Source organism: Streptomyces beigongshangae (assembly GCF_019710745.1).
Taxonomy (GTDB): domain Bacteria; phylum Actinomycetota; class Actinomycetes; order Streptomycetales; family Streptomycetaceae; genus Streptomyces; species Streptomyces beigongshangae.
This window is the reverse complement of sequence record NZ_JAHKJW010000018.1, coordinates 115,344-168,142: the sequence shown is the minus strand read 5'-3', so window position 1 is coordinate 168,142 and position 52,799 is coordinate 115,344. Positions and strand designations below refer to the sequence as shown.

Annotated in this window: 43 protein-coding genes, 1 tRNA gene and 2 pseudogenes (1 of these 46 only partly in view); 22 read left to right on the top strand and 24 right to left on the bottom strand. The window is 73.2% G+C overall.

Going from position 1 to position 52,799, the window contains the following annotated elements; genetic code table 11:
* The 3 genes from KM933_RS16625 to KM933_RS16615 form a co-directional block, all read left to right on the top strand.
* A partial coding sequence (locus tag KM933_RS16625) for a PP2C family protein-serine/threonine phosphatase (protein ID WP_260333642.1) occupies positions 1 to 1,285 on the top strand: 1,285 nt, incomplete at its 5' end.
* A gap of 121 nt (positions 1,286 to 1,406) precedes the next feature.
* Entirely contained in the window at positions 1,407 to 2,753 is a 1,347-nt protein-coding gene (locus tag KM933_RS16620) for a vWA domain-containing protein (protein ID WP_221352868.1), read from the top strand.
* A gap of 193 nt (positions 2,754 to 2,946) precedes the next feature.
* Entirely contained in the window at positions 2,947 to 4,314 is a 1,368-nt protein-coding gene (locus KM933_RS16615; RefSeq protein ID WP_221352866.1) for an FHA domain-containing protein, read from the top strand.
* A gap of 118 nt (positions 4,315 to 4,432) precedes the next feature.
* Here the strand turns inward: KM933_RS16615 and KM933_RS16610 are convergent, their stop codons facing one another.
* Entirely contained in the window at positions 4,433 to 5,419 is a 987-nt protein-coding gene (locus KM933_RS16610; RefSeq protein ID WP_221352864.1) for a methyltransferase domain-containing protein, read from the bottom strand.
* 110 nt (positions 5,420 to 5,529) lie between these two features.
* On the opposite strand from KM933_RS16610, the gene KM933_RS16605 reads away from it, so the two are divergent.
* Entirely contained in the window at positions 5,530 to 5,943 is a 414-nt protein-coding gene (locus KM933_RS16605; RefSeq protein ID WP_221352862.1) for a globin, read from the top strand.
* A 191-nt stretch (positions 5,944 to 6,134) separates the two neighbouring features.
* Here the strand turns inward: KM933_RS16605 and KM933_RS16600 are convergent, their stop codons facing one another.
* The 3 genes from KM933_RS16600 to ettA are packed head-to-tail and all read right to left on the bottom strand — an operon-like array spanning position 6,135 to position 8,995.
* The gene (locus KM933_RS16600; RefSeq protein ID WP_221352860.1) at positions 6,135 to 6,872 is read right to left on the bottom strand and encodes a DUF8010 domain-containing protein; all 738 of its coding nucleotides are present in this window, start codon (positions 6,870 to 6,872) and stop codon (positions 6,135 to 6,137) included.
* Positions 6,869 to 7,324, bottom strand: coding sequence for an acyl-CoA thioesterase (locus KM933_RS16595; protein WP_221352859.1), 456 nt, complete (start codon positions 7,322 to 7,324; stop codon positions 6,869 to 6,871). Before KM933_RS16595 ends, KM933_RS16600 begins: the two co-directional genes overlap by 4 nt.
* A gap of 6 nt (positions 7,325 to 7,330) precedes the next feature.
* The gene (gene ettA, locus KM933_RS16590; RefSeq protein WP_221352857.1) at positions 7,331 to 8,995 is read right to left on the bottom strand and encodes an energy-dependent translational throttle protein EttA; all 1,665 of its coding nucleotides are present in this window, start codon (positions 8,993 to 8,995) and stop codon (positions 7,331 to 7,333) included.
* Between the two features lie 175 nt (positions 8,996 to 9,170).
* On the opposite strand from ettA, the pseudogene KM933_RS39380 reads away from it, so the two are divergent.
* The 3 genes and pseudogenes from KM933_RS39380 to KM933_RS16580 form a co-directional block, all read left to right on the top strand.
* A pseudogene (locus KM933_RS39380) lies at positions 9,171 to 9,403 on the top strand (IS5/IS1182 family transposase); the annotation flags it as partial.
* A gap of 82 nt (positions 9,404 to 9,485) precedes the next feature.
* The gene (locus tag KM933_RS16585; protein WP_221352855.1) at positions 9,486 to 9,824 is read left to right on the top strand and encodes an inner-membrane translocator; all 339 of its coding nucleotides are present in this window, start codon (positions 9,486 to 9,488) and stop codon (positions 9,822 to 9,824) included.
* A 231-nt stretch (positions 9,825 to 10,055) separates the two neighbouring features.
* Positions 10,056 to 10,412, top strand: a complete 357-nt coding sequence (locus KM933_RS16580; protein WP_221352854.1) for an SCO4225 family membrane protein — start codon at positions 10,056 to 10,058, stop codon at positions 10,410 to 10,412.
* 35 nt (positions 10,413 to 10,447) lie between these two features.
* On the opposite strand, the gene KM933_RS16575 is transcribed toward KM933_RS16580, so the two are convergent.
* The 4 genes from KM933_RS16575 to KM933_RS40280 form a co-directional block, all read right to left on the bottom strand.
* Entirely contained in the window at positions 10,448 to 11,860 is a 1,413-nt protein-coding gene (locus tag KM933_RS16575; RefSeq protein WP_308013424.1) for a TQXA domain-containing protein, read from the bottom strand.
* Positions 11,861 to 12,127: 267 nt separating this feature from the next.
* Complete coding sequence (locus tag KM933_RS16570) at positions 12,128 to 12,694, bottom strand: single-stranded DNA-binding protein (protein WP_221352850.1); 567 nt, start codon at positions 12,692 to 12,694, stop codon at positions 12,128 to 12,130.
* Positions 12,695 to 12,897: 203 nt separating this feature from the next.
* Entirely contained in the window at positions 12,898 to 14,871 is a 1,974-nt protein-coding gene (locus KM933_RS16565; protein WP_221352848.1) for a YfjP family GTPase, read from the bottom strand.
* A gap of 5 nt (positions 14,872 to 14,876) precedes the next feature.
* Positions 14,877 to 16,484, bottom strand: coding sequence for a dynamin family protein (locus tag KM933_RS40280; protein WP_221352846.1), 1,608 nt, complete (start codon positions 16,482 to 16,484; stop codon positions 14,877 to 14,879).
* Between the two features lie 312 nt (positions 16,485 to 16,796).
* On the opposite strand from KM933_RS40280, the gene KM933_RS16555 reads away from it, so the two are divergent.
* From KM933_RS16555 to KM933_RS16545, 3 genes are all read left to right on the top strand, one after another.
* A tRNA-Arg gene (locus KM933_RS16555) sits at positions 16,797 to 16,869 on the top strand.
* Positions 16,870 to 16,985: 116 nt separating this feature from the next.
* On the top strand, positions 16,986 to 18,659 hold the full coding sequence (locus KM933_RS16550; protein ID WP_221352844.1) for a serine/threonine-protein kinase: 1,674 nt from the start codon (positions 16,986 to 16,988) through the stop codon (positions 18,657 to 18,659).
* Positions 18,660 to 18,846: 187 nt separating this feature from the next.
* Positions 18,847 to 19,113, top strand: coding sequence for a chaplin (locus KM933_RS16545; RefSeq protein ID WP_221352842.1), 267 nt, complete (start codon positions 18,847 to 18,849; stop codon positions 19,111 to 19,113).
* A 105-nt stretch (positions 19,114 to 19,218) separates the two neighbouring features.
* Here the strand turns inward: KM933_RS16545 and KM933_RS16540 are convergent, their stop codons facing one another.
* The 6 genes from KM933_RS16540 to KM933_RS16515 form a co-directional block, all read right to left on the bottom strand.
* Positions 19,219 to 20,085 (bottom strand): tyrosinase family protein, encoded by an 867-nt coding sequence (locus KM933_RS16540; RefSeq protein ID WP_221352841.1) that lies wholly within the window; start codon positions 20,083 to 20,085, stop codon positions 19,219 to 19,221.
* Positions 20,069 to 20,722, bottom strand: coding sequence for a tyrosinase family oxidase copper chaperone (locus KM933_RS16535; RefSeq protein WP_430727324.1), 654 nt, complete (start codon positions 20,720 to 20,722; stop codon positions 20,069 to 20,071). The genes KM933_RS16540 and KM933_RS16535 overlap by 17 nt, the downstream gene beginning before the upstream one ends.
* A gap of 54 nt (positions 20,723 to 20,776) precedes the next feature.
* Positions 20,777 to 21,283 carry a hypothetical protein gene (locus KM933_RS16530; protein WP_221352839.1) on the bottom strand — a complete coding sequence of 169 codons (507 nt, stop codon included), beginning with the start codon at positions 21,281 to 21,283 and terminating at the stop codon, positions 20,777 to 20,779.
* A 149-nt stretch (positions 21,284 to 21,432) separates the two neighbouring features.
* Positions 21,433 to 21,963, bottom strand: coding sequence for a DUF5949 family protein (locus KM933_RS16525; protein WP_308013423.1), 531 nt, complete (start codon positions 21,961 to 21,963; stop codon positions 21,433 to 21,435).
* A 12-nt stretch (positions 21,964 to 21,975) separates the two neighbouring features.
* Positions 21,976 to 22,269, bottom strand: coding sequence for a hypothetical protein (locus tag KM933_RS16520; RefSeq protein ID WP_221352834.1), 294 nt, complete (start codon positions 22,267 to 22,269; stop codon positions 21,976 to 21,978).
* A gap of 412 nt (positions 22,270 to 22,681) precedes the next feature.
* Positions 22,682 to 22,921: a chaplin gene (locus tag KM933_RS16515; RefSeq protein ID WP_221352832.1), complete on the bottom strand. Its 240-nt coding sequence runs from the start codon at positions 22,919 to 22,921 to the stop codon at positions 22,682 to 22,684.
* Between the two features lie 604 nt (positions 22,922 to 23,525).
* Between KM933_RS16515 and KM933_RS16510 the strand changes: the two genes are divergently transcribed.
* The 8 genes from KM933_RS16510 to KM933_RS16475 all read left to right on the top strand — a co-directional run bounded on the left by KM933_RS16510 (position 23,526) and on the right by KM933_RS16475 (position 33,563).
* On the top strand, positions 23,526 to 24,719 hold the full coding sequence (locus KM933_RS16510; RefSeq protein ID WP_221352830.1) for a glycosyltransferase: 1,194 nt from the start codon (positions 23,526 to 23,528) through the stop codon (positions 24,717 to 24,719).
* On the top strand, positions 24,716 to 26,251 hold the full coding sequence (locus KM933_RS16505) for an exopolysaccharide biosynthesis polyprenyl glycosylphosphotransferase (RefSeq protein WP_221352828.1): 1,536 nt from the start codon (positions 24,716 to 24,718) through the stop codon (positions 26,249 to 26,251). Before KM933_RS16510 ends, KM933_RS16505 begins: the two co-directional genes overlap by 4 nt.
* Positions 26,252 to 26,255: 4 nt before the next feature.
* The gene (locus KM933_RS16500) at positions 26,256 to 27,590 is read left to right on the top strand and encodes an O-antigen ligase family protein (protein WP_430727323.1); all 1,335 of its coding nucleotides are present in this window, start codon (positions 26,256 to 26,258) and stop codon (positions 27,588 to 27,590) included.
* Complete coding sequence (murJ, locus tag KM933_RS16495; RefSeq protein ID WP_221352826.1) at positions 27,587 to 29,533, top strand: murein biosynthesis integral membrane protein MurJ; 1,947 nt, start codon at positions 27,587 to 27,589, stop codon at positions 29,531 to 29,533. Before KM933_RS16500 ends, murJ begins: the two co-directional genes overlap by 4 nt.
* Positions 29,534 to 29,666: 133 nt before the next feature.
* Entirely contained in the window at positions 29,667 to 30,434 is a 768-nt protein-coding gene (locus KM933_RS16490) for a polysaccharide deacetylase family protein (protein WP_221352892.1), read from the top strand.
* Positions 30,431 to 31,609 carry a glycosyltransferase gene (locus tag KM933_RS16485; protein ID WP_221352824.1) on the top strand — a complete coding sequence of 393 codons (1,179 nt, stop codon included), beginning with the start codon at positions 30,431 to 30,433 and terminating at the stop codon, positions 31,607 to 31,609. The genes KM933_RS16490 and KM933_RS16485 overlap by 4 nt, the downstream gene beginning before the upstream one ends.
* Complete coding sequence (locus tag KM933_RS16480; RefSeq protein WP_221352822.1) at positions 31,606 to 32,313, top strand: YveK family protein; 708 nt, start codon at positions 31,606 to 31,608, stop codon at positions 32,311 to 32,313. Before KM933_RS16485 ends, KM933_RS16480 begins: the two co-directional genes overlap by 4 nt.
* Positions 32,314 to 32,378: 65 nt before the next feature.
* A complete protein-coding gene (locus KM933_RS16475; protein ID WP_221352820.1) occupies positions 32,379 to 33,563 on the top strand; it encodes a GNAT family N-acetyltransferase in 1,185 nt (394 codons plus the stop codon).
* A gap of 22 nt (positions 33,564 to 33,585) precedes the next feature.
* Here the strand turns inward: KM933_RS16475 and KM933_RS16470 are convergent, their stop codons facing one another.
* From KM933_RS16470 to KM933_RS40595, 4 genes and pseudogenes are all read right to left on the bottom strand, one after another.
* Entirely contained in the window at positions 33,586 to 34,986 is a 1,401-nt protein-coding gene (locus tag KM933_RS16470; protein WP_221352819.1) for a glycoside hydrolase family 26 protein, read from the bottom strand.
* 297 nt (positions 34,987 to 35,283) lie between these two features.
* Positions 35,284 to 36,591, bottom strand: coding sequence for a chaplin family protein (locus KM933_RS40275; protein ID WP_308013422.1), 1,308 nt, complete (start codon positions 36,589 to 36,591; stop codon positions 35,284 to 35,286).
* Positions 36,592 to 36,696: 105 nt separating this feature from the next.
* Positions 36,697 to 36,954 (bottom strand): chaplin, encoded by a 258-nt coding sequence (locus tag KM933_RS16460; RefSeq protein ID WP_221352817.1) that lies wholly within the window; start codon positions 36,952 to 36,954, stop codon positions 36,697 to 36,699.
* A gap of 308 nt (positions 36,955 to 37,262) precedes the next feature.
* Positions 37,263 to 37,722: pseudogene (locus KM933_RS40595) on the bottom strand (rodlin).
* 261 nt (positions 37,723 to 37,983) lie between these two features.
* Here KM933_RS40595 and KM933_RS16445 point away from each other — a divergent pair.
* Entirely contained in the window at positions 37,984 to 38,376 is a 393-nt protein-coding gene (locus KM933_RS16445; RefSeq protein WP_221352813.1) for a rodlin, read from the top strand.
* Between the two features lie 83 nt (positions 38,377 to 38,459).
* Here KM933_RS16445 and KM933_RS16440 read toward each other — a convergent pair whose 3' ends face one another.
* Positions 38,460 to 40,445: an AMP-dependent synthetase/ligase gene (locus KM933_RS16440; protein WP_221352811.1), complete on the bottom strand. Its 1,986-nt coding sequence runs from the start codon at positions 40,443 to 40,445 to the stop codon at positions 38,460 to 38,462.
* 181 nt (positions 40,446 to 40,626) lie between these two features.
* Here KM933_RS16440 and KM933_RS16435 point away from each other — a divergent pair, with 181 nt between their 5' ends.
* Entirely contained in the window at positions 40,627 to 42,366 is a 1,740-nt protein-coding gene (locus KM933_RS16435; protein WP_221352809.1) for an arabinofuranosyltransferase AftB family protein, read from the top strand.
* Between the two features lie 46 nt (positions 42,367 to 42,412).
* On the opposite strand, the gene KM933_RS16430 is transcribed toward KM933_RS16435, so the two are convergent.
* The 4 genes from KM933_RS16430 to iolD all read right to left on the bottom strand — a co-directional run bounded on the left by KM933_RS16430 (position 42,413) and on the right by iolD (position 50,036).
* Positions 42,413 to 44,071 (bottom strand): vWA domain-containing protein, encoded by a 1,659-nt coding sequence (locus KM933_RS16430; RefSeq protein WP_221352807.1) that lies wholly within the window; start codon positions 44,069 to 44,071, stop codon positions 42,413 to 42,415.
* A gap of 191 nt (positions 44,072 to 44,262) precedes the next feature.
* Positions 44,263 to 45,144: an ABC transporter permease gene (locus KM933_RS16425; protein ID WP_221352805.1), complete on the bottom strand. Its 882-nt coding sequence runs from the start codon at positions 45,142 to 45,144 to the stop codon at positions 44,263 to 44,265.
* Positions 45,141 to 48,005: an alpha/beta fold hydrolase gene (locus tag KM933_RS16420; RefSeq protein ID WP_221352802.1), complete on the bottom strand. Its 2,865-nt coding sequence runs from the start codon at positions 48,003 to 48,005 to the stop codon at positions 45,141 to 45,143. Before KM933_RS16420 ends, KM933_RS16425 begins: the two co-directional genes overlap by 4 nt.
* A gap of 135 nt (positions 48,006 to 48,140) precedes the next feature.
* A complete protein-coding gene (gene iolD, locus KM933_RS16415; RefSeq protein WP_221352800.1) occupies positions 48,141 to 50,036 on the bottom strand; it encodes a 3D-(3,5/4)-trihydroxycyclohexane-1,2-dione acylhydrolase (decyclizing) in 1,896 nt (631 codons plus the stop codon).
* A 549-nt stretch (positions 50,037 to 50,585) separates the two neighbouring features.
* On the opposite strand from iolD, the gene KM933_RS16410 reads away from it, so the two are divergent.
* The gene (locus tag KM933_RS16410) at positions 50,586 to 51,527 is read left to right on the top strand and encodes a sugar phosphate isomerase/epimerase family protein (protein WP_221352798.1); all 942 of its coding nucleotides are present in this window, start codon (positions 50,586 to 50,588) and stop codon (positions 51,525 to 51,527) included.
* Between the two features lie 305 nt (positions 51,528 to 51,832).
* Positions 51,833 to 52,030 (top strand): helix-turn-helix transcriptional regulator, encoded by a 198-nt coding sequence (locus KM933_RS16405; RefSeq protein WP_221352797.1) that lies wholly within the window; start codon positions 51,833 to 51,835, stop codon positions 52,028 to 52,030.
* Between the two features lie 112 nt (positions 52,031 to 52,142).
* Here KM933_RS16405 and KM933_RS16400 read toward each other — a convergent pair whose 3' ends face one another.
* On the bottom strand, positions 52,143 to 52,799 hold the 3' portion of the coding sequence (locus KM933_RS16400; protein ID WP_221352795.1) for a zinc-dependent alcohol dehydrogenase family protein. The gene runs 378 nt beyond the window's last position; only the last 657 of its 1,035 coding nucleotides appear in the window; the start codon falls outside the window, past its right edge; it ends in the stop codon at positions 52,143 to 52,145.

The following is a 52,799-nucleotide window of genomic DNA, read 5'->3' as shown; positions in this document are numbered from 1 at the left end:
CGCCGCTCCACCGCGCGCCGCGCCAGTCGTCCCGCCCCCGGGCCCGCACTCCGCGCAGCCGCCGGTCCCGCCGCACGCGCAGCCTCATGTCCAACCGCACGTCCAACCGCCCGCGCAGCCGCCGGCCCGGCCGTCCGTCCCACCGACGGCGCAACCACCGGCGCACGCGCCGATGCAGGCGCCGACCCACGCCCCGACGCAGGCTCCGGCCCAGGCCGCGGCCCACGCGCCGGCCCGTGCGTCGGCGGAGCCGGACGAGTACCCGCTCGCCGCTCCGCTGCCACCCGAGGTGCCACCGGGCGGGATGCCACCGGGTGAGATGCCGCCGGCCGATCCGCGCGCGGCCGGCCCCGCGGCGCCCCCCGCGGGCCTCAGGGTCTGCGTGGCGTGCCGCGCGGGCCAGGTCGACCGGGACGGCTACTGCGAGAACTGCGGGCACGCGCAGCCGCGCGAGCGCGACCACATGGAGCAGGAGCTGGAGGCGGTCGCCGCGGTCAGCGACCGCGGTCTGCGCCACCACCGCAACGAGGACGCCTTCAGCGTGTCCTCGACCACGCTGTCCGACGGCTCTCCCGCGGTCGTCGCGATCGTCTGCGACGGCGTGTCCTCGGCGACCCGCCCCGACGAGGCGTCCCTGGCCGCCTCCCGTGCGGCGGGCGAGTCGCTCCTGGCGGCCCTCCCCCGCGGCACACACCCGCAACAGGCCATGCACGACGCGATCCTCGCGGCCTCCGGGGCGGTCAACTCCCTGGCGGACCGGACCCCGGCGGACCACGAGCACCAGCCGCACGTCAACGCCCCGGCCTGCACCCTCGTCGGCGCCGTCGTCACCTCCGGCCTGCTGATCATCGGCTGGGTCGGCGACAGCCGCGCCTACTGGGTGCCGGTGGACCGCTCGTCACCGCCGGCCCGGCTCACCGAGGACGACTCCTGGGCGGCCCAGATGGTAGCCGCGGGCCTGATGAGCGAGGCGGAGGCGTACGCGGACGACCGCGCCCACGCCATCACGGGCTGGCTCGGGGCGGACGCGTACGAACTGGAGCCGCACACCGCCTCCTTCAAGCCGGACCGGCCGGGTGTGGTGATCGTGTGCACCGACGGCCTGTGGAACTACGCCGAGGGCGCCGGGGAGATGGCCGAGGTCGTCCCGGCCGACGCCGCGGACCGGCCGCTGCACAGCGCCCGGGTCCTGGTGGGCCACGCCCTGGACGGCGGGGGCCACGACAACGTAACAGTGGCGGTCCTTCCGTTCCCGGCGCCACCGCAGGGGGCAGGATCGGCCTAAGAGGCCCAAGCGGTACGAAAAGGTAGTGGCCTCGGCACGGCCAGGGCCGGAGGGGACCGGTCCGCCTACCGACACCACCCACGCCCCGGGCGTGGGAGTCCTGAGGGGGAGCAGAGAAGGCATGGCCAATTTCTCGAAGTCGAACGTGCCGCAGTTCTCGGTGGAGGTCTACCAGAACGAGTACCTGCCGGAGGGCGGCCGCGAGGTCAACGCGATCGTGACGGTCACCTCCACGGGCGGCGGCACGGTCGGGAGTGCCGTCGCGGCACCCCACCTGTACACGCCGGGACAGGGACCGGACGCGGCCGTGGCGATCATGGTCGACTGCTCCGGGTCCATGGACTACCCGCCGACCAAGATGCGCGGCGCCCGGGACGCGACCGCCGCCGCGGTCGACGCGCTGCGCGACGGCGTGCGCTTCGCGGTGATCGCCGGGACGCACGTGGCCAAGGAGGTCTACCCCGGCGACGGCGGGCTCGCCGTGGCCGACGCGCGGACCCGCGACGCGGCGAAGCAGGCGCTGCGCCGGCTCAGCGCGGGCGGCGGTACCGCGATCGGCACCTGGCTGCGGCTGGCCGACCGCCTGCTCTCCTCGGCGGACGTCGCCATCCGGCACGGCATCGTGCTCACCGACGGCCGCAACGAACACGAGTCGCCCGAGGATCTGAAGGCGGCCCTGGACGCCTGCGCGGGCCGCTTCACCTGCGACGCGCGGGGCGTCGGCACGGACTGGGAAGTCAAGGAGGTCACGTCCGTCGCGTCCGCGCTGCTCGGCACCGCCGACATCGTGGCCGACCCGGCGGGCCTGGCCGCCGACTTCACGCAGATGATGGAGACGGCCATGGGCAAGGAGGTCGCGGACGTCGCGCTGCGGCTGTGGACCCCGGTCGGCACCTCCGTCAAGTTCGTCAAGCAGGTCGCGCCGACGGTCGAGCAGCTGACCGACCGCCGTGTCGAGGCGGGCCCGCGCGCCGGCGACTACCCCACCGGTTCCTGGGGCGACGAGTCCCGCGACTACCACGTGTGCGTCGAGGTGCCCGAGGCCGGACTCGGCCAGGAGATGCTCGCCGCCCGGGTCTCCCTGGTGGTCCCGCAGGGCGACGGCACCGTCCACAACCTGGGCGCGCAGGGGCTCGTACGGGCCGTGTGGACCGACGACATGGCGGCGTCGACGTCGATCAACCCGCAAGTGGCGCATTACACAGGCCAGGCCGAACTGGCGCAGGTCATCCAGCAGGGTCTGGATGCCCGCAAAGCGGGGGATGACGACGGGGCGACGGCCAAACTGGGCCGCGCGGTCCAGCTCGCCAGTGCCTCGGGAAACGCGGATACGGCGAAACTGCTTGCGAAGGTGGTGGACGTGGTCGATGCCGCGGCGGGTACTGTGCGATTGAAGGCGAAGGTCGCGGAGGCCGACGAGATGACTCTCGAGACACGGTCCACCAAAACCGTTCGCGTGAAGAAGTAGCAGAACAGAAGCAGAAAACAGCAGAGAAGCAGCAGCGCAGAAGCAGAGCGGGCCGCGCACCGTGCGTAACGGTACGGAAGCGGTACGGGAGCGACACGGAAGCGGTCCGCAGGCAGCACGCGCACGGTAACGCACGTCTTGTACACGTCTTACGGTCCTTGGTGGCCGGAACAGGAGAGGGGGAAGCGCCGACATGCCGACCTGCCCGAACGGACACCAGTCGGGTTCCGACGACTGGTGCGAGGTCTGCGGTCACCGCATGGCCGGTGCCGTGCCCCCGCCGCCTCCGCCGCCGCCCCCGGCGGCCGGTTACGGCTATCCGCCCCCCGGTTCGCCCCCGCCGCCCGGCCCGGGCGGACGTCCCCATCTCTCCGCGGTGCCGGACCCGGCGCCCGAGGCCGAGCTGTGCCCGCAGTGCCGCACCCCGCGTGAGGGCGGGGCGCCGTTCTGCGAGCAGTGCCGGTGGAACTTCCTGACGAACACCGCGACCTCGTACACCCCGGCCGCGCCGCGTCCCACCGGTCCCGGCCCCGGCGGTCCCGGCGGCCAGAACCCGGCGCCCCGCTTCCAGCAGCCGCCGCCCGGACAGCCCGGTCCCACCCACGGCGGATTCGACTACCAGAGCTCCCGGCCCTCCCAGGTGAACCGGCCCGCGGAGCCCATCCCGCCCTACGGCGAGCCCTCCCAGGGCTTCCCCGGCGGCCCCTCGCGACCCGTCCCGCAGCAGGGCCCCGGCGGCACGGGCCCCGGCGGACCCGGTGGGTTCGGCGGACCTGGCGGTCCGGGCGGACCAGGCGGACCGGGTGGTCCTGTCGGTGGCCCCGGAGGTCCGGGCGGCCCCGGCGGCGGATACGGCGGTCCCGGCGGCGGCCCGAACGGCCCCGGTGCTCCCGGCGGCCCGCAGGGGTTCCAGCAGGCCGGTCCGTCCGCTCCGCCCGGGTACCCGCAGGAGACCGGGCGCCCGCAGGCACCGGGCGGCCCGTCCTTCGGGGGCGGCGAGGACGACTGGGTGATCTCGCCTCCGGCGTCCGGCGGCCCGAACGGCCCCGGCCCCGGTGGCCCGCCCGGTCCCGGTGGCGGCCAGGGCGGCGGCTACGGCTATCCGCCGCCCGGCTCGACGCAGGCGCCCCCCGGGTACCGGCAGCAGCAACAGCCGCTCGCCTGGAGCATCACGATCGCCCCCGACCGTGAGTACTTCATGGCGATGATGCAGCGGTCGGGGCCGGAGGCCGCGGGCCTGAACCTGCCCGCGTACTCGCCGGAGCAGCAGCGTCCGCTCAGCGGCAACCAGCTCACGATCGGCCGCCGCCGGCACTCCACCGGCGACACCCCGGACATCGACCTGTCGGTGCCGCCGGAGGACCCGGGCGTCTCGCACCAGCACGCGGTCCTCGTCCAGCAGCCGGACGGCGGCTGGGCCGTCGTCGACCAGAACTCCACCAACGGCACCACGGTCAACGGCGCCGAGGAGCCCATCCAGCCCTTCGTGCCGGTGCCGCTCCAGGACGGCGACCGGGTCCACGTGGGTGCCTGGACGACGATCACGATCCGGCGCGGCTAGCCGGAACGACGGGCGACGGACGACGGGCGACGGGCGACAGGCGACAGGCGACAGGCGACAGGCGACAGGCGACAGACGAAGGGTGACGGGCGGCCGACGCCGGGGACCGGTCAGGGCATCAGGGCAGGGGCCAGGTGTGCGGTCCCCGCGGGTCGTCCAGCCACGCCCACGCACGGCCGTCGCCGACCGTGATCCCGTACCGCTCGCGTGGCGGGTGCCCCGCGCGCTCCCACAGTGCGAACGCCTCCTCCGGGGTGAGACAGCCCGCCGTCAGGGTCAGCAGGAACCGGAAGAGTTCGTGCCCCCCGACCCGGCGCGGCAGGCTCTCCGGGCGCGCGTCCGGACCCTCGCGCTCGCACCGCGGGCCGCCCCGCAGGGGCACGAAGTAGGCGGGCGTGTGCAGGAAGCGGCCCTCGGCGTGCCCGGCGTCCCGTACGCGCAGGACGACGAGGCCGGTGGCGAACGGCGCGAGGATCCGGGCGCCCGGGCGGCACTGCCCCAGCCAGGGGCGCGGTATCGAGCTGAGCGTGCAGGTCGCGATGACGCGGTCGAAGGGGGCGCGCTCGGGACAGCCCCGCGCCCCGTCGCCGGTGACGACGGCCGGGCGGTGGCCCGCGGCGGCCAGGTGGCGCCGGGCGGACTCGGTGATCTCCGGGTCCAGGTCGACCGTGGTGACCCGCTCGTCACCCAGCCGGTGCGCGAGCAGGGCCGCGTTGTAGCCGGTGCCGGCGCCGATCTCCAGGACGGCGTCCCCGTCCCCCGGGTCCAGCTCGACCAGCATCCTCGCCATCAGGGACGGCTGGCTGCTGGACGACACCAGTTCGCCGTCGCGCACTCGGGTGGCCAGCGGGACGTCCTCGTACGCCCCGCGCAGCCACTCCTCGCGCCGGCGCGGGCTGGGGTCCTCGCCCCATCTGCGCTCGTAGCCGCCCCGTACGCCCACGTAGTAGTACGGCACGAAGAGATGGCGCGGGACCGCCTCGAAGGCCCCGCGCCAGACCGGGTCGGCGTCCCAGGCGCCGCTCGCGTCGATCTCGCGCACCAGCGCCGCCCGCGCCGTGGCGGCGAGGTCGTCGAGCCCGTGGTCGCCGGCGCGCGTGCCCATGTCTCCACTGTGCTGCGGGACGGGCCGCGAGGCGAGCGCCGGGCGCGAAATCCGGAACCCCTTCTTCGATGGTCCTAAGCCTCCGGTCCCCGGTCGGCCCGTCTGAGACCATGGACGGTGTGAAAGAGATACGGCGCGGCACGCTGCAGGAGCAGACCTTCTACGAGCAGGTCGGCGGCGAGGAGACCTTCCGGCGCCTGGTGCACCGGTTCTACGAGGGTGTCGCCGAGGACCCGCTGCTGCGGCCCATGTATCCCGAGGAGGACCTGGGCCCGGCCGAGGAGCGCTTCACCCGGTTCCTGATCCAGTACTGGGGCGGTCCGACCACGTACAGCGAGAGCCGCGGCCACCCCCGGTTGCGGATGCGTCACGCTCCCTTCGCCGTCGACCGCGCGGCCCACGACGCCTGGCTGAAGCACATGCGGGTCGCCGTGGACGAACTCGGTCTCTCCGAGGAGCACGAGCACACGCTGTGGAACTACCTGACGTACGCGGCGGCTTCGATGGTCAACACCGAGGGCTGAACGGCACGGGATGAACGGCACCGGCTGACGCGCGTATTCCGGTCGCGCGTCGCCGGATCCCGGTCACGATCCGGCCACACCCCCTCTGGGAGCATCGCCGCAGATCTGGGATGACCGGTGCCACCACAGCTGAGGGCTCACCGGCCGGCCCCTCGGCGACGGATGGGCCGGCACGGAAGCCGGAGCGACGCTCAGCGAACGCTGACGCCCAGTGTCCCGAGCCCCGCCCCGGACCCCGTCCTGCGCACGGCGACCGACCCGTACGGCGTGCGCAGCCTGAGCCACACGCCCGACGACAGCAGCCGCAGCGCACCCCCGTCGGACGCGTCGGACACATCGGACGCGTCGGACACATCTGACATGCCGGGACGCGCGGGCCTGAGGAAGCCCAGCGACTGGGCCGCGTGGGCGGCCCGTACCGGAAGGGCGGTGTCCCCGACCGGCCGGGACCAGATCTCCCGCCCGATCCGGTCGAGCGCGGCCCGCGTACGCTCCCCGGGCGCCAGTCCGTCCGTCCGCGCCCGGAACTCGGCGACCACCGCTGCCACCGCGGCGCGTACGGCGTCGGGCGCGGGCAGCCCCGGCTCGGGCCGCCAGCCGCCGCGGGGTGGCAGCACCCCGGCCCACGGCGGTCCGGTGACGGCGGCGGGCACGGCCGCCGTGGCCGCCGGCTCGTCGAGGGCCTCCAGGAGCTCACCGGCCGAGACCGTCATGTCGAGGGTGAGGTCCAGCCCTTTCTCGTACGGCTTGGCGAGTCGTGCCGTACGGATCGCGAGCACCTCGAAGGACGGTGGCCGGCCGAACACCGCGAGTGTCGTCCCCGACGCCTGGAGCCGCACCGCGGCCGCCCGGTCGTAGTGGATCAGCCGGGCCAGGAAGGCGGCGAGATCCGCCGCCTCCCCCGCGTCGTCGAGGTGCAGGGCCGTCATGCGGCGACGGCCCCGGCGGCATCGACCTTGTCGCCCTTGTCGGCCTTGCCGCTCCCGGCGTCCTCGTCGTCGGTGTACTCCTCCAGGAACGCGCGTTCCTCGGCGGTGATACGACGCGGTCGCTGGGCCTCGAAGTCGAACGGCACGATGACCGTCCGCGCCCGGACGTACACCTGGTCCGGGTCCTTGACCTCGTAGTCGACGGTGAAGGACGCCGCCCTTATCTGCGTGACCCACAGCTCGATGTCCACCGGTGTGTGCCGGTGGACGAGCTGCTGCTTGTAGTCGATCTCATGGCGCGCCACCACGGACCCCTGCTGGAAATCCTTGTCCGGGCGGAACAGGAAGTCGATCCGCGCCTCCTCCAGGTAGCGGAGGAAGACCACGTTGTTGATGTGGCCGTACGCGTCCATGTCCGCCCAGCGCAGCGGGCAGCGGTAGATGTGCCGCAAGACGGATCAGCCCCGGGTCAGCTTCTTGTAGGTGGCGCGGTGCGGACGCGCGGCGTCCGGTCCGAGCCGCTCGATCTTGTTCTTCTCGTACGACTCGAAGTTGCCCTCGAACCAGTACCACTTCGACTCACCCTCGTACGCGAGGATGTGCGTCGCGACCCGGTCCAGGAACCAGCGGTCGTGGGAGATGACCACGGCCGCGCCGGGGAACTCCAGCAGCGCGTTCTCGAGCGACGACAGGGTCTCCACGTCGAGGTCGTTGGTGGGCTCGTCGAGGAGCAGCAGGTTGCCGCCCTCCTTGAGGGTGAGCGCCAGGTTCAGGCGGTTGCGCTCACCGCCGGAGAGGACACCGGCAGGCTTCTGCTGGTCCGGGCCCTTGAAACCGAAGGCGGAGACGTAGGCCCGTGACGGCATCTCGACCTGGCCGACGTTGATGTAGTCGAGCTCGTCGGAGACGACGGCCCACAGCGTCTTCTTGGGGTCGATGTTGGCGCGGCTCTGGTCGACGTAGCTGATCTTGACGGTGTCGCCGACCTTGATCGCACCGGAGTCCGGGGTCTCCAGGCCCTGGATCATCTTGAAGAGCGTGGTCTTGCCGGCGCCGTTCGGGCCGATGACCCCGACGATGCCGTTGCGCGGCAGCGTGAAGCTGAGGTCGTCGATCAGGACCTTGTCGCCGAACGCCTTGGAGAGGTTGTTCACCTCGACCACGATGGAACCGAGCCGCGGCCCCGGCGGGATCTGGATCTCCTCGAAGTCCAGCTTCCGCATCTTGTCGGCCTCGGCCGCCATCTCCTCGTACCGGGCGAGGCGCGCCTTGGACTTGGTCTGGCGGCCCTTGGCGTTGGACCGGACCCACTCCAGCTCTTCCTTGAGCCGCTTGGCGCGCTTCTCGTCCTTGCGGCCCTCGACCTTGAGGCGGGTGGCCTTCTTGTCGAGGTACGTGGAGTAGTTGCCCTCGTAGGGGATCGCGCGGCCGCGGTCCAGTTCGAGGATCCACTCGGCGACGTTGTTCAGGAAGTACCGGTCGTGCGTGACGGCGACGACGGCGCCCGCGTACTTCTGGAGGTGCTGCTCCAGCCAGTTCACCGACTCGGCGTCGAGGTGGTTGGTGGGCTCGTCGAGGAGGAGCAGGTCCGGCGCCTCGATCAGCAGCTTGCAGAGCGCGACGCGGCGCTTCTCGCCGCCGGAGAGGTTGGTGACCGGCCAGTCGCCGGGCGGGCAGCCCAGCGCGTCCATGGCCTGCTCCAGCTGCGCGTCGAGGTCCCAGGCGTTGGCGTGGTCCAGGTCGTCCTGGAGCTTGCCCATCTCCTCCATCAGCGCGTCCGAGTAGTCGGTCGCCATCAGCTCGGCGACCTCGTTGAAACGGTTGAGCTTGCCCATGAGCTCGGCCGCGCCGTCCTGGACGTTCTCCAGGACCGTCTTGGTCTCGTCCAGCTCCGGCTCCTGCATGAGGATGCCGACGCTGAAGCCGGGCGACAGGAACGCGTCACCGTTCGACGGCTGCTCGATCCCCGCCATGATCTTCAGTACGGTCGACTTGCCGGCACCGTTCGGACCGACGACGCCGATCTTCGCTCCCGGCAGGAAGTTCAGGGTGACGTCATCGAGAATCACCTTGTCGCCGTGCGCCTTGCGCGTCTTGCGCATGGTGTAAATGAACTCAGCCAAGAGAAACCGTCCGGACGCTTGAAATCGGCAGTGGGCAGATACACCCCATCTTGCCGCACCGCCACCCCTCGGGGGAAACGCGTATGGCGGAGGTCACCTGACCTGGCGTTTCACCGCGGGCGACCACGGCTCGACCGTCACCGCCGGTCGGCCCCGGAGGACTGCTGCGGGCATCCCCGCCCTGTCCGGAGCGGTCCACGGCATCGGGGCCGCGTGGACCCACGGCATCATCGACGCTTTGGAGGCAGTCGGGGTGGAGTGCTGGCTCGGCAAGGGCTACCGCGGCACCGGCGGTACCGGCGGCACCGTGCGATTCCCCGCTGAGCGCGAGAGGGGACGCTGTTCGCTGGTCAGCGGGCTGCCAACCGCTCGCACGCAAGGATTCGGGCGCTCGCCGAGCAGGCCGTGGTCCGTGAAGAGCGGAGTACGCCTGGGTTGCGAATCAGCGACGGCGCCTTCGAAGGGGTGGGTTCCGGGAGATCGTCGAGACATGCCCGGACTCGGCGACAAGCAGCCCTCCAGCACGGAGGGAGCCCTCACCGCAGGTTGTCTCCTGCTTCTCGTCCTGGTGGCGGACGGGGCGGCCGGGCTGCTGGTCGGCATCGTGCTCGCCGTCCGGGGACTGGGCCGGACGGGCACCGGCGCCGGGCCGGCAGCGACGAGAGTGCCGCCCCCGGACTGGGCACCGGTACTCGGCTTCGGCGCCCTGACCCTGGCGGTCGGCGTGACGGCCGTCGTGCTGCTGCGGATCGGGCACCGGGCCATCGGGGCGGTGCAGCTGACGCTCTGCGTTCTCCTGACAGTCCACACGCTGGGCTCCTGGCCCTGACCAGACGTATTCGAAGTGGCTGTGCAAGCGAACGCCGGTCATTTGCCCAGCCGTCGGAGGCGCCTTGGAACAGGGGACCCGGAGTGGTCCGAGGTCCCTCCTTCGTGCTGCGGTCCTGGCCGCTCGTGGTGAGTACCGCCGTCCTGCCGGTGAGTACCGGTACTCATGCCCGGGCGCGTCCTTCAGGCCATCGTTGGGCTGACCGATCCGGACGGACCCGAAGGAACCTCGATGACGCCTGTCTCCCACTCCCTTGCCCCGCGTCTGCGCCGGCTGCTCGCGCCCGCCGTGGACAACCGGCCCGCCCGCGGATACCTCGCCCTGGTCGCGGCGGCGCTGGTGTTCTTCCTGTACGCCGTGTACCTGTCGCCGGACCCGGGGTTCGCCGGGATCTGGCCGATGATGGCCACCGCGCCGCTCGGCATCCTCGCCGTCATGGCGGCGGCACCCGTGGAGCACGCCCTGCCCAGCGGGCTGAGCCCGCTGGTCTTCTCCGCCGGTGTGGTGCTGGCCGGGCTGGTCAACGCCGCGCTGATCGGCCTGCTCGCGCGCCGGCTGCGGACCCGGGCGCCGCACCCGGCCGTCTGAGTCCCGCCACCACCGGACGGTTCGACGGGCCGCGGTCAGTCCTTGGACTGTGCCTTCTTGCGGAGGACGAGCACCGCGGCGCCGCCGATCAGGACCAGGCCGATCGCGACCCCGGCTATCACCGGTGTGGCGCTCGACGCTCCGGTCTCGGCGAGGTCCGCGGTCGTGGCGGTGGTGCCGCCCACCGTGGCGGGGCTGGGCTCGTTCAGGGTCTGGACGCTCTCACCGGCGCCCTCGGCGCTCTGCGTCCGGCAGTCGAGCACGCCCTGGAACCGCTTCTCGTAGCCGCCCGGTCCCCTGACCGTGACGTCGTACGCCTGGTCCTCCTGCAACGGGACCGTCACGGTCTTCGACGCGCCGGCCTCGACGGTGTGCTCGGAGCCCGCCACCTCGAAGGTGACCGGTTCGTCGCCCTCGTTGACGGCGGTGACGTCCAGACCGCCCTCCGCGCAGTTCTTCTCGGCCGACAGCGCGGGTATCGCTCCGGTGGCGGTCCAGTTTGCGGTCGCCGCCGCGGAGACCGTCGACTCGCTGGAACCGGCCAGGATCTGGGTCTGGCTCCTGGTCTCGGAGGCGAAGGCCCGCCCGACCGGCACGGTGGTCGATGCCTGCACGGTCAGCGCGGCCGAACCGTCCGCGGCGTCGTCGGGCACGTCGAAGTACAACTCGCCGCCGTCCACCGCGGAAGTGATCTCCTTGCCGTCCCGGTCGACGATCCGCACCCCGCTGGTGGCGGCGTCGGCGGGCGGCGTCACCGTCACACCGGCCGCGTCGGTGTGCACGGTCACCGGGCCGAGCGGTTCGCCGGGGCGCCCCGAGACCGCGGGCGGGTCCAGGCGCAGGGATGCCGCGGGCTCCCCGAGGTCGCGTGCGCTGCGCTGCAGGTGGTCGGCGAGCTTCTCCGCCTGCGGGTCCACGGCCTCCACGTCGGCGCCGTCCGAGTAGCGCCAGATGGCCACCTGGGTGCCGGCCGCCGCGTCCTCCGCGGTGAGGCCTCTCGCACCCGCCTTCGCGGCCAGCGTGGCGAGGTCGTTGACCTGTGGATAGGAGTTCTGCAGGATCCAGCGGATCCGGCCGGCGTCGGGGTTCCCGTTCAGCGACGTGCCGCTCCAGGGGGTCTCCTGGTACTTGGCGTCCTTCTGCGTCGGGCTGTAGATGTCGACGCAGTAGGTCTGCAGCGTCCCGCCGTTGTCGACGGACATCTCGAACAGTCCCGCGGACACCTGCTTGTCCCCGTCGTCCTCGTGGATGACGGCGGCACCGGACGTCTTCAGCGCGCCTACGGTCGCGGTCGCGCCGCCCTGGTTCTGGGGGAGTTCGTCCGCGACGGCCGTACCGGCGGTCGCCACGGCGCTCACGGCGACGAGCCCGGACACGAGCGCCACCGCGGCCAGACGGGCGGTAGCACCTCGCCCGTGCACGGACGGCGCGGAGAACGAAGAAAACACAGAATTCCCTTTCGAGCAGGGCCCGCCCGCCTGGAGGGTTACGGTCCCACCAGCGCGATCAGAGGCCCCGAGAGCCATGCCCGGCATCCTAAGGACGGGGCGCATCTCCCTTCCCGGTCATGTCATCTGATGAGTGATCCGACTCGGAATCGTTATCGCCGAAGCCGGGCATCGACCAGACTTGTCGACAAATCCATAGGATCCTTCGGGATCATTCGGCGGTATGCCGCGCTTCGGTCGGATCTGGAACCGGTGTCTGCACTCACGTCATCCAGCCAAGGCCGGTTCCTGCCGATGAGCCGCTCCACCGGCCTGATCCGTCGGCTCCACCTCCCAGCCGGGCTCCGGGCGGGACGGCGTGTCCCGCGAGCGGCCCGACGAGCGGCCCGGCGACCGACCCGGCAACCGGCTCGACGGCTGGTCCGGGGCCGCGTCGGACGGCTGGTCGGAGGTGGGCTCGGAGGCGTGGTCACCCCTGTGCGCCGTCCTCCGGAACGCCGCGGTGCCGCGCGCCAGATCGTGTCCGATCGCCGATGCCTCGATGTCCGCCCCCGCCCACGACTGGCCGTCGCGCTGCTCGGACCGGACCTTGAGCCTGCCGCGCACCACCAGCGGTTCGCCCAGGGACACGGACGCCTGCACGTTCGCCGCGAGCGTCCGGTTGGCCCACACCGTGAAGAAGTTGGTGTGCCCGTCCTTCCAGGCGTTCTTCTCGCGGTCCCAGTACCGCTGCGTGACCGCGAGCCGGAACCTCGCCGACGGACCTGCCGCCGTCTCCCGGAACACGGGCTGCGTAGCCACGTTCCCCACCACACACACCATCGTCTCGTTCATCACGGAAGCCCTCCCTCACCACATGCGCACGGGCTCGTCCCGTGCGGCTGCGTCCGCCGGCCGTCCCCGGCCGTCGCTCGCGACCACGTCGTGATCGCCACGACCACAGACTGCCTCCGCCGGCCCGAGCCCGCTGAGCCCTGTGGGCCACCGCCCCGTTGTGGACAACTCCGCCGCCCGAACGAGAACCTCCGCTGAACCGCTCAACCGCAGCCCGCCCCCGTCACCCGCAGGAACTGCTCCCGCACCTCCCGGTACCGCAACAGCTCCGCCGCCACCGGGTCGAGGACCCGCGCACGGCCGCACCCCGACGCCGCCTCCCGCAACCGCCGTTCCGCGTCGTACCCGTAGCGCCGCGCCGGCCCGTTCGCCGCCAGCCGGCAGGCCCACTCGACACCGGGACCTCCCACGATGCCGAGGACCATCAGCAGCACGGGCACGCCCAGGTTCGGCGACATGAGGCCGATGATCTGCCCCAGCAGCCACAGTCCGCCGACGACCTGGAGGAGGGTCATGGACGCCTGTGCGAGCACGGCAACCGGCCACCAGCCGGGCCGCGGCGGCCGCCCGACCGGGGTCCCGGCCCGGACCGCCAGCTCGTCCAGTGCCTCGCACAGGCCCTGCGACCCCCGTACGGCCGCCTCGCGCACCGCCTGGGCCCAGGGCGCGGGCAGCCCGTCGGACGCCTGCTCGGCCACCGTGCGCACCGCCTGCTCGACGCGCTGGCGCGCCGTGACCTCCTCGTCGTCGTACACCCGTACGGCGAGCCGTCCGGTCGCCGGCTCGCACCTGTCCTGGTACCAGCGCCACAGCCGCAGCCAGGGGGTACCGCACGCGCGGTTGGCGTTGCGGCGCCACGCGCGCTCGGCCGCCTCGCCCGCCGCCGTGGCGCCGACCGCGTCGGCGAGCCGGTCGGCGAACTCGTCGCGCGCCTCCTCGCTGAGCCCGGCCTGCCGCCGGTTGGCGTACACGGGCCACAGCCGCACCGCGGCCGCGTCCACGTCGGCGGAGATCCGGCGGCCGGCGGCGCCCCGTTCCGCCACGAAGTGGCCGAGCGCCTCCCGGAGTTCGCCGATGCCCTCCCCGGTGAGGGCGGACAGGGCGAGGACGGTCGCGCCTGGTTCGCCGTACTCGCCGAGCGCGATCCCGTCCTCGTCGAGCAGCCGCCGCAGGTCGTCGAGGACCTGGTCGGCGGCCTCTCCCGGCAGCCGGTCGACCTGGTTGAGGACCACGAAGGAGACCTCCGCGTAGCCCGCCATGGGCCGCAGGTAGCGCTCGTGGAGGACCGCGTCGGCGTACTTCTCCGGGTCGACGACCCAGATGACGGCGTCCACCAGTCCCAGGATGCGGTCCACGTGCTCCCGGTGCTGGAGGACCGCCGAGTCGTGGTCGGGCAGGTCCACCAGGACGAGCCCGCGCAACTGCGCCTCCGCCTCCGCGCTCTGCAGCGGTCTGCGGCGCAGCCGGCCGGGGATGCCGAGCCGGTCGATGAGTCCCGCCGCACCGTCGCTCCAGCTGCACGCGATGGGCGCGGCGGTGGTCGGTCTGCGGACCCCGGTCTCCGAGATGGCCACCCCGGCGAGCGCGTTGAAGAGCTGCGACTTGCCGCTGCCGGTGGCTCCCGCGATGGCGACGACGGTGTGCTGCCCCGAGAGCCTGCGCCGGGCCGCCGCCTCGTCCAGGACGCGCCCCGCCTCGGCGAGGGTCCGGTTGTCGAGCCGTGCGCGGGAGAGGCCCGTCAGTTCGCGCAGCGCGTCCAGGCGGGACCGCAGCGGGCCGTCGTACGCGAGGGGGGCCGCCGAGGACGGCCGGTGGTCCACCGCGGTCTCCCGCACGGGCTTCGCCTGTCCCTCCGCCGTGACGGACACGCGCCGCGCGATCAGCCCGTCGTCCCAGCCGTCCTCCGGATCCCCGCCGGCACCGTCCCCAGCGCCGGCACCGTCCGCGCCGCCACCCCCGCCGCCACCCCCGCCGCCGGTCCCGCCACCACCGGTCCCGCCACCACCGGGACCGGCACCGGCATCGGCGCCAGGACCGGCAGCACCGTCGCGCCCACCGACAGCGGCCCCCCTGCGACCGGCTTTCCTGCGGCCGGCCTCCCCGCCGCACCCCTCGTCGTCGTCCTCCGGCCGGTCGGTGTGGTCCGTGTGATCCGTGTGGTCCGTGACGGCGGTCACCGCGGTCACCTCTCCTTCTGCAGTACGGACAGCGCGGCGATGAGTTCCGCCTGCGGTTCCGGATGTACGTCGAGTGCGTCGAGCGGGGCGAGCCGCCGCTCCCGCTCGTGGTCCAGCGCCTTGCGGAGGTAGTCGGTGAGCAGCCGGCCACCCTTGTCGCGCAGCCGCAGGGCGCCGTGGGCGCCGATCCGCTCGGCGAGCCCTTCGCCCGCGGACCGCGCCCGCCGGCCCCCCAGGAGCACGGTGGCGACCAGCGCGGCCACCACTTCGGGATCCGGCGCCACGCTCTTCTCCAGGGCGCCCACCTCGTCCTCGGCGTACTCCTCCAGGACCCGCCGCCAGCGCCGTACCGCCATCCCGATGCGGTGCTCGGCGCTCTCCAGCGTCGGATCGCGGTCCGTCAGGCCCGGTGCCTGCGCGGCCGGTTCGCGCCGCCACGCGTCGTCGATGCGCTCGTCCGCGGCGGTGACGGCGCACAGCAGGAGGGTGCCCAGGCTCTCGACCAGCGCGTCGAGCAGTTCACCGGCGCTGCAGTCCAGCGGGTAGCTGCGCCACCGCTTGAGCGCGCCCCCGGCCAGGACGGCCCCGGCCTGCAGCCGGCCCCGCAGACGCGTGTACTCGCTGTCGTACGCCCCCTCGACGGCCGTGGTCAGCCGCAGCGCGGCGGCGTACTGGACCGCGGCCGCACCGGCGAGTTCGGGCATCCGCGACTTCAGCGAGTCGAGTGCCCCGTACGCCGTGCGGGACATCGCCCGCTGCCGGGCGCCCGGGTCCTGTGCCTGCTGGACCAGCCAGGCGCGCAGCGGCGCCACGGCCGTGGCCGGGAGCAGCCCTCCGCCCCATGCGGACTCGGGCAGTTCGGGCACGGTGAAGCGGGGCACGTCACCGAGGCCCGCCTTGGCGAGGAGCGCGCCGAACTGGCGCGAGACCTCGGACACCACCTGGTGGGGCACCCGGTCGAGCACGGTGACGAGGGTGGCGTCGTGGTCCTTGGCGGTACGCAGCAGATGCCACGGCACCGCGTCGGCGTACCGGGCCGCCGTGGTGACCATGACCCAGATGTCGGCCGCGCACATGAGTTCGGCGGCGAGCACCCGGTTGTCGGCCACCAGGGAGTCGATGTCGGGCGCGTCCAGGAGTGCGAGCCCTTCGGGGAGGGTGTCGGCGGTCTCGATGCGCAGGACGCGCGGGTCGTCCTCGTCCGGCAGCAGCGGGTCGTCGTCCAGGTCCTGTTCGGGCAGCCACACGCGCGTGAGGTCGGGCAGTACGCGCATCCCGCTGAACCAGTGGTGGTCCTCCGGGTGGCAGACGAGCACCGGGGTACGCGTCGTGGGCCGCAGCACCCCCGCCTCGCTGACCCGCCTCCCCACCAGGGAATTGACCAACGTCGACTTGCCCGCCCCGGTCGAGCCTCCGATCACGGCGAGCAGGGGTGCTTCGGGTTCTCTCAGCCGGGGCACGAGATAGTCGTCGAGCTGCGCGAGCAGTTCGTCGCGGTTGGCACGCGCGCGTGGAGCCCCCGCCAGGGGGAGCGGGAAGCGCGCGGCGGCGACACGGTCGCGCAGGGCGGAGAGTGCGTCGAGCAGCTGGGGCCGTACGTCCAAGGTCACCACATGCGAAGAATGCCCAACTTTAACGGCTTTCTGAAGCATATGGGCTTGCCTGCGCGCCGATCGGACACATGGGACAGAAGCGACGACTGGGGCGCAGGCATAACGAGTGCACAACACCCGGGGCGCGAGACGCCAAAAGCGATGCACGATTCGTACCTGCCTGCGATTATCAGGACCGCTTCACCGAACCTCCACATCGAGCCACGGAGGCCGGAGGCGAAGCACAGGGACCCAGGAGCTCTATCCTTGTCCCCGGCAAGGTCACAGCCCCGCCCATACCCGGGCACCAGCACCACAAGGCCACCACACCCGGCCCCCGTAGCTCAGTGGATAGAGCAGGCGCCTTCTAAGCGCTTGGCCGCAGGTTCGAGTCCTGCCGGGGGCGCTCACCGCCCACCCTCCCTCCGGGAGGGCTTCTTGCTGTCCGGAGCCGCGCCCCACCGGGCCGGCGGCCGGGCTCATCGGGTCGACGGCTCCGCCCGTCCCACTAATCTGTCCGCCATGGACGCACCGGGGGACGTGGTGGACGGCCGGTTCGAGCTGATCGGACGGCTCGGCAGCGGCGGTATGGGGACGGTGTGGCGGGCGCGTGACAGCGTGCTGCACCGGGAGGTCGCGCTCAAGGCCGTACGGCACGACGCGGCGGCCTCCGAAGCCGTCCGCGAGCGGGTGCTGCGGGAGGCGCGGGCACTGGCCCGGGTCAGGCACCCGAACGTGGTGATGATCCATCACATCGTGGACACCCATCCCCACCCCTGGCTCGTGATGGAACTGGTGGACGGGGTCTCGCTCCAGGAGCGCCTCGCCGGCGGTCCGCTGCACCCGGCGGAGGCCGCCCGCCTGGGCCGCCAGGTGCTCGGTGCCCTGCGCGCCGCCGACGCGGCCGGAGTCCAGCACCGGGACGTCAAACCCGCCAACATCCTGTTGCGCGCCGACGGTTCCGCCGTTCTCACCGACTTCGGCATCGCGGCGCTCCAGGGATCCACCGCCCTGACGGCGACCGGCGAGCTCATCGGCTCGCCCGAGTACATCGCCCCCGAGCGGATCCGCGGCAACGACGACGATCCGGCGTCCGACCTCTGGTCCCTGGGACTGGTCCTGTACGTCTGCGTCGAGGGCGTCAGCCCCCTGCGCCGCGGTACGACCCTGGCGACCCTGGCCGCCGTACTCGACGAGACGGTGCCCCCGCCGGTGCGCTCCGGCCCGCTGGCGCCCGTGCTCCAGGCCCTGCTCGTACGGGATCCCGCCGCCCGGCCCGACGCGGCGCGGCTGGACGCCATGCTGGCGCAGGTCGAGTCCGGTACGACGCCGGACTGGGCGCTGCCGACGGAGACCGCTCCGCTGCCGCCCGGCCTCACGACGACGCCGACCCACGTCCTGCGCGCACCGCCCGCGCCGGGCGGACCGGCCGGTGGGCCGACCCGTGGAGAGCCGACGCGTGGAGAGCCGACGCGTGGAGAACCGACGCGTGGAGAACCGACGCGTGGAGAACCGACGCGTGTCGAGGGCCACCGTTCGTCCGCACACGAAGGACGCGACGGGCGTGGGAAGCGCGCCGTACTCGTCGCGGCCGTCGCCGTCGTCGGGGTCGCCCTGGTGTCGGCCGCGACCGCTCTGGTGCTCACCCTGGGCGACCCGGACGGCAACGACGGCGAGGCCGACGGCGCCAAGGGCGGCGACCGTTCGACCGCCCCCACCTCGTCCTCGCGGCCCGCCGGGCAGAAACCACCGGTCGCCACCTCACGAACGGCCACTCCGTCGTCAACGGCCCCTCCGTCGTCGCGGGCCCCCTCCTCCCCCTCACCGACCCGTTCGAAGGAGACGGCCGGTCAGCCGCCCGCCCCCGGCGACAGATGGATCGCCCAGCTCTTCTCCGAACCGGTCGGCTCCGGTACGGCCACGCGCGACCGGCGGCTCGCCGCCGTACGGCAGTCCGTCCCCGAGGCCGTCTACCTCCGCAGCGACGACTACGCGTCCCTCCGACCGGGCTACTGGGTCATCTACGCCCCGGGTCCGTTCACCGACGGCCGTGCCGCTCTGACCTTCTGCGACGAACGCGGCAGGACCACACGGGACACCTGCATCGGCCGCTACCTGAGCACCAGCGCCGGTGATCTGGGCCTCCAGTGCAGCCCCCCGGCCGCCAGCCCGAAGGGCCGCTGCACGCGTCCGTGACCCGACGGGCCTGGCTGGGCTCCGACTCCGGCTCCGGATCGCGGCTCTTGTGGTTCATCACCCCATATGAAACACCTTGGGGGATGATGTCATGTTGCGTACCGTTACCCGTCGTCAATCCTCGCGTTGAAGGGGCAGTGCGGTCGCGTTCGTGCTGCCGCACTCACCGATTCGAAGGAGAAACGTGATGTCTCGCATCGCGAAGGCAGCCGGTGTCGCTCTCGGCACGAGTGCCGTTGTGCTCAGTGGTGCCGGTCTGGCCATGGCGGACGCGGACGCCGCGGGCAAGGCCGTCGGCTCGCCCGGCGTGGCGTCGGGCAATGTCATCCAGGTTCCGCTGCACATTCCGATCAACCTCTGCGGCAACACCGTGGATGTCGTCGCCCTGCTGAACCCGGCCTTCGGCAACAAGTGCGCGAACATCAGCAACAAGCACGAGGGTTACGGCCACTGAGCCACCGAGCCGCTGCTCGGACGGGGAGGCCCCCGGCGGTGTGCACCGCCGGGGGCCTCCCCGTGTCCTGCGTCCCGCCCGTGCCGCCCCGCCTCCGCCGCGGTCTCACACGTACCGGTAGATCCGGCTGTGGTCCTCCAGTTCCTGCGGCGTCACCCGCCACGGCGGCATCGCCTCGTGCCGTGCCACGATCCGCCTGTACTGCCGGTCCCCGAGTTCCGGCGGCGACTCGGGCAGATAGCGCGCACCCCGGTGCCGCTGCTGCCAGCGCGTCCAGAGCAGGTCCACGAAGGAGTGGTGCAGCCAGAAGACGGGGTCGTTCACGGAGGCGCCGCCCAGCATGTGTCCGCCGACCCAGCGGTGGACGCGGTTGTGGTTGCGCCAGGCGCCGTTGCCACGCCCGGCGCCCCACCCCTCCAGTTTGTTGCGGAAGCCGCGGTCGGAGGTGGAGTCCCAGGGCTCGGCGTCGTACACGGGGTCCCTGAGCGCCCCGTCGAGATCGTCCGCGGTGGGCAGGTCGAGCGGATCGCGGGGTCTGCCGAGGTCGCGCATGAGGTAGTCGCCGTCGGTCGTCGACTCCCTGACGACCCACTTCCCGTGCCGGCGGGCGAAGGGGCCTGTCGTCACCTGCCGGTCGGACCGCCGTCCGTTGCCTCCGAGCAGGTCGTCCCCCCACAGCGGGGCGGCGGGGGTGCGGTCCTTCGTCCAGTCCCAGTACGGCACGGACACCCCGGGGTCGGCCCGGCGCAACGCCCGCTCCAGGTCCAGCAGGAACCGCCGGTGCCACGGGAAGAAGGAGGGGGCCATGTGGGCCGCGCGCAGTCCGCCCTCGCCGTCCGCCACATAGTGGTCGATGTGGATCCGGACGAACTCGTCGTACTCGCCGGTGCGCTTGATCCGGAGGAACGCGTCGACGAGCCGGCGTTTCTCCGTACGCGTCAGCGCGCTCACGTTCTTACGCGCGTACGCCATGTCCGTGCCCCTCTCCCCGCTCCGCCCGCGCGGCGGTCGCGCGCAGCCGCAGCGTGCCGCCCAGTTCGTCGACGGCGGCGCGGGCGGCGGCCAGCGGGGTCGGGTACGACTGGTAGTGGTCGACCATCGTCAGATAGCCGCCGTCGGCCCGCCTCATGAGGTGCAGCGGGCGGTCGTCCACGGTGACCCGCCAGGACCCGCCGGAGGCCGCGGGGGAGGCCGCACGCGCGGCCCCGGCCGGTCGTACGGCCCCGGCCGGTCGTACGGCCCCGGCCGGTCGTACGGCCCCGGCCGGTGGTACGGCTCCTGTCGGTCGTACGGTCCCGGCCGGGCGCTCTCCGCACAGCGTGTCCTTGAACCCGCGGATCCGGCACCCGCGGTACATCTCGTCGAATTCCGCCGCGGACCGGGTCTGCGGCTCCGTCCCGAACCGCTGCGGCCCGCCCGGCCCACCGCCGATCCCGCCGTCGATCCCGCTGCCGGACCCGTCTCCCGCGCGCGGCGGCTGTGATGACCGCGACGTCCGCGATGTCCGCGGGGGCCCCGACGCCGTGACGAGTGGCGCCAGGGCGGCGGCCACGGCCGCGGCGAGCAGCCCTCTCACGACGTCACGCCGCGTACTGTTCCCCGCTGCCATCCTCACTCCCACGCCCTCCGACACGTCCTGCACGAGCTTCCGGCGTCCGGACGCCTACCGTCCGGACGCCAGATCCAGCCCTGCCTCCGGTGCCGCCTGCAGGGCCGGCGCGAGGAGGGCGGCCTGGGGCAGCTTCGGGGCCGGGAGGCCGAGCGCGTCCGCACGCGGCGCGGACAGCGGCGCGTCCAGCGCGGCACCGGGTGTCACCGCGCGCAGATCGGAGGCGGCCGTGGTGGCGCTGAGATGGTCGAAGGACTCCCCGGGCACGCGCGGCAGCGGTGTGCTCAGGTCCAGCGAGGGCATCTCGCTGTTGACCGGCAGCTGCGGGAGGGTGCGGTCCGGCATCAGCCGGCCCTCGGTGTACCGGGGCCCGTCGGGGGTGCCCGGCTTGAGCAGCGGAACCGTGCCGCCGATTTCGGGCGTCTCCACACCCAGGGAGTGCTCCACACCGCCCAGGGGCACGGCGACCGGAACCGCGTCGGCCGCGACGGCGGGCGTCGCGACGGCCGCCGCCACGCAGGCGACGGCGGCGGCGAAGGTTCCTCGGGAGGTCGGCTTCATCAGGCGCGGGCCTTTCGGAATTCGGGAGTGCGTCCGGAACGGGTAACGACCCGGCGGACGGGATCAGGTCAAACTTCCCTCGATCGGCGCAATCCTCAGCTCACCCGAAAGTCACACCAATGCCCCCTCCGGCACCCCGGCATCCTGGATCAGACGCGCAGAACACGGGCCGGTACGAGAACGTGTGCCGCGTTGGTCAGGGTCTCCTCGTCGTCCGCGAAGGCTGCCAGGGCCTCCGGAGTGACGGGCCTGCCCGGTTCGGCCTCGGCCCACGGGCGGGTGGTGAACAGGAGGTAGGCGTAGCCGCGTTCGCCGATCGCGGTGAGCCACTGCGGCGGTACGGGGCACTCGGCGCGGAGCGGGGCCGCGCCGTGGAGCGGGGCCACTCCGACGAGGGCCCGGCCCCCCTCGACGAGGAGGCGGACCGGGAAGTCCGGCTGCCGGGTGGCGTCGACGACCGAGGAGCCGAGGGACAGCCCGCCGGCGCGCAGCCACCGCTCGACCGCGGCCGCGGAGCCCTCCGGCCCGTCCTCGCCGTCGCCGAGCGAGTAGGCCAGGAGGTAGGGCATGGCGCCGTCCGGGTGCTCACCGCTCCACGCCATGACGACGAGCGTGCCGAGGCCCGCGTCGGGAAGGGGACGCGCGGGGGAGGTTCCGTCGGGGGCTCCGCACGGGCACACGGCTGGAGGGCGTCACTTCCCGAGGGGGAGACCGCCCAGGAGGCCGGTGGGCCCGCCCGCCGCGTTCAGGGCGTCCGTCGCGTGCGAGAACGCACTGAGGATGGAGCCCTCGTTCTCGGTGTCGAGCGCCCGTGACTGCGACTTCAGCGGCATGACGTCCACCGGCTCGTAGAGGAGCTTGGGGACGGCCGAGTTGACGCCGCCGTTGAGGCTGGTGGGGGGCATGTCGGCGGCGAGGGCGGGCGCGGCGACACCAGCGACGGCCATCGACCCGGCAACGACAGCGGCGGCCTTCAGGGACTTCATCGTGTTCCTTTCGTCGGCGACTCGCGTCACCGGAGCGGATTCCCGGCGGTCAGGCACCGCGTGTGCCTGTTCCCGCACTGCTTCCTGCCCAACGACCCCTCATCGGGACGGAAACCCCACACGTCGAAGATTCCTGGAACCCACCCGATCGAAGGGTGCGCCCCGTTAATAAATCAGTAAATGTGATTCCTCATACGAAAACCACGGAGGGTTGCTCGAACAAGGTCCGGAACAAACGCCGGTCCGGTAGCCGCTCCGCCTCGGCCACCACCTTCCGCTCCCCCCACTCCCCCGTCCCTCATCACCTCCCGTTTCCCCTCCGCCCGCCCACCCACCCACCCACCCACCGGAGCAACGCCGATCGGCCGTCCCCCGGACGGGAGGACGGCCGATCAGGGAAAGGGCTTCGACGTCAGTCGTTCACGCACTGGTTGCCGAACGCCGGGTTCAGCAGCGCGATGATGTCCACGGTGTTGCCGCAGACGTTGACCGGCAGGTGAACGGGGACCTGCAGCACATTGCCGGACAGGACACCCGGGGAGTGAGCGGCGACACCGTGCGCGCCGCTGTCGGCAGCGGCGACGCCGGCGGTGCCGGCCATGGTGGCGGCGGCAGCGGAGGTAAGGACCAGGCCCTTCGCGATACGCGACATGGAGAAGTGCTCCTTGGGATTGAAAACAACAGCCGGGCGGAGGTGCCCGGTCCTGGAATCAACGCGTGGCACGGGCACCGGTTGTGCCTCCAAAAGAGTGACGCTCCGGGCCGTTACCAGACGCGAGCCAGAGGGTTAACACCGGAGTGTGCACACGATTCCGACACACTTGACGGCTTTCACGAATAAATAGGGATAGCGGATACAGTTGCGTTCTTCCTCAGGCCTTGAAACAGAAGGGAAGTCATGGTGGCGCTCATGTGATGTGCACATTGCGTCCGTCCGCCGGACCCGTAAACCCTTCCGCCGAAAATTCCCCCGAAAGGGTAGCGCCGGTCATGCGCTGTTCCGTGGTACCACTCCGGCGTCCTCGATCTCGGCAAGGACCTGCGGCACGACGGTGACCGACCGGGCCCGCGGCCCACGGCCGTGTCGCGGAACGCGGGACGCGGGCCGGGCCGGCGCGCTGTGCGCCACCGTCGACGCGAAGCGCCGATGCCCCTCCCTCTCCCATCACCCCTCTCCCCTCCTCCCTCCCTGCTCCCGTCCCCCCGAGTTCCGTCGCGCTCCCCGGGAGCGCCGCCCGTGAGCGAGGAAAGCGCGCATGCAACTGCCACCGACCGTCCCCCGCCCGCGGGTCCTGCACGTCTCCCAGCCCGTCGACGGCGGGGTCGCCCGCGTCGTCACGGACCTGGTGCGGGCGCAACTGGCCGCCGGTGCGGAGGTCACCGTCGCCTGTCCGGGGTCCGGCGGCCTCGCGGCGGCGGTCGGAGCCCTGGGCTGCGGCGTACGGCACTGGCCCGCGACCCGTTCGCCCGGTCCGGGGCTCGCGCGGGAGGTGCGGAGTCTGCGCCGGGCCGTGCGGGAGGTGCGCCCCGACGTGGTGCACGCGCACAGCGCCAAGGCCGGGCTCGCGGTGCGGCTCGCCGTGCGCGGGCGGATGCCGACCGTGTTCCAGCCGCACGCCTGGTCGTTCGAGGCCGCGGGCGGGGCCACCGGACTGCTCGCCCTCGCCTGGGAGCGGCTGGGCGCGCGCTGGGCGTCGCGGCTGGTGTGCGTCAGCGAGGCCGAGCGGCGGACCGGTGAGCGGTCGGGGATCGGGGGCCGGTGGAGCGTCATCCCCAACGGCATCGACCTGGACGGCTTCCAACCGGCGCCGGCGGGCACCGTACGGGCCGGGATCCCGCTGCTCGACGAGGTCGGACCGGCGGCACCGCTCGTGGTCTGCGTCGGGCGGCTGTGCCGGCAGAAGGGGCAGGACGTCCTCCTGGAGGCATGGCACGAGGTGACCCGGCGGGTGCCCGACGCGCGGCTCGTACTGGTCGGCGACGGGCCGGACGCGGGGACGCTGCGGGCCCGGGCCCCCGGGTCCGTGCTGTTCGCCGGGGCCGTCGCCGACCCGGCGCCCTGGTACCGGGCCGCCGACCTGGTCGTCCTGCCGTCCCGCTGGGAGGGCATGGCGCTGGCGCCGCTGGAGGCCATGGCCTGCGGGCGGCCCGTCGTGGTCAGCGACGTGGACGGCGCGCGCGAGAGCCTGCCGCCGGACCAGGGGCCGCGCTGTCTGGTACCGCCCGAGCAGCCCGGGACGCTGGCCGCGGCCGTCGCCGGGCTGCTCCTCGACCCGCCGCTGCGCGAGTCGCTCGGCCGTCAGGCACGCCGGTACGCAACGACCACCCACGACGTACGGCGCACGGCCGCGGCCGTCGCCGACGTGTACCGCGATCTGATCGGCACCTGGCCGGCCGGGCGGACCACGGACGCGGACCACACCGAGTGCAGGGAGTCCATCCACACGTGACTGCGGAAAGTACCGTCCCCTCCCCCGGCGGCCCGCCGCGGGCGGTGGACCACGGATTCGCGCCCGTCTCGGTCGTCCCGCCGCGCGAGGCGGCCGACGGCTTCAGGCTCCCCGGCGGCCGGCAGCCCTTCGGAGAGCGGGCCTCACGGCTGCCGCTGCCCGTCGTGGACACCGGGGCCGCGCTGGCCGGCGGCTGTCTGGCACTGCCCTTCGCGCATCCGCTCCCCCTCGCCGTACTGATGCTGGCGGTGCTCGGGCTCAACGCGCGCGGAGCGCTGTACGAGGCCGCGCGCGTACCCGCCGTCCTGGACGAACTGCCCGCTCTCTGCGGCCGGATCGCGGCCGGCTGGTGTGCGCTGGCGGCCCTGCTGGCGGCGTACTCCCCGGAGCACGCGCTGTCCGCCCGCACCCTGGTCCTCGGCTGCGTGGTGCAGTCCCTGGTGAGCTGCGCGGGCCGCGGTGTCGTGCACGGGCACCGGCGCCGGGCGCTGCTGCGCCGCCCGCGGGCGGCCCTGGTGGTCGGCCGCGCCGTGGAGGCGCAGCGGGTGGCATCGGCCTTCCTGCGGCACCCCGGGTGCGGGGTGCGGCCGGTGGGCGTCGTCGCCGACGGGGCGGACGGCACCGAGGGGCTGCCGGTGCTCACCACCGGTGAGGAGGTCCAGCGGGCGCTCATCCAGAACGGTGTGCAGGACGTGCTCGCCGTAGGACCCGCCCCGCGCGCCGTGCAGGGCCCGCTGCTGCGGGCGCTGGGCGACGCGGGCTGCACGGTGTGGGAGGTGGACGCGGACACACCGGCGTCAACACCCATGTCGACATCGGCATCAACATCAACATTGACGTCGGCGTCGGCGTCGGCGTCGGCGTCGGCGTCGGCATACGAACGGATCGCACGGGCCGGGCGGGCCGAGCGGCTGGCCGGGTTCACCTGCCTGCGGCTTTCGGCGGACCGGCGGTACGGGAGCGCCGGGAAGCGGCTGCTGGACGTGCTGGCCTCCGGGACCCTGCTGCTGGTGGCCGGCCCGGTGCTGCTGGGGTGCGCGGCGGTGCTGCGGGCCGTCGACGGTCCCGGTGTGGTGTTCCGGCAGGAGCGGATCGGCAAGGACGGGCGGCCGTTCACCCTGCTGAAGTTCCGTACGCACCGGCCGGTCGACGCACATGAGGCGGCGACCCGCTGGAGCGTGGCGAACGAGCACGAGATGCACTGGTTCTGCCGCTTCCTGCGGCGGACCTCGCTGGACGAGCTGCTCCAGCTGTGGAACGTCTTCCGGGGCGAGATGAGCCTGGTGGGACCGCGTCCCGAACGGCCGTTCTTCGTCGACCGGTTCAGCCAGGCGTACCCCGGATACGCGGCCCGCCACCGGATGCGGACCGGGATCACCGGCCTCGCGCAGATCCAAGGGCTGCGCGGCGACACGTCGATCGAGGACCGCTGCCGGTTCGACAACGCGTACATCGACGACTGGTCGCTCTGGCAGGACGTCTGCATCCTGGTGCGCACCGCGGTCCTGCTCGTGCGGCCGACGGGGAGCTGAGCCGGTGACGCAGGCCCTGCCCGTCCCGTCCCCGGTGGCCGTCGCGACGGCGGCGTCCCGCCGCTTCCTGCCCCTGCTGCCCCTGTTGCCCGTGCTGCCCGTGCTCGCCCTCGTCGCCACGCTCACACTGCCGGTCTCCGGGGAGGGCGGCGGCACCGTCGCCGACGCCGTGTCCGGGCTGGTCGTGCTGGGCTGCGCGCTGCGCCTGGTACGCGATCGCCGGCGCCCCCTGTCCCGTACCGCCGCCGTGGTGTTCGGACTGCCCGTCGTCGGCCTCGCCCTCGCGACGGCCGGCGCGGCCTCGGCCGGGGCGGGGGCCGCGGGGCTGGTGCGCTATCTGCAGATCTTCGTACTGGTGCCCGCGGCGGTGATGCTGCTGGTCCGCGACCGTCGTGACGCACGCCTCGTCGCCTGGTCCCTCGTCGGGCTCGCGGGGTGGCAGGGGGCCCTCGGTGTCCACCAGTACGTGACCGGGACCGGGGCCTCGTACCGGGGCGAGATGATCCGGGCGGTGGGCACGTTCGGGTCGACGGACATCATGGGCATGGCGGCCGTGGTGTCGTTCGGGCTGGTGTGCGCGCTCGGTATCGCGCTCGGTTCCGGGTCCGCGCGGCAGCGGGCCGTGGCGGCGCTGTGCGCGCTGGCGCTGCTGCTGCCGCTCGCGCTGTCGTTCAGCCGGGGGGCGTGGATCGCCACGGCCGTGACGTGCGGGGTACAGGTCGTACTCGCCGGACTGCGGCGGGCCGTGCGGGTGTTCGCGGCGGTGGGGGCGACCGCGGTGGTCCTGGTGGGCGGGTTCGGCGTGGGCACCGCGATGCTCCAGGAGCGCATCGGCAGCATCACTCAGGTCGCGGATGCACCGGACCAGTCGGTGACCGACCGGTACACGATGTGGACGGCGGCCGTCGACATGTGGCGCGACCGGCCGCTGACCGGCGTGGGGCTCAAGGGCTTCCCCGACCACCGCGACGGGCACGCCTCGCTGGCGCTGTCCTCGGGCAGCGACACGGACGGGGCCGGCGCCGGATTCCGGCGCCAGCCGCTCCTGTCGCCGCACAACATGTACTTGCTGGTGCTGAGCGAGCAAGGGCTCCTCGGACTGCTCGCGCTGGCGGGCAGCTGGCTCGCGCTGCTGGTCGGCGGTCTGCGGCGGCTCCTGAGCGCGCGGCGCTCACCGGAGGGCGCCGACTGCGCGCTGATCGCCTGCGGGCTGCTGCTCTGGCAGCTGGTCGACTTCGTGTACGCCGACATCGGCGGCCCCTCGACCGTGCTGACCGCGCTGGTCCTCGGCCTCGCCGCCTGGTGGGCGCTGGCCGCCGAGGGGGCCGGGGAACGATGACGGTGACGCCGTCCCGGGCGGAGGGCGAGGGGACGACGAAAGCGGTGGCGGGGGGCGAGGAACCCGGCACGGCCACCGGTGCCCCGCCCACCGTCGGCGCGCCCCGTGCGGGCGCGCCCTCCGAGGTCGCCCCGCCCACCCGCGGGTTCCTCGCCAGGGCCACGCTCGTCACCGCGGTCCTCTCCATCGCGGGCGCGCTGCTCGGACTGGGCCGGGACCAGGCGCTCGCCCATCTCTTCGGGGCCGGAACGGAGACGGACGCCTTCCTCGTCGCGTGGACCGTGCCGGAGGTCGCTGCGACGCTGCTGATCGAGGACGGGATGGCCTTCGTGCTGGTCCCGGCGTTCAGCCTGGCGGTGGCCCGGCGGGCGCGGTCGCGGTCGCAGGTGCAGGTGCAGTCGCAGTCGCAGTCGCAGTCGGGCGGAAGGGGAGAGGGAGGCGGAAGGGAAGGGGAAGGCGGGGGCGGAACTGGCAGGGATCCCGTCCGCGCGCTCATCGCCTCGACGCTGCCGCGCCTGGCGCTGGCCCTGGTGGGGGTGTCCGCGCTGCTGGTGATGGGGGCGCCCTACCTGGTGGCGGGGCTCGCGCCGGGGCTGCCCGACCAGGGGCTCGCCGTCGACTGCACCCGGCTGACGGCGACCTGTGTCCTGAGCTTCGGGCTCGCCGGCTACTGCAGCGCCGCGCTGCGCGCGCACCGCCGCTTCCTGGCGCCCGCCGCGATCTACGTCGCCTACAACACCGGCATCATCACGGCGATGTTCGTGCTCGGCGGCCGCTGGGGCGTGCGGTCGGCGGCTGTCGGCGTCGCGCTGGGCGGCTGCCTGATGGTGGCGGCACAGGTGCCCGCGCTCGTACGGCAGCTCTTCGGCCGCGGCCGGTCCACGGCCGACACCGATACCAACACCGGTGCCGGTACCGGTGCCGGCACCGGCACCGAAGCCACCATCGGAAACGAAGCCGCCGGAGACACCGCAGGGACGGAAACAGAGACAAAGACAGAAACAAAGACAAAGGCAGAGGCAGAGGCAGAGACGGATGCAGCGGCCAAGCAGTCCGTGGCGCACTCCGTCGACCTCGCCCTCATCACCCCCGTCCTGCTCTTCGCCCTCTGCCGTCAGTCCCAGGTCCTCATCGAGCGCTACCTCGCCTCCAACCTCCCCTCCGGAGCCATCTCGCACCTGAACTACGCCCAGAAGGTGGCCCAGATCCCGATGACCCTCTCGCTGATGCTGTGCACCGTCACCTTCCCGGTGCTGGCGCAGGCGCTCGCCGAGGGGGACACCGAGCGGGCCCGCGACCGGGTCGAGCGCGACGTCTCGGTCGCCTCCTGCATAGTGCTGCTGGGCGCGGCGGCGGTCTTCGCCTGCGCCCCGCAGATCATCCGGCTCCTCTTCGAGCGCGGCGCGTTCACCGCCGGGGACACGGCGGCGACGGCGGCCGTCATGCGGGTCTACACGGTCGGGCTGCTCGGCCACACACTGGTGGGCGCGCTCGTACGGACGTACTTCTCGGCCGGCCGCCCCACCTGGTACCCGCTGGCGGCGATGACCGCGGGCATCGTCGCCACCTCGTGGATCGGCGCGGGAACCATCGAGGACTGGGGCGTCTGCGGGATCGCCGCCGCCAACGCGACCGGCATCACCCTCACGGCGGTGCTCCTGCTGTCCGGCATGAACGAGAGGCGCAGCGTGCCGATCCGTACCCGCCGGGTCATTCGCGAACTCAGCAAACCGGTCCGCGCCGCCGTGTGCGCGGCCGTGGCGGGGGCCCTGTGCGCGAGCCGTTTCGATTCGCCCGAACTCGCCCTGCTCGCCGGCGGCCTCACGGTCGTCGCCGTCTACGTCCTGCTGCTCGGGTCGCTCGGCGTCCAGGCCGTCGCACCCGCCTTCCGTACCGCTCTCCGCTCCGTCACCCGAAGGCTGCCGCATGCCCGTCAACGCTGACACGCCCGACGACACGACCACTGACACGACCGATGACCGGACCGATGACCAGAACGGCCTGCCCTGTACCCCCACGCGCCCGCGTGCGTGCCCGCGTCCGCGCACGCGTCCGTCCGCGCCCCTGTGGGTGGCCATGTACCACTCGGTGGGCGACTGTTCGGACGACCCGTACCGCATCACGGTCTCCCCCGGCCGCCTCGACCGGCAGCTGGGCTGGCTGCACCGCAGGGGCCTGCGCGGGGTGAGCGTGACCGACCTGCTCGCGGCCCGTGCCCGGGGCGAGGGCCAGGACCTGGTGGGGCTCACCTTCGACGACGGGTACGCGGACTTCGCCGACCACGCCCTGCCCGTACTGCGGCGATGGGGCTTCGGCGCCACCGTGTTCGTCCTGCCGGGCAGACTGGGCGGCACGAACGAGTGGGACCCGCTCGGTCCCCGCAGACCGCTCCTCACCGCCGACGCCGTCCGCCGGCTCGCGGACACCGAGGGCCTGGAGATCGCCTCGCACGGCCTCACCCACGTCGACCTCGCCCTGGCCGACGACGCGCTGCTGGGGGCCGAGGTCGGCGGCAGCCGGGTCCTGCTGTCCGAGCTGACGGGCCGCGAGGTCCAGGGCCTGTGCTACCCGTACGGGACGGTCGACCGGCGGGTCGCCGACGCCGTGCGGGCCGCCGGGTACGGCTACGCCTGCGCGATCGACCCCGGCCCGCTCACCGGTGTCTTCGCCCTTCCCCGGGTCCACATCGGGGAGAACGACACCTCCGTACGGATGCTGTTGAAGTACCGCCTCAACCGCCTGCGCAGACGCCCGGTGCCCCTGCCCGGCGCCGCCCCCCTCCCCGCCCCCGCCCCCGTCCCCGCCCCCGTCCCCGACGCCGACACGGTGCGGGAGGTCCGGTGAAGGCGCTGCACGTCATCACCGGCCTCGGCGTCGGCGGGGCCGAGCAGCAACTGCGGCTGCTGGTGCGCAACCTCCCGGTCGACTGCGACGTGGTGACCCTCACCAACCCGGGTGCCGTGGCCGAGGGCCTCGCCGCGGACGGCGTACGCGTCACCCACCTCGGAATACGGGGCAACCGCGACCTGGCCGCGCTGCCCCGGCTCGTCCGCCTGATCCGCGACGGCCGGTACGACCTCGTCCACACGCATCTGTACCGGGCCTGCGTGTACGGCAGGCTCGCCGCGCGCCTCGCCGGTGTGCGGGCCGTCGTGGCCACCGAGCACTCGCTCGGCGACTCGCAGATGGAGGGCCGGCCGCTCACCCCCGGTGTGCGGGCGCTCTATCTGGCGAGCGAGCGCCTGGGCCGTTCGACGGTCGCCGTCTCCCCCACGGTCGCCGAACGGCTGCGCCGCTGGGGCGTACCGGAACCGCGCATCGAGGTGGTGCCGAACGGTCTCGACGTGGCCCGCTTCCGCTTCGACCCGGCCCGGCGGGAGAGCACCCGGCGGCGGCTGGGACTGCCGCGGGGGGCGTACGTCGTCGGCGCTGTCGGACGGCTGACGGCCGGCAAGCGCTTCGAGGTGCTCGTCCGGGCACTGGCCGAACTCCCGGACGACTGCCGGCTGCTGCTGGTCGGTGGGGGTCCGCAGGAGAACGCGCTGCGGCAGGCGGCCCGGCACGGCGGGGTCGCCGACCGGGTGCTGTTCGCGGGCGAACGCCCGAACGGACCCGACCGGACCGCCCGGACCGCCCGGACCGACCGGCCGGGCTCTTCGAACGGCCTCGACCTGCCGTCCCTCGACCTGCCGTCCCTGATGAGCGCCATGGACGTGCTCGCCTCGCCCTGCGCGGAGGAGGCCTTCGGGCTCGCCGTCGTGGAGGCCCTGGCGGCGGGCCTGCCCGTGCTCTACGTCTCCTGCCCGGCCGTCACCGACCTGCCCCCGGACGCGGCGCCGCTCGCCCGGCGCGTGCGGGGCGGCACGGACTCGTTCGTACGGGCCCTGCGGCAGGTGCGCGTGCAGGGACCCGGGCCGCGTGCGGTGCCGGACGCCGCCCACCACTACAGCATCACCCGCAGTGCCGACCGGCTCATGGACCTCTACACGGCCGCAACTCTGGGAGTGAGTTCCGCATGACCGACAGCCCCAACCGTTCGACCTGGCGGCCGGCAGGCGCCAGGGAGGCACTCGCCCGCGCCAGGACGGCTCCCGCCCACGCCAGGGCCGCACTCGTCCGCGCCGGGGCGCTGCCGCCCTGGTGCCTGCTGGCCGCGGGAGCCGTCCTCGGCGGTGCGCTCGGCAGCTCGTACGGCGCGCTGAAGACACCGCAGTACTCCGCCACGAGTTACGTCGTCGCCGTCCCCACGAAGCAGTCGGACCCGGCGGCCGCGCTCGGTTTCGCGCAGGCATACGGGCGGATCGCCACCCAGCTCGCGGTGCTCGGGGACGCCCAGGTGTGGGCGGGCGTACCGGTGTCGACCCTGCGCGAGAGCGTGCGGGCCGCGACCTCGCCGGACGCGCCGATGGTCTCGGTGACCGCCACCTCCGAACAGCCCGACCTCGCCGCGGACATCGCCAACGCCGTGTCGCGCTCGCTGACCCGGCACGCGAACGACGCCGAGGACAGCACCCACGTGGAGCTGCTGCAGTTCTCCCGTGCGATCGAGCCCACCGAGGCGTCCTCGGCGTCGGCGGCGGTGACCGGTCTCGTCGGCGCGAGCGCCGGCGGGCTGCTCGGCGGCCTCGCGCTGCTGGTCCGGCCACGCCGGGCGCCCGAGGCGCCGCCCGCGGCCTCGGTGCCGGGTCCCGCCACCGCCGCCGTCTTCCGCGGACAGCTGTGAGAGCCGCCGCCCCGCGCACGGATGCGCGCACGCGATCGCGCACGGCGTCACGCATGGGATCACGTATGGGGTCACGCACGGGGGCACGTACGGCCCCCGTCTCGGCTCCCGCCCCGGGACCGGTCACCGGACTGCGTACCGAACTCTGTGCGGACGAGCGGGAGTTCGGACGGCTGGCCGAGGAGTGGGGGGTGCTGTACCGGCGGTGCGGCGCGGCCACCCCGTTCCAGAGCCACGCCTGGCTGCACTCGTGGTGGCTCTCGTACGGCACGCCGGGCCGGCTGCGCCTGGTGCTGGTCCGCGACGGCGGCGACCTGGTGGCCGCGGCCCCGCTGATGCTCGTACGGCAGCCCTGGCCGGCCCTCGTGCCGCTCGGCGGACCGATCTCCGACTTCGGGGACGTGCTGATCGAGGACGGCGAGCGCGCCGACCGCGCGGCCGCCGCCCTGACCGACGGCCTGGCCGCTGCCGCGCGCACCGCGCTCATCGACTTCCGCGAGGTGCGGCCCGGCGGCGCGGTGGAGCGGGTGTACGCGAGCTGGCGCGGGCCCCGGCGGCGGTTGCCCGACTCGCTGTGCCTGGAGCTGCCCGCCGTCCCGATGGACGACCTGATCGGACGGCTCGCGACGGCCAAGGCCCAGCAACGGGTCCGCGCCAAGCTGCGCAAACTGGGCACGCTGGGCGTCGAGCGGCGGGCCGTCCGCCCCGACGAGGTGGACGCGGCGCTGCGCCGGCTCCTGGAGCTGCACCGGCTCCAGTGGCGGGGCCGCAAGGTGACCGCCGAGCATCTGCAGGACCGCTTCGCCGACCATCTGATCCGTTCGGTGGGACCGATGGTGCGCGCCGGGGACGCGGTGGTGACCGAGTTCAGGCTGGACGGCGCCGTGGTGGCGGTCGATCTGACGCTGCTGTCGGAGCGGCTGGCGGGGGGTTACCTGTACGGCGCGCATCCGCGGCTCAGGGAGCGCAAGGCGGACGTGGCGACGATACTGCTGCACGCCTGCGCCCAGCACATCGGAACGGGCGGCGGAACGGGCGGGCGGCGCGTGCTGAGCCTGCTGCGCGGCAACGAGCCCTACAAGCACCACTGGCGCCCTCAGCCCGTCGTCAACCAGCGCCTCCTGCTGGCCAGGCGGCGGACGGCGCCGCTGATGTCGGCGGCCGTCTGCGACGTGGCCGCGCGCAACCGCGGCAAGAAGCTGCTCGACCGGTTCGCCGACTGGAGGGAACGCGGTGGCGGCAGGCCGTGACCGGCCCACCGCCGCCTCCGGGTCAGCGGCTGCGCGCCCACCGGTCGAGGCGCAGGCAGAACTTTTCGCCGATCCAGTACTCCGCCCACTCGCCCAGCTCCACCGGCGAGCAGTACGGCGGCCGCACGGGCGCGGGGTCCGCCGGTCCGGGCGACGCCGGACCGGTGGGCGCGGGTGTGGGCGCCGGACCGGTGGGTGTGGGCGCGGGATCGACCGGCGTCGGGACCGGGGCCGGACCGGTGCGGCCGTAGAGCGCCGACCGGTAGATCCCGGAGGCGTCGGGGTTGTCGTCGCACTGCCACACACCGTGCGGGCAGTAGTCCGTGAGCGTGTTGTACAACGGTTCGTGCTCGTCCAGCCAGGCGAGCATGCCCTTCATGTACGCCGCGTTGTCCCCGTTGCGGAAGAGCCCCCATTCGGGGTACGAGATCGGCTTTCCGTGCTCTTTCGCGAAGTCGACGTGCGCCTGGAGACCGTAGGGTTCCGAGACCGCTTCGTCGAACGACTGTCCGCGCGGCTGGTCGTACGAATCCATGCCGATGATGTCGACCGTCTCGTCGCCCGGGTAGCACTGGGTCCAGGGAATGGCGTCCCGGCCGCGGTTCGGCGTGAAGTCGAACCGGAACTTCTGTCCCGGCACCGCCCGCATGGCGGTGACGATCCTGTTCCAGTACGCCTTCCAAGCCTCCGGGTCCGGTCCGCAGCGGTGGGTGTAGGTGACGCCGTTCATCTCCCAGCCGAGCACGATGACGGTGTCGGGCACCCGCAGTTCGACGAGTCGCTCGGCCAGCCTGCGGAAGTGGTGGTCGAACTCCCCGGCCGCGCCCCGCCGCAGCAGGCTGCGGACCTCGGGGTCGGAGACGTGGTCCTCGTTGCGCTCCAGCATGGGGACGTTCAGGACGAAGAGCCGGTCGTCCCGCTGCCGGCGCCAGTCCGCCCAGGCGTCGAGGAAGCCGGGCAGCCCTTCGATGTTGCTCCAGAGGTCGCCCGGCAGGTAGGTGTGCGCCACGCGCAGCTCGGCCCCGCCCAGCCAGCGGCTCAGCTCCGCGATCCGGGCCACTCCGCGGGGCCCGTAGTCGAGGTAGGCACCGTAGGCCGGGCCCTCGCGACCGCCCTCACGGCCCTCGGTGACCTCGGAGTCGCCGGAGTTCTCGGGGCTCTCAGGGTTCTCGGGGCCCTCGGGGTTCTCGGGGTTCTCCGGTGGCGTGGGCTGCGGGGTCGTCCCGGGCTGGGGCGCGGTCGGGGCCGTCGGAGCCACGGCCCCGGTGGGCGCGGTCGGCGGCGGGAGCGGCGGTTCGGCCGCCCTTGCGCCGGCGGCGTACCCCGTCCCGGACGCGAGGGCGGCCGAGACGAGGAGCCCGGCGGTGAGTGAGGCGGCACCGCATGCCCGCCGTCGGGTCCGGGTCCGTTCCAGTGGGGCCATGTCCGCTCCTCGCGCTTCATCTCCGCCGTCACTGACACCCAGTCATATGAATGCGGACTGCGCCAACCGAGGCTGAGCGCCGAGGAGAAGTGCGATCACTCGCACGGGTGAGGCATCAGACGGCCGGGCCGGGGCCGGTGTGCGCGCGACCGCACCCGGTGCCCGCCCGTCGGCCTCGCGCCGGGGTTGCGCCGAGTGGCGGCCCGGGCGGCCCGCCCCACCGTGCTGATCCCAATGGATGACGCAAGCGCCGTCGCCGTGGTGCCGGGCGCGACCCGTCCGGCACCCGGCGCGTCGTCACCGGGGGGACACGACCCGGTTGCGTCGGTAGAGGATCGCTCCGCCGATCAGCAGACCCATGCCGGCGGCCGAGGCCGCGAGCATTCCCTCACTGCCGGTGTGCGCCAACTCGGGCGGGAGGCCGGGCCGCGGGTCGGCCGGGGGCGTGGCCGCCGGAGGCGCCGCGGGCGGAGCCGTCGCCGGCGGTTCCGCGGGAGGAGTCGTCCCCGGCTGGTGGGACGGGGGCGTGTGCGGCGGGTGGTGGGGCGGGGTGTGGGGCGGGGTGTGCGGGGTGTGCGGGGGCTGCGCGGGCGGCGCGTCGTCGCCGTAGCCGCCGGGACCACCGGGGTCGCCTTCCTGGACGATGCATTCGTTGCCGAACACCGGGTTCAGCAGACCGATCACGTCGACCGAGTCGCCGCACACGTTGACCGGTACGTCGACCGGCGCCTCGGCGCCGTTGCCGCTGACGGCACCGGGCGAACCGTGCGTCTGGCTGTGAGCGTCGGCCCCGGCCTGCCCGTGCCCGCCGGAGGGGCCGTGACCGTGTTCGTGGCCATGACCGCCGGAGGGGCCGTGACCGTGCTCGTGGCCATGACCGCCGGAGGGCTTGTGTCCGTGCGAAGGCCCGTGCGAACCGGATTGGCCGGATTGGTCTGCGCGACCGCCCTCGTCCCCGTGCCCGCGCCCGCTGCGCTCGCCGTGACCACCCTGGTCCCTGTGACCGGCCTGGTCCCTGTGACCACCCTGGTCCCTGTGACCGCCCTGACCCTGGTGGCCGCCCTGGTCCTTGTGGCCACCCTGACCCCTGTGACCGCTCTGATCCTTGCGGCCACCCTGGTCCTTGTGACCGCCCTGACCCTGGTGGCCGCCTTGGTCCTTGTGGCCACCCTGACCCCTGTGACCGCCCTGGTCCTTGCGGCCACCCTGGTCGTCATGACGGCCGCCATCGTCGCGGTGACCGCCCTGGTGGCCCGACTCGTGGTGACCGCCCTGGTGGCCCGACTCGTGACGGGGTGGACCGTGGTGGCCCGGGTCATGGCCGGACGAGTGGTCGGGGCCGGCGTGCGACACTCGTCGCTCCGAGACGTTCGCACAGGAGTTGCCGAACGCCGGGTTCAGTGCGCCGACCACGTCGACCGAGTTGCCGCACGCGTTCACCGGTACGTGGACCGGCACCGCCACGTTGTTGCCGGACGCCACACCGGGCGAGCCCGCCGTGGTCCCGGACGACTCCGAGTCGGCGAACGCGGGGGTGCTGTACATGGACAGAATGCCCGTCGCGGCCGCGGCCACGACCATTCCCCTGCTCAGGGTCTGTCGCAATGTCGTTTTCTTCCTGCTCGTAACAGTGGAAAAGCCGGCCTTGGCGCCCAGTAGGTCGTCCAAGGCCGGCCTGATTCAGCCGAACGGCTGGTGCCTTCCGACGTGTCAGTTGTTGACGCAGACGTTGCCGAACGCCGGGTTCAGCAGGCCGACCACGTTGACCGTGTTGCCGCACACGTTGACGGGAACGTGAACAGGAACCTGGACGACGTTGCCCGAGAGGACACCGGGGGAGCCCACTGCGGCACCCTGGGCATCGGCGTCGGCGAAGGCGGGCGCCGCCATTCCGAGGGCCATGATGGCTCCGGCGATGGCAGCTGCGCTCTTCTTGTGATTCACGTGCTTTCCCTTCTTTGCGGTCATGCCCCTGTGACGGCCGAAACCGAGCGAGCGCATTCTGGACGGCTCGCAGCACGACCTCGGGCTGTTAACGAGGAACGGAGGTCCGAAGAAACTACGTAATGTGAACTGTTTGGCAATTCACTCGAACGCACCGAACCGCCGCCGTGCCCCGGAGGGGCAGCAGCGCGATTTCGCGCATCCACAGACGCGTTGTCCACGTGCGGCGGCACCGCGTACGACGCCGGGGCACCACCGAAACACACGCGAGGGAAACCCGGGCTGTCCGCGTACGACGACAGCGGACGGCCCAGGCGGTGCCGGATGCGGCTTTACTCGCCGTTCGCCGACAGGACGGCCAGGTCCTCCAGGACGTGCGACAGGGCGCCGTCGCGCTTCGCCTGGGTGGAGTTGTCCACGCACTGCTGCGACAGCTCGTCCGACAGGACGTTGATGTCCTGGATCGGGACGACGTTGATGACCTGGACGTTGATGTCCTCCAGGCCCACGCACGGCTTGTTGAGGGTTCCCTCGACCAGCGAGAGCTGAGGGCTCATGTCACCCTTGGNCCAGGCCCACGCACGGCTTGTTGAGGGTTCCCTCGACCAGCGAGAGCTGAGGGCTCATGTCACCCTTGGTCGCCGAGTTGCCGAACGCCGACGAGGCACCGTTGCCGTTGGCCACGGCCGGCCCGGAGTCGTCACCGATGGCCAGAGCCTGGGGGGCGGCCGCCACTGACATACCGATGACAGAAGCGGCAGCCGCCGCGGCGAACATTGCCTTCTTGAGCACTTCGCGTTCCTTTCCTAGTAGCGACGTAGCGACGCATGTCCTACGGCCTCATCAACCGGTGGCTACGGGATTGGTTGCGGGCGTTCACCCGGTTGGCCCGCATTGAATCCATGGACGGGTGGGAAAGGCGAATGCCCGGCAGTAACCGGTAACCGCCCCCGGAGTGAGCCGTCGGAGTGAAGGAGGGAAACCATGCCGCGCCGGTGCAGTTGAACCAGGGCGCTCCGGTGGACGGGGTTTCTTCAGAAAAAGGACTGGTCAATGATCAAGAAGGTTCTTGCCACCGCGGCGATCGCCGCTTCCGTCGTGGGTGCCTCCGCTGCCGTGGCTCCGCAGGCGATGGCAATCGGCGACGACGCCGGCCCGGCCGTCTCGAACGGCAACGCGGCCGCGCAGTACTACGGCAACTCCGCCACATACGGCAACATGAGCCCGCAGATGGCACTCATCCAGGGCTCCTTCAACAAGCCCTGCATCGGCTTGAACGACATCAACGTTCCGGTGATCAACGTGGTCCCGCTCCAGGACATCAACGTCCTGTCGGACCAGATGACCCAGCAGTGCGTCGAGAACTCCACCCAGACGAAGCGCGACGGCGCGCTGGCGCACCTCCTGGAAGACGTGTCGATCCTCTCCTCCAACAGCGAGCGCTGAGGCGGGACCACAAAGGGGGCGGGACCACCGATGCGTTCGGTGGTCCCGCCCCCTTCGTGTGCCTGTGCCCGGATTCCCGCAGGTCAGCGCCCTGACGCGTACAACGCGTCGATCCGTTCCGCGTACGCCTCCAGTGCCGCCCGGCGCTTGATCTTCAGGGACGGGGTGAGCAGGCCGTTGTCCTCGGTGAACTCCTCCTCCACCAGGGCGAAGGCGCGGATCGACTCGGCCCTGGAGACGGCCTGGTTGGCGTGGTCGACGGCCTTCTGGACGTCGGCGCGCAGCCGCGGGTCGTCGACGAGCCCGGACAGCGGGGTGTCGGCCGGCATCCCGTGGACGTGCAGCCAGTGGGCGAGGTCCTCCCGGTCCAGGGCGATCAGGGCGGCGACGTAGGGGCGGTTGTCGCCGACGACGACGCACTGGCCGACCGGGGGACGGCTGCGCAGGCGGTCCTCCAGGACGGCCGGGGAGACGTTCTTGCCGCCGGAGGTGACGAGGATGTCCTTCTTCCGGCCGGTGATGGTGAGGTAGCCGTCCTCGTCCAGCGAGCCCAGGTCACCGGTCGCGAACCACTCGTCGGTCAGGACCGCGTCGGTGGCGGCCGGGTCGTTCCAGTAGGCGCCGAAGACGATGCCGCCCTTGACGAGCACCTCGCCGTCGTCGGCGATGCGGACGGCCGTGCCCGGAACGGGGAGGCCGACCGTGCCGGGGCGCGGCCGCAGGGGCGGCACGATCGTCGCGGCCGCGGTGGTCTCGGTGAGGCCGTAGCCCTCGTAGACGATGATTCCGGCGGCGTAGAAGAACAGGCTGAGGTCGCGGTCGAGCGGGGAGCCGCCGCTGATGGCGTAGCGCGTGCGACCGCCGATCTCCTTGCGGATACGGCGGTAGACCAGCAGGTCGTACAGGGCCCAGGCGGCGTAGAGGCCGGGTCCGGGGCCCTTGCCGCGGCCGAGGAACCGGTCGAGGTGCCGTTCGCCGAAGCGCACGCCGACGCGGTGCGCCCGGTCGAAGGATGCGCCGCGGCCGATCCGCTCGGCGGTGGCGCGGCCGGTGCCGTGGATCTTCTCGAAGAGGTAGGGCACGCCGACCAGGAAGGAGGGCCGGAACCTCCTGAGCGCCGGACGCAGTTCGTCGGGCTTGATGCTCGGGAAGTGGCCCAGTTCGATACGGGCCATCAGGCAGGAGATCTGCAGGGTGCGGCCCAGGATGTGGGCGAGCGGGAGGAAGAGGAGGGTCGAGGCCCGCCGTCCGGTGACCGCCTTGAAGACGGGGTGGAGGAGTTCGACGGTGTTCGCGGCCTCCGCGTACAGGTTGGCGTGGGTCAGGACGCAGCCCTTGGGCCTGCCGGTGGTGCCGGAGGTGTAGCAGATCGTCGCGACGGAGTCGGGCGTCAGGGCGGCGCGGCGCTTGGTGACCTCCTCGTCGGGTACGTCGCGCCCTTCGGCGATCAGTTCGGCGACGGCTCCGCCGCTTCCGGACGCATCGGCTCCGGGTGCGTCGGCCCTGGCTGCGCCGGTTCCGGCTGTGCCGTCGAGCTGCCAGATGTGCGGGGGGTCCTGGTGGTCGGCCGTGCCGGTAGCGACGGCCGTCGCGTGCTCCGGGGTCTCGACCACGACGAAACGGGCGGCCGAGTCGCGGACGATCCACTCGACCTGGCCGGGCGAGGACGTGGGGTAGATGGGGACGGACAGGCCGCCCGCGGCCCAGATCGCGAAGTCGAGCAGCGTCCACTCGTAGCGGGTACGGGACATGACCGCGACCCGGCCGCCCGGTTCGAGGCCCGCCGCGATCAGCCCCTTGGCGACGGCCGTGACCTCACGGGCGAAGGCGGCGGCGGTCACGGGCCGCCAGCCGCCGTCCCCGCCGCGCCGGAGGACCACCGCGTCCGGGGCCTCGGCCGCGTTGGTGAAGGGCAGGTCGGCGATGCTGCCGGCGGCGGCCCCCGGCGCGAGGGCCGGCATACGCGCCTCGCGGACCACGCCTGCGGTGTCCCTCACCACCTCGACCCGGGCGCGGTCCGCCAGGTCGGTGCGCTTCCTCGCCTGTTTCAGGTCCTTGCGTACGCCCATGGAGGCTCCCGTGACGGCTTGTGGCGGCGCTTACTTACTTCTGAGTAAACTTACTGGAGCGTAGGAAATTTTCAACAGACCGGGAGGCCCGAGGGGGCCGGGCGTCAAGCTCGGCCGGACGCGGGCCGATGAACGGGGCATGACGTCGTCGACGCACCCGCCCACACCTCCCGTGGATTCTGTGGAATTCGTAGGAGCCGCAGATCCCTCGTACCGCAGGGCCCGTCCGCCCGGTCCCGGTGCCGGCCCCGGTGCCGGTGCCGCGTGGGCGGGCCGGGTGCGGGTGGCGGTGTGGGCCCTCCCGGCGCTCCTGGTGGCGTACGCGGGGTTCCGGCGGCGGTGGATGTCCGACGACGCCTACATCTACGTACGGACCGTGCGGCAGGTGCTGGCCGGGAACGGACCCGTGTTCAACGCGGGTGAGCGGGTCGAGTCGTCGACCGGCACGCTCTGGCAGTGGCTGCTCGTCGGGACCGGGGGCGCGGGGGCCGATCCGGCGTCGGCGGCGGTGTTCGGAGGGCTCCTGCTGACCGTCGCCGGGTTCGCGCTGGCAGGGATCGGCGCGCTGCGGACGTACGGGGGCCGGGCGGCCGTGCCGTTGGGGTCGCTGGTGCTGCTCGGACTGCCTCCCGTGTGGGACTTCGCCACCTCGGGGCTGGAGACGGGGCTCGTCACGTGCTGGATCGCGGGAGCGTGGCTGGCGCTGACGGCACGCCCCTCCTCGCTCGCGACCTCGGCGCTCATCGGGCTCGGTCCTCTGGTGCGGCCGGACCTGGGACTGGTGACCGTGGTGTTCCTGGGTGCCCAGTGGCTGCTGGTCCGGCCGTCGTGGCGGGGCGCGCTCGCGGGGGCCGGGGCGGCGGGGGCGCTGCCGGCCGCGTACGAGGTGTTCCGGGCCGGGTACTACGGGCATCTGGTGCCGCTGCCCGCCGTGACGAAGGAGGCCTCGCGGAGCCTGTGGGGGCGGGGGCTGGGATATCTGGGGGACTTCGCGCACCCCTATCTGCTGTGGGTGCCGGTGCTGATCGTGCTGGTGCTGATCGTGGTGGCACCGTTCTTGCCGGAGGCGGTGGCGGTGCCGGGTCCGCGCGGGTCCGGGGCGGCGCGGCTCGTGCCCGCGCTCGCTCCCGTCGTCGCCGGGGTGCTGTGCTGGGTGTACGTGGTGAAGGTCGGGGGCGACTTCATGCACGGGCGCATGCTGCTGCCCGGGCTGCTGCTGATGCTGCTGCCCGTCTTCGTCGTCCCGGCGACCCGGGCGGGAACGCTCGCCGCGGTCGGCGTCGGCCTGTGGGCGGTGGTCTGCGCCGGCTGGCTGCGGATTCCGTACGGCGCGGAGATCGGGCCCGCGGGGATCGCGGACGAGCGCGGGGTGTACGTCCGCCACAACGCCGATCCGCACCCGGTGCGGCACACGTTCGCGGGGGCGCCGCACCACCTGGAGTACGTGCGGAGGGTGGCGGCCGCCCGTCGATCGGGGGCGCCGGTGCTGCTGTCCGGCAAGGAGGGGCGGGCGGCCGCCGACCCGGACTCGGCCGGGCCGACGGCGAGTTATGTGGTGCTGGGGCTCAACGGGGCCGTCGTCCCGCTGGACGGGGCCGCGCTCGATCCGATCGGACTCGCGTATCCGCTGGCCGCGCACTCCGAGCGGGTCGGGTCGGGACGGGTGGGGCACGACAAGCGGCTGCCCGCGGCCTGGCTGGTCGCCGACCGGGGGGTGGGTGCGCCGGACTGGGTCGACCGGGACGAGGTGGAGGCCGCCCGGCGGGCTCTGCGGTGCGGGGGGCTGGCGGAGCTGGACGGGGCGGTGCGGGGACGGTTGACGGTGGGGCGGTTCCTGCGCAACGTCGCCGGGGCGTGGGACCGGACGGCGTTCCGGTTTCCCAATGATCCGGTGCGGGCGGAGAGGGAGCTGTGTGGGTGAGCGCGCAGTTCCCCGCGCCCCCGAAGGGCGCGGGTTCTGTGGGCTGCTAGTTGTTCAGGGTTGCCGCTCGGGTGATCGTGTCGGACAGGTCGTGGATCGCCTTCGTTTCCGTGGCGGACGCCAGGCGGGACGCCCGGCGGGCCAGTTCCGGCAGGGGCGGTGCCCCGGGCAGACCCGACCACCGGGCGTCGCCGGACCGCAGCGCGTCGGCGAAGTACGCGGCGACCGCGGTCACCTGCAGTCCGCTGCGCGCAGACTCCGCGTCCCACAGGGGCCGGTCGAGGGCGTCCGCACCGACCCGGCCCGTCGCCTCGGACGGGGCCCGGGTCCCGGGGTCCAGCCACCGCACCGTCGCCGTCGCGACGTGCCCCGTCGCGCCGGGCCTCACCCGCACCGCGTACAGCGCCGTCACGGTGTGGCCGGGCCCCGTCTCGCCCCCGTCCACCCGGTCGTCGCGGAAGTCCTCGTCGGCGACCCGCCGGTTGTCGTAGCCGATCAGCCGGAACTGCTCGACGGTCTCCGGGTCGAAGGCGACCTGCGCCTTCGCGTCCCGGGCCGTGAGGTCGACGTTCCGCGGCAGGTCCTCGCAGAAGACCTCGCGGGCCTCCTCGGCGCTCGACACGTACGCGGTGTGGCCGTCGCCCCGGTCGGCGAGGCGTTCCATCAGCGCGTCGCCGTAGTCGCTGCCCACGCCGACGCCGAAGAGCGTGATGCCGTGCGCGCGGCGGGCGTCCGCGATCCGGTCGAGGAGGGCGTCGGCATCGGTCTCGCCCGTGTTGGCGAGGGCGTCGGAGAGCAGCACCACCCGGTTGGTGGCGCCCGCGCGCAGCCCGTCGACGGCCGTGCGGTAACCGGTGGTGACGCCCGCGCCGAGGTTGGTCGAGTCGGTGGGTTCGAGGGTGTCGATCGCCTCGTGGACCCGGTCGCGGTGGTCGCCCAGGCGGGTCATCGGCAACACGGTCCTCGCCTCGTCGCTGAAGGTGACGAGCGCGACGGCGTCGTTGTCGCGCAGCCGGTCCGTCATCACCCCCAGGGACTCCTTGGCCAGGTCGAGGCGGCCCGGCTCGGCCATGGAGCCCGAGACGTCGACGACGAAGGTGAGGGCGGCGGGCGGACGTTCGCCGGGGTCCGCGGCTCCCCTCGTGGCGAGGCCGACCCTGACGAGCCGCCAGTCCCGGGCGTCCGCGCGGGCGCCGTCCAGCGTGACCGTGAAGCCGTTGCCGTCGGGGCGCTCGTAGTCCTGGCGGAAGCTGTTGACGAACTCCTCCGGGCGGACCGTCGACGGGTCGGGGCGCCGGCCGTCCCGCAGGGTGCGGCGCGCGTAGGTGTACGAGGCGGTGTCGACGTCCAGCGCGAAGGTGGAGAGGTGGTCGGCCGGGGGCGCGGTCTCGCGGAGTTCGCCCCTCCGGTCGTCCTGGCCGTCCTGACCCTCCTGGCCGGTGTCGCCGTCCGTACGGCCGTCGGTGCCCGAAGGGCCGGTCGGATGCGGCTGGGCGGGGGCCGGGAAGCCGTTGTCCTCCCGTGCCTTGGTACTGCCGCGGTCCGGCCCGCTCCCGCCGTCGTTGCAGCCGGTGAGCAGGAGCCCGAAGGTGACGGTCGCGGCGACGAACGCGCCCCGCGCACGCCGCCGCCGTTCCTGACTTCCCTGCCGTCCCTGCCTTCTCTGCCGTCCCTGTCGTGTCCGGTGCTGTTCGGTGCGCCTCATGTGTGCCCCCTCGGTGACCGCTGTGAGCCGACGTCTGTGACTGTGACGGCGCAGACGGCCGGAAGGAGCGGCCCGAGGTGTTGCGGATGGATCTCGATGCGGCCACGGCGGGCGGCGGCCGAGACCGGTGGGTGATCCTCCGGAGACCGGGGGGTGTCCGGAGGAGTCGTACCCCGGTCGTCGGAAGGTCCCTACGACACCACGTCCTTGCGGGCGAAACCGCGGAAGGCCAGGGCGAACAGCACCATCGCGTACGTGAGGGAGACCGCCGTGCCCTGGATCATGCCGCCCCACTCGGGACGTGGCTGTACCGCGTCGGCCCAGGCGAACTGCCAGTGCGCGGGCAGGAAGTGGCGCCAGTCGCCGAGGGCGGTGACCGCGTCCAGCACGTTCCCCACGATCGTCAGGCCGACCGCGCCCCCCACCGCGCCCAGCGGGGCGTCGGTCTTCGTCGACAGCCAGAACGCGAGCCCCGCCGTGACCAGTTGCGACGCGAAGATGAACGCGATCACGACCACCAGCCGCTGGGCCGCCGTACCCGCGGACAGGGTGCCGCCGGTGGGGATCTCCAGCGGACCCCAGCCGTACGCGACCGAGCCCACCGCCAGCGCGACGACCGGCAGCAGCACCATCGCGGCGAGGCTGAGGCCGAGCGCGACCACCAGCTTGGACCACAGGAGGCGGGCCCTGGGCACGGGTGCGGCGAGGAGGTAGCGCAGGGAGGACCAGCTGGCCTCCGAGGCGATGGTGTCGCCGCAGAACAGCGCCACGGGGATGACCAGCAGGAAGCCCGCGGAGACGAAGAGGTTCGTCGCGGCGAAGTTGGCGCCTGACGCCGTGGCCGTGTCCATGAGGGTGACCCGGCCCTCGCGACCGTCCGGCCGGCCGCCGATCGCGAAGGCCACGGCCAGCACGAAGGGCAGGGCGGCGAGGATCGCGCCCATGGCCAGCGTGCGGCGCCGCTTCAGCTGGCGCATCAGCTCGACCCGCAGGGGCAGGGTCCGCCCCGCCCGGTAGCCGTCGGCCACCTCGGCACGCTCGGCGCGGTCGGCACGCTCGGTAAGTGTGCTCACGCGGAGCCTCCGATCAGGGTCAGGAACGCGTCCTCCAGGCGGCGGTGGGGACCGAGGGAGGCCACCGGGACCTCCAACCGGACCAGCTCCACGAGGAGCCGGGCCACCGCCGCGGAGTCGTCGACGGCCGCGGGGTCGTAGACGGCCGAGGGGTCCTGGACGACCGGGGAACCCCCGCCGCCCGACACCGTGGGCGTGGGCGTGGGCATGGGCATGGGCGTGGTCGTCGCGGCCGTGGGCGTGACCGCAGCCGTCCCCGTGGCCGTCGTCAGCCGTATCAGCAGCCCGTCGTCCGTCCGGACCACCGACGCGACGCCCGGCAGTGCCGCCACCTTCTCCACCAGCGGGTCCGCGATGCCGGCCGCGAGGCCGACGAGCAGCGTGCCGCCGGAGCCGATGATCTCGTGGACCGGGCCGGCCTGGACCAGCCGTCCCCGGTCCATGACGACCAGGTGCGTGCAGGACTGCTCGACCTCGGCGAGGAGGTGGCTGGACACGATGACCGTACGGCCGGCCGCGGCGTAGCGGATCATGACCTCGCGCATCTCACGGATCTGGGGCGGGTCCAGGCCGTTCGTCGGTTCGTCGAGGATCAGCAGGTCCGGCAGGCCGAGCATGGCCTGGGCGATGGCGAGGCGCTGCCGCATGCCCTGGGAGTACGTGCGCACCGCGCGGGCCAGTGCGTCCCCCAGGCCCGCGATCTCCAGGGCCTCCGCCAGGTGGGCGTCCTCGGGCGGGCGGCCGGTGGCCTGCCAGTACAGCTCCAGGTTCTCGCGGCCGGAGAGGTGCGGCAGGAAACCCGCGCCCTCCACGAAGGCGCCGACCCGGGACAGGACGGGGGCGCCCGGCCGGATCGCGTGCCCGAAGACGCGGATCTCGCCCTCGTCGGGCTTGATGAGGCCCATCAGCATGCGCAGGGTGGTGGTCTTGCCCGCGCCGTTCGGTCCGAGCAGGCCGAGGACCTGGCCCTTCTCGACGCGGAACGACAGGTCCCGTACGGCGTACCGGTCCACGGACTTCGCGTAGCGCTTGCTCAGGCCCGTGATCTGGAGCGGGACCTCGGCGAGCGCGGGGTCGGGCGGGACCGCGGCGGTCCGGCGGCGGCCCGTCGCCAGCAGGGCCAGCGCGAGCAGCGCGCCGGCGACCGGCAGCCACCACACCCAGGCGGGCAGCGCCGCGGCGGCGGTACGCACGCCGGGCACGGTCGGCACGGCGAGGTCGCCCTTCAGGGAGACGGTGTACGTCGCCGGGGCCGTCGGGGACGCGTACCCGAGGTCGGTCGAGGCCAGGACCAGGCGCAGCCGGTGGCCCTCCCGCACCTCGTGGTCGACGGCGGGCAGGGTCAGCCGGACGTCCTTCCCGTCCTCGCCGGTCGCGACCCGGACCGGGGTGACCAGCTGGGAGGGCAGGACCTGCTGCCCGCCGCCGGGGCCCACGTCGTAGACCTTGCCGAAGAGCACGGCCTCGCCGGTCGTCGACCTCACGTTGACCGTCACGGTGGGCGTGCCGGTGATGCGCAGGTCCTCGGTGAGGGCCCTGGACTCGAACCGTGCGAACTGCCCGGGGAAGTCGAGCGACACGCCGACGCCCAGCGAGGAGAGCTGGGAGAGGCCGCCCGCGCCGCTCAGCCCGGGGAGGGCCGAGACGCCGGGCGGACTGGCGCCCGCGGGGTTGGCGAACTCCTGCTCGCGCCCGCTCAGCGCCACCTTCCGGCCGTCGGTACCGGTCAGGCCGGGGTAGGTGTCCCCGGCGGCGCCCCTCAGGCGGGCCGCGCCGTCGGTGGAGTCGATGCCTCCGGTGCGGGTGATGCGGAACGCGGGTCCCGTGGCAGTGTTCCCGCCGTTCCCGCCGTTCCCGTCGGTCCCGTCGGTCCCGCCGTTCCCGTCTTCCTTCAGGTAGCGGTCGAACCAGGAGGTCACGCGTGCCCGTACGCGGTCGGTCTCCAGGTCGCCGCCGTCGTGGCCGCCGGAGAGCCAGTCGACGCCGACCGGGGCGCCGTTGGCCCTGACGGCCTCGGCGATCCGGTCTGCCTGGTCGAGCGGGAAGAGCGAGTCGGTCTGGCCCTGCATGATGAGCGTGGGCACCTCGATGCGGTCGCCGACGGCGGAGGGGCTGCGCTCCTCCAGCAGTTCCACGGCCTTCGCGTCGGGTTCCCCGGACTCGGCGACCCGCTCGTACATCTCGCACAGCTGCTTCTCGAACGCGTCGCAGCCGCCGCCGGAGTTGATGAACAGCCCGGCCCACAGCTTCTTGAAGACGCCGTTCGGGAACAGGGCGTCCGCCAGGTTCCAGTACGTGATCGCCGGGGCGACGGCGTCGACCCGCCGGTCGTGGCCGGCGGCGAGCAGCGAGACCGCGCCGCCGTACGAGGCGCCTGTGACGCCGACCCGGGGGTCGCCGTCCTTGTCCAGCTCGACCTCGGGGCGCCCGGCCAGCCAGTCGATCAGCCGGGAGACGTCGGCGACCTCGCCCTCGGGGTCGTTCAGGCCGATCCTGCCGGTGGACCTGCCGAAGCTGCGCGCGGACCAGGTCAGCACCGCGTACCCGTCGCGGGCGAGGTCCTCCGCCTGCTCGCGGACGTCCTCCTTGCTGCCGCCGAAGCCGTGCGTCAGCAGGACGGCGGGGCGGCGGTCCGGGGACCCGCCGGAACCTCCGGAGACGCCGGAGCCGGTGGTGAAGTACGACGTGTCGATCCGCACCCCGTCCGCCGTGGGAAGCATCCGGTCGGCACGGTGCACCGCGGGCGCCCCGTCGGAGGCGACCGCGGTCCATGTCCCGGCGCCGGCGAGCACGACGACGGCGGCCGCGGCGGCTATCCACCGTCGCGGCCGCCCTCGCAGCGCGGGCATTCGAAGATCCATGCCTCCACGGTACGGGGCGCCTCCGGCGGAGGGTGCAGCCGAAGGGCGGAGCCCTCCGGTATCCCGTGGGAGTACAGGACGCCCTTCGTGTACCGCAAACGCGGTACACGAAGGGCGTGCCGCCGGGGATCTCCCTCACAAATGGTGGCGGCGGGTGGCGGCCAGTCGTTCGTACCGCTCGCGTGCCCGGACCGCCGACGGCCGGGTCGAGGTCTCCGCCACGGGTACGTCCCACCATGCCTGCGCCGGGGGCGCGCCCGACACCCTGTCCGCCGTTTCGGTCTCCACGTGGACACAGGTGGGGGTGTCGGCGGCCCGTGCCTCGGCGAGAGCGGCACGCAGGTCGTCCACGGTCTTCGCGCGCAGGACCCGCATGCCGAGGCTCGCCGCGTTCGCGGCCAGGTCGACGGGGAGCGGGCGGCCGGTGTACGTCCCGTCCTCGGACCGGTGGCGGTAGGCGGTGGCGAACCGCTCGCCGCCCACCGACTCGGAGAGGCCGCCGATGGAGGCGTACCCGTGGTTCTGCAGGAGGACGACCTTGATCGCGACGCCCTCCTGCACGGCGGTGACGATCTCCGTCGGCATCATCAGGTACGTGCCGTCGCCCACCAGCGCCCACACCGGGCGGTCGGGGGCCGCCATCCGGACGCCGATCGCGGCCGGGATCTCGTAGCCCATGCAGGAGTAGCCGTACTCGACGTGGTACTGGTCGCGGGAACGGGTGCGCCACAGCCTGTGCAGGTCGCCCGGGAGGGAGCCGGCCGCGTTGACGATGATGTCGTCGCCGGTGACCAGTTCGTCGAGGGCGCCGAGGACCTGCGCCTGGGTCGGCCGGCTGTAGGAGTCCTCCGCCTCGAACGCCGCGTCGACGCGGTGCTCCCAGCGCTCCTTGTCCTCGGTGTACTCGGCGACGTACGCGGGTTCGGCGCGGTGGCCCAGCGGCGCGAGTGCCCCGGTGAGCGCCCTGAGGGCCGTGCGCGCGTCCGCGACCAGCGGCTGCCCGGCGAGTTTGTGGGCGTCGAAGGGGGCGATGTTGATGTTCAGGAAGCGCACGCCGGGGGCGGCGAAGAGGGTGCCGGAGGCGGTGGTGAAGTCGGTGTAGCGGGTGCCGACACCGATCACCAGATCGGCGGTACGGGCGAGTTCGCAGGCGGTCGCCGTGCCGGTGTGCCCGATGCCGCCGACGTCCGCCGGGTGGTCCCAGGCGAGCGATCCCTTGCCCGCCTGCGTGGCGGCGACCGGGATGCGGGTGAGGTCGGCGAACTCCCTGAGCGCGTCCTCGGCCCCGCTGTGGTGGACGCCGCCGCCCGCGACGACCACGGGGCGGCGGGCCCGGCGCACGGCCCGTACCGCGGCGGCCAGCTCCCCGGGGTCGGCGGCCGGACGGCGTACGGTCCACACGCGCTCGGCGAAGAACCCGTCCGGCCAGTCGAATGCCTCCGCCTGCACGTCCTGCGGGAGCGCGAGGGTGACGGCGCCCGTGTCGAGCGGGTCGGCGAGCACGCGCATCGCCCGGAGGGCGGCCGGTATCAGGGCCTCGGGCCGGGTGATCCGGTCGAAGTACCTCGACACCGGGCGCAGGCAGTCGTTGACCGACACGTCGCCGGCGTAGGGGACTTCGAGCTGCTGGAGGACCGGGTCGGCGGGGCGCGTCGCGAAGACATCACCGGGAAGGAGGAGCACCGGCAGGTGGTTGACGGTGGCGAGGGCCGCACCGGTGACGAGGTTGGTCGCGCCGGGGCCCACGCACGTGGTGACGGCCTGCGCGGACAGGCGGTCGCGCTGACGCGCGTAGCCGACGGCCGCGTGCACCATGGCCTGCTCGTTGCGGCCCTGGTGGTACGGCATGTCGTCGCCGTACTCCAGGAGCGCCTGCCCGAGCCCCGCGACGTTGCCGTGGCCGAGGATGCCCCAGGTGGCGTCGATCAGGCGGTGTCTCGTGCCGTCGCGTTCGGTGTACTGGGCGGCGAGGAACCGCACCAGTGCCTGCGCGACGGTCAGCCTCGTCGTCGACGACGTCGGCTCTGTCATCGGTGTCATCGGTAGCCCCCTGCGCTCTCTGCGTGTCACGGGCGGACGCCGGTTCCGTCACGTCGTACGTCCGGACGGGCCCGGCGACCCTACGCTCCGCCCGCCGGTCCGCCGTGCGCATCCGGTGCCGGGACACATAGGGGTGGGGTGGGGGACCTCCGGCGCGGAGCCGTAGCGGGCGGGGAGTCGTCGCTCGCACTTCGCTCCTGCCAGGGCGAAGCGGACTTCCGCGCCGGAGGCGATCTGTGCCCGGGCGTCATGGGGGTGTACCCGAAGTCGGCGACTTCGTCGAACATGTGCCCCCTGCCCGGGAGTTCGAACACTTTGCCCTCTTTATTCCCCTCCGGCGCACCGTACCGCCGCCGCCCTCCGGACGCACGGCCCACCCGCCCACGGCGGCGGCACCGCGGTGCCGGCCGCGGCCCCGCCGTCGTCGGCGGCTCTGTCGACCCCAGGTGTAGCGGCGCCGACAGAGCCCTGTCAATTAGTTGTCCGGACATTCGGACCAGCCCTTGACACCTCTCCCCGGCCGCCCCGAAGCTGACGCCCATGACGTCGTTGCCACCCCAGTCATCGCCCCAGTCATCGCCTGCGTCCTCACTGTCGCGCATCCGGATCGGTTCGGCGCCCGACTCCTGGGGCGTGTGGTTCCCCGACGATCCCCAGCAGGTCCCCTGGGAACGCTTCCTCGACGAGGTCGCCGAGTCCGGTTACGAGTGGATCGAGCTGGGCCCGTACGGCTACCTGCCGAGCGAGCCGGCCGTCCTCGCGGACGAGACCGCCCGCCGCAACCTGCGGGTCTCGGCGGGCACGGTCTTCACCGGCCTGCACCACGGCCCGGACGTGTGGGACGCCACCTGGGCCCACGTCTCGGACATCGCGGCGCTCACCCGGGCCATGGGCGCCGAGCACCTCGTCGTCATCCCGTCGTTCTGGCGCGACGACAAGACCGGCGAGGTCCTGGAGCCCGACACCCTCACCGCCGAGCAGTGGCGCCACCTCACCACCCAGACCGAGCGGCTCGGGCGCGAGGTGCGGGAGCGGTACGGGCTGAAGATCGTCGTCCATCCGCACGCGGACACGCACATCGACAGCGAGGAGAACGTGGCGCGTTTCCTCGACGGCACCGACTCCTCGCTGGTGTCGCTGTGCCTGGACACCGGGCACTACGCCTACTGCGGCGGCGACAGCGTCAAGCTCATCGAGACGTACGGGGAGCGGATCGGGTACCTGCACCTCAAGCAGGTGGACCCGGAGATCCTCGCCGACGTGCGGGCGAACGGGGTCCCGTTCGGGCCCGCGGTGGCCCGGGGCGTGATGTGCGAGCCGCCGACGGGGGTGCCGGCGCTGGAGCCCGTGCTCGCCGCCGCGCAGCGGCTGGACGTGGAGCTGTTCGCCATCGTCGAGCAGGACATGTATCCGTGTCCGCCGGACAAGCCGTTGCCCATCGCTCAGCGGACCCGGAAGTTCCTTCGCTCCTGCGGGGCGTAGGCGCAGGCGTTCCACCGGGTCGCCGGGGACGCGGGGCCCGTTTTCGGCTGCGGGTGGGTGGGGGCCGGTCGCGCAGTTCCCCGCGCCCCCACAGGGGGGCAATGCGTCACTTGTGTCACAAAGAACCTCCTTCTGTCACGGATGTCACGTGTCCGCTGGGTCTGTGTCACATGAAGGCGACAGGCGCTGCCGCCTCGTCACCGTCCGTCGTTCGCCGGGCACAGGCTTGTGATCGCCAGCGCAGGGCCGGGTCCCCCGACGGTCACCCCCGGCCGCCCCTCGGCCTGCGCGGGGAGGTGTCACCGATGACCGACCGGAGCCTTTGGTCGTACAAAGAGATCGCGGCGCACATCAAGGTGCAGCCGGACACCGTGCGGTCCTACCGAAAACACGGGCTGCTGCCCTCGCCCGACCACGTGGAGAGCGGCAAGCCGTACTGGTACGCCGACACCGTCCGCGCCTGGGTGGCCTCCCGGCCCCGCAACAGGGGGCGCGGGGACTGACCGCCCCCGGCGCCGTCCGGCTCCGGAGACCGGACACGGGAGAGGCCCCGCACATCCCCCGTGCGGGGCTTCTCCCGTGTCCGGGCCGTCACGCCGTCACGCCGTCACGCCGTCACGCCCAGGGTTCGACGACCGTGACACCCGCCCCCGGTGCCGTCCCCATCGCCGCCAGGGCGGCCGGTGCCGCCGCCAGCGGGATCGTGGACGTCACCAGGAGGTCGGGGCGCAGCAGCCCCGCGCGCACCGACTCCAGCATCGGCGGGTAGGCGTGCGCGGGCATGCCGTGACTGCCGAGGAGTTCGAGTTCCAGGGCGATCACCCGGGCCATCGGCACCACCGGGTCCTCGGGGAGCAGGCCCACCTGGACGTGCCGGCCGCGGCGGCGCAGACCGGCGACGGACGCCGCGCAGGTGGCCGGGGAGCCGAGCGCGTCGAGCGAGAGGTGGGCGCCGCCGCCGGTCAGGTCCCGGACCGCCGCCGCCGTGTCGCCGGTCCGGGAGGCGTCCACGCGGTGCGCGGCGCCGAACCGGCGCGCCAGGTCCAGCGCCCGTGGCGAGAGGTCGACCGCGACGACCCGCGCCCCGGCGGCGGCGGCGATCATCACGGCGGACAGCCCGACACCCCCGCAGCCGTGCACGGCCACCCACTCCCCCGGCGCCACCCTCCCCTGCGCGACCACCGCGCGGAACGCCGTGGCGAACCGGCAGCCCAGCGCGGCCGCCGTCGCGAAGGACAGCTCGTCCGGCACCGCGACGAGGTTCACGTCGGC

Coding starts and splice junctions, on each gene's coding strand:
- KM933_RS16620 (WP_221352868.1), top strand. CDS start 1,407: ATGGCCAATTTCTCGAAGTCGAACGTGCCGCAGTTCTCGGTGGAGGTC.
- KM933_RS16615 (WP_221352866.1), top strand. CDS start 2,947: ATGCCGACCTGCCCGAACGGACACCAGTCGGGTTCCGACGACTGGTGC.
- KM933_RS16610 (WP_221352864.1), bottom strand. CDS start 5,419: ATGGGCACGCGCGCCGGCGACCACGGGCTCGACGACCTCGCCGCCACG.
- KM933_RS16605 (WP_221352862.1), top strand. CDS start 5,530: ATGGACGGTGTGAAAGAGATACGGCGCGGCACGCTGCAGGAGCAGACC.
- KM933_RS16600 (WP_221352860.1), bottom strand. CDS start 6,872: ATGACGGCCCTGCACCTCGACGACGCGGGGGAGGCGGCGGATCTCGCC.
- KM933_RS16585 (WP_221352855.1), top strand. CDS start 9,486: ATGCCCGGACTCGGCGACAAGCAGCCCTCCAGCACGGAGGGAGCCCTC.
- KM933_RS16580 (WP_221352854.1), top strand. CDS start 10,056: ATGACGCCTGTCTCCCACTCCCTTGCCCCGCGTCTGCGCCGGCTGCTC.
- KM933_RS16570 (WP_221352850.1), bottom strand. CDS start 12,694: ATGAACGAGACGATGGTGTGTGTGGTGGGGAACGTGGCTACGCAGCCC.
- KM933_RS16550 (WP_221352844.1), top strand. CDS start 16,986: ATGGACGCACCGGGGGACGTGGTGGACGGCCGGTTCGAGCTGATCGGA.
- KM933_RS16545 (WP_221352842.1), top strand. CDS start 18,847: ATGTCTCGCATCGCGAAGGCAGCCGGTGTCGCTCTCGGCACGAGTGCC.
- KM933_RS16540 (WP_221352841.1), bottom strand. CDS start 20,085: ATGGCGTACGCGCGTAAGAACGTGAGCGCGCTGACGCGTACGGAGAAA.
- KM933_RS16535 (WP_430727324.1), bottom strand. CDS start 20,722: ATGGCAGCGGGGAACAGTACGCGGCGTGACGTCGTGAGAGGGCTGCTC.
- KM933_RS16530 (WP_221352839.1), bottom strand. CDS start 21,283: ATGAAGCCGACCTCCCGAGGAACCTTCGCCGCCGCCGTCGCCTGCGTG.
- KM933_RS16520 (WP_221352834.1), bottom strand. CDS start 22,269: ATGAAGTCCCTGAAGGCCGCCGCTGTCGTTGCCGGGTCGATGGCCGTC.
- KM933_RS16515 (WP_221352832.1), bottom strand. CDS start 22,921: ATGTCGCGTATCGCGAAGGGCCTGGTCCTTACCTCCGCTGCCGCCGCC.
- KM933_RS16510 (WP_221352830.1), top strand. CDS start 23,526: ATGCAACTGCCACCGACCGTCCCCCGCCCGCGGGTCCTGCACGTCTCC.
- murJ (WP_221352826.1), top strand. CDS start 27,587: ATGACGGTGACGCCGTCCCGGGCGGAGGGCGAGGGGACGACGAAAGCG.
- KM933_RS16490 (WP_221352892.1), top strand. CDS start 29,667: ATGTACCACTCGGTGGGCGACTGTTCGGACGACCCGTACCGCATCACG.
- KM933_RS16480 (WP_221352822.1), top strand. CDS start 31,606: ATGACCGACAGCCCCAACCGTTCGACCTGGCGGCCGGCAGGCGCCAGG.
- KM933_RS16475 (WP_221352820.1), top strand. CDS start 32,379: ATGGGGTCACGCACGGGGGCACGTACGGCCCCCGTCTCGGCTCCCGCC.
- KM933_RS16470 (WP_221352819.1), bottom strand. CDS start 34,986: ATGGCCCCACTGGAACGGACCCGGACCCGACGGCGGGCATGCGGTGCC.
- KM933_RS16460 (WP_221352817.1), bottom strand. CDS start 36,954: ATGACCGCAAAGAAGGGAAAGCACGTGAATCACAAGAAGAGCGCAGCT.
- KM933_RS16445 (WP_221352813.1), top strand. CDS start 37,984: ATGATCAAGAAGGTTCTTGCCACCGCGGCGATCGCCGCTTCCGTCGTG.
- KM933_RS16440 (WP_221352811.1), bottom strand. CDS start 40,445: ATGGGCGTACGCAAGGACCTGAAACAGGCGAGGAAGCGCACCGACCTG.
- KM933_RS16430 (WP_221352807.1), bottom strand. CDS start 44,071: ATGAGGCGCACCGAACAGCACCGGACACGACAGGGACGGCAGAGAAGG.
- KM933_RS16420 (WP_221352802.1), bottom strand. CDS start 48,005: ATGGATCTTCGAATGCCCGCGCTGCGAGGGCGGCCGCGACGGTGGATA.
- iolD (WP_221352800.1), bottom strand. CDS start 50,036: ATGACAGAGCCGACGTCGTCGACGACGAGGCTGACCGTCGCGCAGGCA.
- KM933_RS16410 (WP_221352798.1), top strand. CDS start 50,586: ATGACGTCGTTGCCACCCCAGTCATCGCCCCAGTCATCGCCTGCGTCC.
- KM933_RS16405 (WP_221352797.1), top strand. CDS start 51,833: ATGACCGACCGGAGCCTTTGGTCGTACAAAGAGATCGCGGCGCACATC.